We start from the raw sequence: 55,393 nt of genomic DNA, 5'->3' as shown, positions 1-55,393 counted from the left end.
GGGCACCAAGATCACCGACATCACGCTCGATCGCGTCTTCATCGGTTCCTGCACCAATGGCCGCATCGAGGATCTGCGCGCCGTCGCCAAGGTGGTCGAAGGCAAGACGGTCAGCCCGCATGTCGATGCGATGATCGTGCCGGGTTCCGGCCTGGTCAAGGAACAGGCGGAAGCCGAAGGTCTCGACAAGATCTTCCTCGCCGCCGGTTTCGACTGGCGCGAGCCGGGCTGTTCGATGTGCCTGGCGATGAACGACGACCGGCTGAAGCCGCATGAACGCTGCGCCTCCACCTCGAACCGCAATTTCGAGGGCCGGCAGGGTTTCAAGGGCCGCACCCATCTGGTTTCGCCGGCCATGGCGGCGGCGGCGGCGATCGCCGGCCACTTCGTCGACATACGCGAGTGGAAGTAACCCGGATTTGAACAGAACCCGAGCCGCGTGGGCTCGGGTTCAAAGCTTCCCGTCACGGCGGACGAGTTCGTGGAACTCCTCGCGGCGTCCCGGCTGTTCGGCGGCGACCACAAGCGCAAGCTGTTGTTCCTGAAGAGCTTGAACCATTCGTCCCATTCGACGAGTTCATAGCCTCCCGCATTGAGCGGCCGTTCAGGCTGGTCCTGATCCTGATAGGCGTGCTGGCCGAAGACCAGCCTCAACATGGGCTGCGTCCCCGCCTCCGGCGATATGTCGACGATTGCGGGAAAGCCGGCGCGCCCGGCAGCCCACGAGCGGATCGCATCGTGGTCGGTCAGTGTGATTGTGTCGGCCATGGGTCGCTCCAGATTGTGAACGGAGGAACGCTGACTGGGGACTGCGGTTCCCTGACATTATTTTGAGGCGGCGGTCCTGCTTGCCGCATGGCTTAACCGCTTGTTTGGGCTTGCCCTCTAAGCTCTTCCCTGACGTAAGCCAGGGGAAGTCACAGTCGGTTGGACACGGGTCTGCTCATTGCGCTGCTCAACCCGACGATCGCGCTGGCGCTCGGCGCGGCGTTCCTTGTGCTATGGTCCTATCAGCGCCACCGCCCCTATCTGGCCGTTCTGGCGATCAGCTACAGTCTCTCGGCGGCTGGCTTCCTGCTCCAGTATTTCACCTTGCCCATCGGGATGCCGCTGACCAAGCTTACGTCGAACATCTGCTTCACCATCGCTGCCTGCTGCCTGTCCAGCGCCGTCATCCACCGTTATGGCCGCAAGGTGCCCTCTGTGGGGATCGCCGTGTTGGCGGGCGGCGGCCTGGCGTCGTTATGCTGGTTCCTGTTCGTCGCGCCGGATCTCACCTGGCGCATCCTGGCGATGAATTTCGCATTCGGCGGCATCAGCCTTCTGGTTGCCGCCGAACTGCGCCCGGTACGCAACAACGGCCCGACCGAAAAAATCCTGTTTGTGCTGTCGCTGCTGTCGGGCGTCAATTTCTTCGTGCGCACCCTTGCCGTCGTCATCGCGCATGGGCCCTTCGCCAGCTATGACGGGTTCTATGGCTCGTCCTACTGGACGACGGCGCTGCTGTCGCACGCGCTGCTCTCGCTGCTCATCGCGCTGTGCCTGTTTTCCGCCGCGGCACTCGACGTGTTGAAGGCATTGAAGACCGAGACCTATACCGACCCCCTGTCGGGCCTGCTCAACCGGCGTGGCTTCGAGGAGCGAGGCATGCGGCTCTTGCAGCACTGCGCCTCGGCCCGGTTCCCGGTCGCGCTGGTGCTGGCCGACCTCGATCACTTCAAGGCGCTCAACGATGTGCATGGGCATGGGGCGGGCGATCGGGTGATCGCCGACTTCGCCGCCAAGCTTCGGTCGGCGGCCGGCGCGCGCGGTGTTGCCGGGCGTATCGGCGGCGAGGAATTCGCGGTGCTGCTGCCCCTCAGCGATCTTGCGGCGGCGCGGCTGTTCGCCGAAGCGGTGCGCACCGTCTATTCGGCCGGCCATGTCGACGGGCTTCCCCAGGGAACGAAGGTGACGGCAAGCTTCGGCGTGGCGGCCCGCAGCGGTGGCGAGGCGCTGGAGCCGCTGATGCGCCGTGCCGACGATGCGCTCTACAAAGCCAAGAAGAACGGCCGCGACAGTGTACGCCTGTCCTATGAGCGGCCGGAAACGGCGTTCCTGCCGGAGCCGCTCAAGACCGGCTGAATCTGTCCGGCCGGGACGGCGTTAACGTCTTCTTCGCCCGTCGATGATTAGCTGTCGGCGCGGGTGCGGGAGAACATGAGCGGCGCCAACTTCATCCTGTTGATCAATCTGTCGGTTGCCGGCCTGCTGGCGGCATCCTTCATGGCGGTCGCCTTCCACGATGTCGGCCGGGCGCCGGCGCGCTGGCTGGCATTTGGCTATCTGCTGGGCATGGCCTATTCGGCCATCGAATTCTCCATTCCCGCTTTTGCCGACGCGCGGCTCCCGGTCGTTGCCGCCTTCGCGGTCTTCCTTGGCGCCACCATTGCGTTCAATGGCGGGCTTGCCCGCAAATACGGCGTGGCGCCGCCCTGGAAGCCGATGCTGTTTTTCCTGTTGGCCACCACCATAGCCGTGTATTTCGTGCAGGACCTGCCTCGCCAGTCGCTCATCCGCATCATGGCTTACCAGCTTCCCTATGCGGTCATGCAGTTCGTCGGGCTGGCCATCGTCTGGTCATCGAGGCAAAAGCTTGACCGTCTCGATCGCATATTGATGGCCGTGCTGGCGGCGAGCGGCCTGCAGTTTGCCTCCAAGCCGTTCATCGCGCATGCGCTCGGCGGCTGGGGCGCCAATCCGCAGGCCTATCTGCAAAGCAACTACGCGCTGGTGTCGCAATCGCTCGGCACTGTCTTTGCGCTGGCGCTGGCGCTGCTGATGCTGGCCATCCTGGTTCGCGACGTGCTTGCCGAAGTGACGTCGAAGTCGGAGACGGACACGCTTTCGCGCCTGCTCAACCGCGGCGGCTTCACCCGCCATGCCGAGCTGGCGGTGCTTGGCGCGATGCGGCAAGGCGTGCCGGTCGCGCTGGTCATTGCCGACCTCGATCATTTCAAGAGCGTCAACGACAGTTTCGGCCATGCGTCAGGCGACCGGGTGATCGAGATTTTTGCAGGCTTCCTGCGCGAAGCCGCCGCCGCGCATCACGTTGCCGGCCGCATCGGCGGCGAGGAGTTCGCCATCATCCTGCCGGGAACCAACCTTGCCGCGGCGCGGCTGTTCGCCGAGGGCACGCGCAGCGCCTTTGGCGGGCTGCCCATCGACGGGCTGCCGGCTGACAACCGCTGCACCGCGAGCTTCGGCGTCGCCGAACTTCATCCGAGCGAAGACTTTGCCGATCTGATGCGGCGCGCCGACCAGGCGCTCTATCAGGCGAAGAATGCCGGGCGCGATTGCGTGCGCGTCTCCGCCGGGCCTGCCGGCAATTGGTCGTCAGCCGGAATGGAAGCCAGAGCAATTTCAGGAAAAGTGTGAAACGGTTTTCCCGGGAAAAGCGCATAGCGCTTTCCCTTGGAAATTGCGTCCAGACAAAGAGACTAGCGGCAGGGGCTGAGCTCGGGCATCTCGCCGTCGGAGAGACCGTACATATAGGAGCGGCCCTTCACCAGCACCGGCGGCCGGTAGCAATCGCTGTATCCGCTGATCTCGTCGGCTTCGTTCTCGTAGATCACCTTGGGCTGGCCGGCGCTGGTGTAGTCGGATAGCTGCTTGGCCAGCCTGCCTTCGCCGACGATAATGCGCTTGTAGCCGGCGGCGCTGTCGACGACGAGGTTGCCGAAGGAATCAGCGTAGACACGATCCTGATGCCGGGCGCCGGCGAGCGCTGGCGCTGCAAGGCCAACGACCGAGGCCGCCACGATGAGCGCCGCAAAGCGCGATCTGCCCGAATTCGAACGCATGGCGTCCTCCGTGTCTTGAGGGAAAGCCTCCTCGAATCAGAAATTAACGTTTTCTTAACCTTTGTTAAGAGGCCGGTGCGTTTGGCGGCGATGTCTCGGTAAACATGGTTAATATCCGTTAATATCCGACTGGATGGAAAACCCGGTGGCCATCATTCGGCCATGCTCGGCCGCACCATCGCGGCGGCGTCCGCCCCGGCGTCGCGACGACGTTGATCTGGACAAAGCATCGCGGCTGGTTTGCCGCGCGGGAGGACAGCATATGGCGCTACGCCGGCCGATTTGGGTGTCCGTTTTCCCGTTGCTCGGTGTCGTCGCTGCCTGTGTGCCGCAGGACAGCGCGCCGAAGCCGGCCAATACCGTCGTCGTCTCACCTGCACCGGCTCAGCAGTCCGTCGAAGCCGCGGCGCCTCCGGCAGCTGCAATCAAGATCATCACCGACCTTACCGCGCCGCGATCCGGCATAGGCGCGGCCACCTACAGATGCGGCAACAACGGTATCATTTCCATCCAAAATCTTGGCACGTCGTTGCGTGTGGTCGGGTCCGACGGCGCGACCGAGGAGTTTGCGGCGTCGCCCGCCAACCAGACCAGCCGCTACCAGACGGCCACGCATGACGCAATCGTGATCGACGGACGCGAGGCGCTGGTGATGAAGAAGGGGTCGACGCCGCAGACCTGCAAACGCTAGCGCCAATCTCAACATCGCTGGGCCCTTGGGCCAGACATGTTGCACTGCAGCGATATCGAGCCGGCTTCAGGCCTCCCGGCCTAATCGATTGAAGCTCAAGCAGGCCTTTTAGTCAGACTAAATTACGTTTTCGAAACGGTTTTCTGGCTTTGACGCGGTGCAAAAAGAGCATTAGAAACCGGCTGTCCGAAGTCGCAACCGGAAGCGGCAATGCCGCATTTCCACCTGAGGCTCCAGAGAGACGCCGAACTGGGGGAGCCATGAGCAAATCACCAGCCACCCGCGAATTTGTCAGACGTGAACGGCCGATTTCGCCGCACCTCACCGTGTACCGGCCACCGATCACCATGACGATGTCGATCATTCACCGCATCACCGGTGGCGCGCTGTATTTCGGCACGCTGCTGGTCGCCCTGTGGCTGATGGCGGCGGCAAGCTCGCAGGCGACGTTCGATTGGGCCAATTGGGCCTTCGGCACCTGGCTCGGCCGGCTCATCCTGTTCGGCTACACCTGGGCGCTGATGCACCATATGCTGGGTGGCGTGCGCCATCTGGTCTGGGACACCGGCGCGGGTCTGGAGAAGCATACCGCCTCGAAGATCGCCTGGGCGACGCTGGCCGGCTCGATCCTGCTCACCCTGCTGATCTGGATCGCCGGCACTATGGCGCGGGGAGCCTGATCATGAGCGGCAAAAACACCGACATGCGCACGCCGCTGGCGAGGGTCCGCGGCCTCGGCTCCGCCCGCGAAGGCACCGGGCATTTCTGGCGCCAACGCCTCACCGCGATCGCCAACATCCCGCTGATCCTGTTCTTCGTCGGCTTCCTGATCGCGCTCAACGGCGCCGACTACGCACATGTGCGGGCAGCTCTTGCCAACCCGTTCGTGGCGCTGGTGATGGCCCTGGTGCTCATCTCCGGGCTCATCCATATGCGGATCGGCATGCAGGTGATCATCGAGGATTACGTGCATGGCGAAGGCATGAAGCTGGCGCTGATCGCGCTCAATACATTTTTTCCCATAGCGGTCGGCGTCGCCTCGATCTTCGCCCTGCTCAAGCTGACATTCGGAGGCTGAGTTGGCCAAGGACGCGACACAAGCCAACAGCGCTGGCTACACTTATGTCGACCACAAGTTTGACGTGGTGGTCGTTGGCGCCGGCGGCGCCGGCCTGCGCGCCACGCTCGGCATGGCCGAACAGGGCCTGCGCACCGCCTGCATCAGCAAGGTGTTCCCGACCCGCTCGCACACGGTGGCGGCGCAAGGCGGCATTGCCGCCTCGCTGTCCAACATGGGTCCCGATTCCTGGCAGTGGCACATGTACGACACCGTCAAGGGCTCGGACTGGTTGGGCGATGTCGACGCCATGGAATATCTGGTGCGCGAAGCGCCGGCCGCGGTCTACGAGCTCGAACATTACGGCGTGCCGTTTTCGCGCACCGAAGAGGGCAAGATCTACCAGCGGCCCTTCGGCGGCCACATGATGAATTACGGCGAAGGTCCCCCGGTGCAGCGCACCTGTGCCGCCGCCGACCGCACCGGCCATGCCCTCCTGCACACGCTTTACGGCCAGTCGCTGAAGAACAATGCGCAGTTCTTCATCGAGTATTTCGCGCTCGACCTGATCATGGAGCCGGACGGCACCTGCACCGGCGTTCTTGCCTGGAACCTCGATGACGGCACCATCCACCGTTTCTCCGCCAAGATGGTGGTGCTGGCGACCGGCGGCTATGGCCGCACCTATTTCTCGGCCACCTCGGCACACACCTGCACCGGCGACGGCGGCGGCATGGCAGCGCGTGCCGGCTTTCCGCTGCAGGACATGGAGTTCGTGCAATTCCACCCGACCGGCATCTATGGCGCCGGCTGCCTGATCACCGAGGGTGCGCGCGGCGAGGGCGGCTATCTCGTCAATTCCGAGGGCGAGCGCTTCATGGAGCGCTATGCGCCGTCGGCCAAGGACCTTGCCTCGCGCGACGTCGTCTCGCGCTGCATGACGCTGGAAATCCGCGAGGGCCGCGGCGTCGGCAAGAACAAGGACCACATCTTCCTACATCTCGACCATCTCGATCCCGCCGTCCTGCATGAGCGGCTGCCGGGCATTTCGGAATCGGCCAAGATCTTTGCCGGTGTCGACCTGACCAAGGAGCCGATCCCGGTGCTGCCGACGGTGCATTACAATATGGGCGGCGTGCCGACCAATTACTGGGGCGAGGTGCTCAATCCGACGGCGCTCAATCCCGACCAGGTGTCGCCCGGGTTGATGGCTGTCGGCGAAGCCGGCTGTGCCTCCGTGCATGGCGCCAATCGGCTCGGTTCGAATTCGCTGATCGATCTTGTGGTGTTCGGCCGCGCGGCGGCTATCCGGGCCGGCCAGGTCATCGACCGCAAATCGGCCATCCCTTCGCCCAACGAAGCCTCGGTCGAAAAGATCATGGACCGCTTCGACCGGCTCCGCCACGCCAATGGCTCGACGCCGACGGCGGTGCTGCGCGAGAAGATGCAGAAGGCGATGCAGGAAGACGCGGCCGTATTCCGCACGCAGGAGTCCCTCGAAAGCGGCTGCAAGCGGGTTTCGCAGATCTGGGGCGAGTTGAAGGACATCAAAGTGTCCGACCGCTCGATGATCTGGAACTCCGATCTGGTCGAGACGCTGGAGCTGGAAAACCTGATGGCCAATGCCATCACCACGGTCTACAGCGCCGAGGCGCGCAAGGAGAGCCGTGGCGCGCACGCACGCGAGGACTTTTCGGCGCGCGACGACGCGGTCTGGCGCAAGCATACGCTGGCCAGGCTGAGCGAAGACGGCAAGGTGACGCTCTCCTACCGGCCGGTGCACACCGAGCCGCAGCTGGCTGAAAAGGACGGCGGCATCAGCCTCGCCAAGATCGCGCCCAAGGCCAGAGTGTATTGAGGATCGAACATGGTTGAACTCACGCTCCCGAAGAATTCGCAGATCAAGCCGGGGAAGACCTGGCCGAAGCCGGAGGGCGCCACCAATCTGCGGGAATACCGCATCTACCGCTGGTCGCCGGACGATGACGAGAACCCGCGCATCGACACCTATTTCGTCGACATGGACGATTGCGGGCCGATGGTGCTCGACGCGCTGCTGTGGATCAAGAACAAGATCGACCCGACACTGACCTTGCGGCGTTCCTGCCGCGAAGGCATTTGCGGCTCCTGCGCCATGAACATCGACGGCTCCAACACGCTCGCCTGCACCAAGGGCTGCGACGACATTTCCGGCGCGGTAAAAGTCTACCCGCTGCCGCATATGCAGGTGGTCAAGGATCTTGTGCCGGACCTCACCAATTTCTACGCCCAGCATGCCTCGATCCAGCCCTGGCTGAAGACGGTGTCGCCGGAGCCGGCCAAGGAGTGGCTGCAGAGCCACGAGGACCGCGAGAAGCTCGACGGGCTATACGAATGCATATTGTGCGCCTGCTGCTCGACCTCGTGCCCGAGCTATTGGTGGAACGGCGACCGCTATCTCGGCCCGGCAACGCTCTTGCAGGCCTATCGCTGGCTGATCGATAGCCGCGACGAGGCCACCGGCGAGCGGCTCGACAACCTCGAAGATCCGTTCCGGCTCTATCGCTGCCACACCATCATGAACTGCGCGCAGACCTGCCCCAAGGGCCTCAACCCGGCCAAGGCGATCGCCGAGATCAAGAAGATGATGGTTGAGAGAAGGGTTTAGGCTGGCGGTCGGTTGCTGGCGAAAGCAAATCCAATGAGCGATGATCTTCCCATCCTTTCCCTGGTAGAAGCCCGTGTGCTCGGCTGCCTGATCGAGAAGAAGGAGCTGACGCCGGATGTCTATCCGCTCACGCTGAATTCAGCACTGGCCGCCGCCAACCAGAAGACGGCGCGTGAGCCGGTAATGGCGCTGGAGCAGACCGAGGTGCACCGGGGCCTGAAGCTGCTCGAACAAAAGGGGCTGGTGAGGCAGATGTTCGGTTCGCGTGTCGAGCGCTACGAGCACCAGATGGCGCAGCGCTTCTCGCTGACCACGCCGCAGACCGCTTTGATCGGCTTGCTGTTGCTGCGTGGGCCGCAGACCGCCCATGAATTGTCGGCGCGGGGCGAGCGCATGGCGCGGTTCTCATCGATCGAAGATCTGCGCGCCGAACTCGACATGCTGATCGGACGTCGGCCGCCACTCATCCAGGAAATCCCGCGAGGACCGGGCCAGCGCGAGGACCGCTACGTGCATCTGCTGAGCGGCCCGATGGACGTTGCAGCCCTTTCGGCGCAGCGGAGTGCATCGGCCCTGCCTGCTTCCGACCTGGAAGCCCGGCTAGACGCACTGGAGCAGGAAGTCGCCGCACTTCGCGCCCGGCTGGACGCGCTGGGAGCATAGGTCCCGGCGCGCGCCTGGGCGTTCGCGCCGGGTCTTCACACTGGATGCAGCGTTTTCAGCCGAGCCTGGCGTCGAGCGATACGTTTATGGCGCCGAGCGCCTTCGAGACCGGGCATCCGGCCTTGGCCTTCTCGGCCAACTCCCCAAATTTCGCCGCATCGACGCCCGGCACCTTGCCGACCACGGTGAGGGCGCTGCCGGTGATCCCCGTGCCGGGAACCAGCGTCACCACGGCTTTGGCGTCGAGTTCGGCGGCGGGGGTGCCGTTCTCGGCCAGGAAATGCGAAAACTGCATGGCAAAGCAGCCGGCGTGCGCGGCGGCGATAAGTTCTTCCGGATTGGTGCCGGATTTGCCGCTTTCGTCCTCGAAGCGTGCCTTGAACGAATAGGGCGTGCCTTTCAGGGTCCCGCTCTGGGTGTCGAGCGTGCCTGTGCCCCCTTTCAGATCGCCTTTCCAGATGGCGTTTGCGGTGCGGTCCATGAATTCCTCCTTGTTACAGCGGTGGCGCCGGCCAGGCGGCGTTCCTCCCAACTATAGCGCGGGCGCGAGGGAAGGCCACCGCGCTGTTTGCGCGCGCATGCAGCGCCGGCGGACCGCGCCGAATCTTTTTTTGAAAAAATGTGCGTGCAAAAATGTCGACTTGCATCGGCCCCGACCGTCCTGCGGGGACCACGGATTCTCGTGGCGGATGGAGGTTCGGATGAACAATCTGTTTTCTGCCCATTGGACAAGCACCGGCCGAAGGGCTGATCTAGGGGAAAGCGACCCGCTGCATGTGCCGCCCTCCGGCTTCGGCCGGCTGCTTGCGGCAGTTGCCATTATCGGCATTGCGGTCAGCCTTCTCGATCATGTTGCTGCCGGCAAGGACTCAACCGATATCGTGATCGCCTATGGTTCGTCACAGCAAAGGAGCTGGAAATGAGATATGTCTGTCTGGTCTATGGCGAGGAAAACGACCTCCATGCCATGACGCCGGAGCGTCTGGCCAAGCTCGATGCCGATTCCATGGCTCATGACCGGTCATTGGATCAGCGTGGGATGCTGATCGTCGCACAGGCGCTCCAATCGGTGAAGACGTCGAAGACGCTACGGCGACGCCAGGGCAAGCGGCTGATCACCGACGGCCCGTTCGCCGAAACCAAGGAGCAGTTGCTCGGCTTCGTCATGATCGAGGCCGACAATCTCGACCAGGCGCTGGAGATCGCCGGCGAGATCCCGCTGGCCGAAATAGGCACCATCGAGGTGCGGGCGATCTACGATGTGCCGGGGTCATAGCCCGCCATGTGCTACAGCCACGCGGAAACCAAGACATTCGACTGAACGATCGTCCTGGTTCATTTCGTGCGCAACTTTTGCGTGTTGAAGCAAGGCGAGAGTTCTCCTATCGTCGCCGGGGTTCTTGGGGATTTCGACATGCCTTTCCTGATTGCTCTCCTTGGCGTGATGGGCGCGGCGGCGTTCTGGTGGTATCGGATGAAGGCAATGAACGACGCGGCTCGTGAGGTTGCGGACGTTGTCGGGCGCGTACAGGGCAACATCCGCCGCAAGAAGCTGCGCAAGCAGGCGGCGCTGTCGCCGCTGACGGCGATCGATGATCCGGTCGTAGCGGCGGCTACGCTGATCACGTCAATCGTCTCCGAGGATGGGCCCATCCTGCCGCAGCGCGAGGCCGTCATCCGCGCGGTGATTTCCGAGATCGCCGACAAGAAGAAAACGGACGAAGCGGTGGTCTACGCCAAATGGGCGGCGTCACAGATCGACGACACCACAATCGTCATCGACAAGCTGGCGCCGTTCCTGCGCGAGCGTCTGGATGTCGCCGAGCGAAACGATCTGCTGCAGATGGTCAACCGCGCCGCCCAGGGCGGCGAGAAACGCCTCGAAATATCCGACCAGAGGATATTGCGGCTGCGGCAAAAGCTGGGTTTTGAGGTCAATTGATCGCATACCTTGGCGATTGGCGGAAACGCCCATCGCTTTCGTCATCCTGGGGCGGAGCAAGGAGCGAAGCGACGCGGCGCAGACCCCGGGATCCATGCCGCGACTCAAACGCGTCACCACGGTGCAGAATTCTGCTCCGCTGCATTCTTCAGCCAAGGTCGCGGCATGGATCCTTGGGTCTTCGCTCCGCTTCGCGTCGCTACGCTCAAGGATGACGACGTTGGGGATGCTGGCGGCGGGTCAAATCGCCTCGCCCTTCAACAGTCTTGGCGTGCCGGCGGACAGTCCCGACGCCTGGCGGATGAAGAATTCCTTCAGGCGCGGCATGCGTTCGACGAGGCCGAGGCCGATGTCGCGGACGGTGCGCAGCGGGCCGATATCGTTGGAAAACAGCCGGTTCAGCGCGTCGGTGGTGACACCCATCTGCACCGTGTCGAAGCGGCGCCACTGCTGGTAGCGCTCGAGCACGTCGAGCGCTCCGATATCCTGGCCGAGCCGGTCGGCCTCGACGATCACCTCGGCAAGGGCTGCGACATCCTTGAAGCCGAGATTGAGGCCCTGGCCGGCGATCGGGTGGATGCCGTGGGCGGCATCGCCGGCGAGCGCGATGCGGGGTGCGACGAAGGCACGCGCAATGGTCAAGCCGAGCGGCCAGGCGCGCGGCTTGTCGGCGGCGCGGATCTCGCCAAGCTTCAGGCCAAAGCGCTGTTCGAGTTCGTGTTCGAAGAGGAGATCGTCACCGGCCACCAGCTTCTCGGCGTCGGGCGTACGTTCGACCCAGACGATCGACGAGCGGTTGGTGCCGTCCTCGCCGGGCTTGAGCGGCAATGTGGCGAAGGGGCCAGCCGGCAGGAAATGCTCTTCGGCGCGACCATTGTGCGGGCGTTCATGCGCCACCGTGCAGACGATGCCGGACTGGCCATATTCCCACTTCACCGTCTTGATGCCGGCCATGTCGCGCAGCTTCGAGTTGACGCCGTCGGCGGCGACCAGCAGCCGGGCCTTCAGCGTCGCGCCGTCGGCGAGATGCACGGTGATACCGGCGCCGTTGGTCTCGAACCCCTGCACGGCGACGCCTTCGATGATGTCGATGCCGAGTTTTTCGGCACGGGCCCGCAAGGCGCCGTTCAGCACCCTGTTGGCGACCATATGCGCAAAAGGCTCGCCCGGCGCCACTTCGCCGTCGAAGGTCAGGAAGGCCGGACGCACCGGATCGGCGGTGCGCGAATCGGTGATGATCATCTCGGTGATGGCTTGTGCCTGCGGCGCGATCTCGGCCCACACGCCGAGCTGGTCGAGCATGCGGCAGGCGGCGGCGGCAATGGCCGAGGCGCGGCCATCCCTTTGCCAGGCGCCGGCAGGTGCGGCATCGACGAGAGCGATGGCGAGACCCGGTCGCGCCTGCTTCAGCGACACGGCGGCGGCCAGGCCGACATAGCCGGCGCCGGCGACCAGGACATCGAGCCCGGATATTGTTTTCACGTTTGCCCCGGTTTTCGTGTCCGCCTTGCGTTCCATCATCTTCGCTCCTGCGCGCCGCCGGGTCCTGCACCCTTGACTGCCTGTTCGTCCTGTCGGAAACCGCCATAACACTTCTGCGGTGAGGGCGCGAAATATGACGGCAGCCATGGACGAGCTTCTCGGCATTCTCGACCTCGAGAAGCTGGAACACAATCTGTATCGTGGTCGCAGCCCCTTGCTCGACTGGCAGCGCGTGTTCGGCGGCCAGACCATCGCCCAGGCGCTGGTGGCGGCGCAGCGGACAGTGGATCCCGATCGGTACGTGCATTCGCTGCACGGCTATTTCATGCGGCCCGGCGACACCAAGGTGCCGATCGTCTACGAGGTCGACCGTATTCGCGACGGCGGCTCCTTCACCACGCGGCGCGTGGTGGCGGTCCAGCACGGCCAGGCGATCTTTTCGCTCGAAGCCTCGTTCCAGCAGGACGAGGTCGGTCTCGAGCACCAGGTGCCGATGCCGCAGGACGTTCCGGGGCCGGACACATTGCTGTCGCAACGCGAATTGCTGGGCAAATTCGGCGAGGCGGTGCCCGATGGCATCAAACGCTACTGGGAGCGCGACCGGCCGATCGAGATGAAACCGGTGATGCTGAAGCATTACACCAGCCGCGAAAAGCTGGAGCCGAAGCAGAATATCTGGATCCGCACCACCGGTCCGGTGCCGGCGGACCGCGCCATCCAGGCGGCGGTGCTCGCCTATCTCTCCGACATGACGCTGCTCGACACATCGACCTTCGCGCATGGCCGCGCCATTTTCGATCGCGATATCCAGGCGGCGAGCCTCGACCACGCCATGTGGTTTCATCGCAGCCATGCGCTCGACGACTGGATGCTCTATACGCAGGACAGCCCGTCGACACAGGGGTCGCGCGGCTTTACACGCGGGTCGCTATTTGCCCGCGACGGCACGCTGATCGCCTCGGTTGCACAGGAAGGGCTGATCCGGCTTAAGCGACCGCCTGCAGAGTAGGCATTTTCCAAAAATTGCCTAACTTTTAGGCAGATGCACCGCCGCAGCTGTGGGCAGGTTGCGTCGGTGCGCTCCCTAAACTGTTTGCTTACAACGGGTTAACACCCTGCTTCGGCACTTGGCACGGAGCTTGAATCCTTGTGGGCACTCTCCGGCTCTTTGGGATCGGTGAAGGTGTGCAAACGCGGGGGACCGCAACAGCAAAGGGTGAAACCTTATGAAAATCGTGATGGCAATCATCAAGCCGTTCAAGCTCGACGAGGTACGCGAAGCGCTTACCGCCGTCGGCATCCAGGGCCTGACCGTCACCGAAGTCAAAGGCTACGGGCGTCAGAAAGGGCATACGGAGATCTATCGCGGGGCGGAATACGCGGTCAGCTTCCTGCCGAAGATCAAGATCGAAGTCGCGGTCAGCGCCGACATGGTCGACAAGGCCGTCGAAGCCATCACCGCCGCCGCCAAGACCGGCCAGATCGGCGACGGCAAGATCTTCGTTTTCGGCATCGATCAGGCGGTGCGCATCCGCACCGGCGAAACAGACACCGACGCGCTCTGAGCGGCGATCACGTATTCCAATGGAGAGTTCAATGAATATTCCTTCCACCTTGAAGTCAGCGGCGCGCTCCGCGCTGCTCGGCTCGTTCGCGCTCGGAGCATTGGGCACGGTCGCCGCATTCGCGCAGGAAGCGGCTCCCGCCGCGGCTGCAGCGGCGCCAGCTTTCACCGTCGACAAGGGCGACACCACGTGGATGATGGTTTCCACCGTTCTGGTGCTGTTGATGACGGTTCCCGGTCTTGCGCTTTTCTACGGCGGCCTGGTTCGCAGCAAGAACATGCTCTCAGTGCTGATGCAGGTCTTCACCATCACCAGCGTGGTCATGATCATCTGGGTTTTCTACGGCTACAGCCTCGCCTTCACCCCGGGCAACGCCTTCGTCGGCGGCCTTTCCAAGATGTTTCTCTCCGGCGTCGATGTGACGACCCTGTCGGAAACCTTTACCAAGGGTGTCGCCATTCCTGAACTGGTGTTCGTCGTCTTCCAGATGACCTTCGCCTGCATCACGCCGGCCCTGATCGTCGGCGCCTTCGCCGAACGCGTCAAATTCTCCGCTTTGATCCTTTTCGTGATCCTGTGGGTCACTTTCATCTACTTCCCGATCGCTCATATGGTCTGGTTCTGGGGCGGCCCGAGCGCTTATAGCGATCCGACCGGCCTCATCTTCAGCTTCGGCGCCATCGACTTCGCCGGCGGCACGGTCGTTCACATCAATGCGGGCATTGCCGGCCTCGTCGGCGCGCTCATGATCGGCAAGCGCAGCGGCTACAAGAAGGATCTCATGGCGCCGCACTCGATGACGCTGACCATGGTCGGTGCTTCGCTGCTGTGGGTCGGCTGGTTTGGCTTCAACGCCGGTTCGAACCTTGAAGCGAACGCCTATGCGGTGCTGGCCATGATCAATACCTTCGTCGCCACGGCGGCGGCGGCGGTGACCTGGATCGTGCTTGAATCGCTGCTGCGCGGCAAAGCCTCCATGCTTGGTGCTGTTTCGGGTGCGGTGACCGGCCTCGTCGCCGTCACGCCCGCTGCCGGCTTTGCCGGCCCGATGGGCGCCATCGTGCTCGGCATCGTCGCCACCTTCGTCTGCTACTTCTTCGTCTCGGTGGTGAAGAACGCGTTCGACTACGACGACAGCCTTGATGTCTTCGGCGTCCACTGCATCGGCGGCATCATCGGCGCGCTCGGCACAGGCATCCTGGTCAATCCTGCCCTCGGTGGCGCCGGCATTGTCGACTATTCGACGGCCGACTTTGCTGCCGGCTATGCCGGCACGGCCACCCAGCTCCTGGCGCAGGCCAAGGGTGTCCTGGTGACCCTGCTATGGTCGGGTATCGGCAGCGCCATCCTCTACAAGATCGTCGACCTGATCATCGGCCTGCGTCCGACAGCCGACGCAGAGCGCGAAGGCCTCGACCTCACCTCGCATGGCGAAGCGGCCTATCACTCGTAAGCCCTGTGCGAGGCGGCCTCGGCCGCCTCGTATTCTCCCATCCCGTCGTGACGCTCCCGAAAGGAGTTCACGCATTGAGGCCCGGATCATGTCCGGGCCTCTTTTTTTGGCAAGCCGTTCCGGCAATGCCCGGCTTCACGCAATCACGTTCGTGTGATCAGGTTTTTTGAGGAAACAACGACCGCTCTGGTTCCGAACAGTGGAGGCGATCGTCGTTCTGACGCTCGTGCCAACAACAGGGAAGGAAACCATCTCATGAACCTCAAGAACATCTGCCTCGGAGCGCTTGCTCTTTCCATGATCGGCGGCGTGGCTTTTGCCGGTGCTCTGGATGAGCCCGACAACATGGCGCCGTTCTTCACGGACTCCGGCATGAAAACCATGAAGCCGATGGCGGATTTCAAGACAGCCTTCATGGCCATGCCGATGGAAAAGCAGGAAGCGATGAAGAAGGAATGCCAGGATGCGGCGATGAGCAAGCCGCATGCGGAATTCTGCGCCAATGTGCAGGCGCTCGGCGGCGCCAACTGATTTGCCGCGATCGGGCCGAGACCCGATCTTTGTTCCAGACGACCAATGGCGGGCTGCCAGCCCGCCATTGGTCGTTCGATGGAAGCTCCATCGGCCCGTCGTCCATCATTGCCTCAAGCGGCTCAACCGGCGGTAACGAGGTTTGATCATCTCAACCTCTTATAGTTAATGCGCCTTTAACCTTCCCACCGATAGTCTGAGACCCGAATCTGCCGGAGTGCGCCACGCACCCGGCGAGTCCACGACAGACGGGGAAGAGCATGCGTTCAGGGGCTTCAGCACCGCTCGCGCTGGCCGATACGGGGCACGGCATCCAGGCGTTCGCACGGCGTCAGGTCGGGCGGCTGGTCGGCGTCGGCCTGTTCGCGCTAGCCGCCTTTGGCGTTGCCAGCCTTGCCACCTGGAATGTCGCCGATCCGAGTTTTTCCCACGCGACAAACAACACCGTCACCAACGCCATGGGCTATGCGGGTGCCGTGTTCTCCGACCTGGCCATGCAGTTCTTCGGCCTCGCCGCCGTCGCGGCCCTGGTTCCGACGGTCATCTGGGGCTTCCTGCTGTTTTCCGCGCGCGGTGTCGACAGGCTGCCCAAGCGCGGGCTGACCTGGTTCGGCTTCGCGCTGCTGGCCGCGGCGATGGTCGGCTGCGTTGTGCCGCCCAAGACCTGGCCGCTGCCCACCGGCCTCGGCGGCGTGTTCGGCGACATGGTGCTGAAGATCCCCGGCGTCGTCATCGGCGGCTATCCGACCGGGTTGATCGCCAGCATCATCGCCATCCTGCTGTCCGCTCCCGCGCTGTGGCTCTTTGCCCATGGCTCGGCGCTGATCGGACGCAAGAACGGCTTCGCCGTCATGGAGGACGATCCCGCCGCCGATCCGCGCGAGGACGACCTTTTGTTCGACAATGACGAGGACGAAGGCGACGAGGGCATCCTGGCGCTCGGCGCCATCACCCATTGGTGGCTGTCGCTGCGCGCGTGGATGCACCGCCGCGCCTTGCGCCGCAGGCAGGAGCGGGACGAGTACGAGCCGGAGATGGAGCAGCGCTCCACCGCTTGGCGGCGCGCCGCAGAACGGGTCGAATCGGCCGAGTTTGCCGAGCAGCGGATGAGCCAGGATGGCCGCGCCCGCGTCGAGCCCGAATTCTTCGCCGCCATGGTCAATGACCGCAGCGTCTCGCTCGATCCCGACGATGCCGATATCTTCGAGGACCGCTTCGACAATGCGGGCGAGGATGCCGATTTCGACGATGAGCCTGTCGTGCAACGCCGCGGCGCGTCGACCGCCAAGGTGCAGCCGTTCCGCTCCGACGCAGCCACCCGCGTCGAGGCGCCGGCGGCGCGCCCCGTGCCCGGCGCCCGCGTGCAGCGCGAGGCGCAGACCTCGCTGATCGGCTCGGAAAAGTTCGAAATGCCGTCGCTGCACTTCCTCTCCGAACCGAAGAACGTGGTGCGCGACGCCAGCCTGTCCAAGGACGCGTTGGAGCAGAACGCCCGCTTGCTCGAAGGCGTGCTGGAGGATTTCGGCGTCAAGGGCGAGATCATCGCCGTGCGTCCGGGTCCGGTGGTCACGCTCTATGAGCTCGAACCGGCGCCCGGCATCAAATCGTCGCGGGTCATCGGCCTGTCCGACGACATCGCCCGCTCGATGAGCGCCATCGCCTGCCGCGTCGCGGTGGTGCCAGGCCGCAACGCCATCGGCATCGAACTGCCGAACGCCAAGCGCGAAACCGTCTATCTCAGAGAGATCCTGGCCAGCCGCGATTTCGAGACGACGAAGGCCAAGCTGGCGCTGGCGCTGGGCAAGACCATCAATGGCGAGGCGGTCATCGTCGACATCGCCAAGATGCCGCACGTGCTTGTCGCCGGCACCACCGGCTCGGGCAAGTCGGTCGCCATCAACACCATGATCCTGTCGCTGCTCTACCGGCTGACGCCGCAGGACTGCCGGCTGATCATGATCGATCCGAAAATGCTGGAACTCTCGGTCTATGACGGCATCCCGCATCTGCTGACGCCCGTCGTCACCGATCCGAAGAAGGCGGTGGTGGCGCTGAAATGGACCGTGCGCGAGATGGAGGACCGCTACCGCAAGATGTCCAAGGTCGGCGTGCGCAACATCGACGGCTTCAACGCCCGCGTCAGCCAGGCGGACAAGAAGGGCGAAAAGATCTCGCGCACCGTGCAGACCGGCTTCGACCGCCAGACCGGCGAGGCGATCTACGAGACCGAGAACCTCGATCTCGAGCCGATGCCCTATATCGTCGTCATCATCGACGAGATGGCCGACCTGATGATGGTCGCCGGCAAGGACATCGAAGGCGCCGTGCAGCGCCTGGCGCAGATGGCGCGCGCCGCCGGCATCCACGTCATCATGGCGACGCAGCGGCCGTCGGTGGACGTCATCACAGGCACCATCAAGGCCAATTTCCCGACCCGCATCTCCTTCCAGGTGACGTCCAAGATCGACAGCCGCACCATTCTGGGCGAGCAGGGCGCCGAGCAGCTGCTCGGCATGGGCGACATGCTCTACATGGCCGGCGGCGGCCGTATCCAGCGCGTTCACGGCCCGTTCGTCGCCGACGAAGAGGTCGAGAAGATCGTCGCGCACCTGAAGCTGCAGGGCGTGCCGGAATATCTCGACGCCATCACCGAGGATGACGGCGAGGATGACGACGAGCCGTCGGGCAAGGGTGGATCCGGTGGCGGCAACAGCAATTTCGAGGATTCCGACGATCCTTACGATCAGGCGGTCTCCGTGGTGCTGCGCGATGGCAAGGCCTCGACCAGCTATATCCAGCGCCGGCTGGGCATCGGCTACAACCGCGCCGCCTCGATCATCGAGAAGATGGAGAAGGAAGGTATCGTCGGCCCGGCCAACCATGCCGGCAAGCGCGAGATCCTGGTGCCGACCGAAGAGGACAAGTTCTGACCAGAAAGCCTGACCCTTGTGACATCCCGGTCCGGCAACCTTGAACCTTTCAAGGCGTTGAAGCGACCAAGGGACGCCTGACCCGCCAAATTTCAGCCTAACTGGGGGTCCAAGCACAGAACAACTCAGGAATTGGATGAGAGTGACCGACATGAAAAACGATCTTTCAGCGCTCAGCACATTTGCTCCCTCCCGGCGTCAGTTGCTGGGCCTCGGCCTGGCGTTTGCGGGGGCGGCAGCCTTCAACGCGGTACCCGGCTTCCAGGTGCTGGCTTCGGCGCAGGCGGCCGTGCCGGCCGCGGCACAGAAGATCGCCGACCACTTTTCCTCGGTCAAATCGATGAGCGGCGAATTCGTGCAGTTCGGCCCCAAGGGCGAGCAGACCGGCGGCAAGTTCTTCCTTGAACGGCCGGGCAAGATCCGCTTCAACTATGACGGCTCTTCGAATTTCCGGGTGATTTCAGACGGCAAGTCGGTGGTCATCCTGAACAAGAGGCTCAACACGTCCGATCTCTATCCGTTGTCGAAGACGCCTCTGAAACTGCTGCTCGACACCAGGATCGACCTCTCCGGCGACCGCGTCAAAAGCGTCAAGCAGGAGGATGACCTCACCACCATCCAGCTCGCCGACAAATCGGTGTTCGGCAATTCGAAGATCACCATGATGTTCGATCCGAAAACCTTCGATTTGCGGCAGTGGACGATCACCGACGCGCAGGGCAAGGATACGACGGTGATGATCTTCAACACCAAGGAAGGCGTCAGCTTCGCGCCGGATACTTTCGCCATCGACTACACGGCGAACCGCGAGCTCAACACCAACAAGGCGCGCTAACCCAGTTGTTATAGCTGTGGAAAGCACCGGGCCGCGCCTCGTCGGGCGTTGCCCGGCTTGTCTTTGCGGCCCGCGGCTGGCAATTTCCCGGACTGACTCCGTCAAAAGGCGTCTTCCCCGCCGGAACCCATCGGTTCTGGTCGGCCGCACGCTGTCCTGGATTGCCAATGCCCTTTTCCGTCGCCACCTGGAACATCAACTCCGTTCGCCTGCGCATGCCGATCGTCGAGCGCCTGCTCGTCGAGCATGCGCCCGACGTGCTGTGCCTGCAGGAAACCAAGGTTCCCGACGACCTGTTTCCCGAAAAGGCTTTCCGCAAGCTCGGCTACGAACACATCGCCTTCCATGGCCAGAAGGGCTACCACGGCGTAGCAACCGTGGCGCGGCGGCCGATCGAAGTGGTCGAAAAGCGACGCTTTTGCGAGATAGAGGACAGCCGGCACCTCTCGGTCACGGTGCGGGCCGGCGGCAAGGCGATCCTGCTCCACAATTTCTACGTTCCGGCGGGCGGCGACGAACCGGATCCCGTCATCAACAGGAAGTTCAAGCACAAGCTCGATTTCGTTGCCGAGATGAATGCCATCCGGGCAGAACATGACGAGGTGTCCGGCTCGGTGCTGGTCGGCGACCTCAACATCGCCCCGCTCGAGCATGACGTCTGGTCGCACAAGCAATTGCTCAACGTGGTCAGCCACACGCCGATCGAGACGGAAAATTTCGAGGCGATGCGCCGCGCCGGCGACTGGGTCGACCTGATGCGGCTCAACGTGCCGCATGAGCAGAAGCTCTACACCTGGTGGAGCTATCGCGCGCAGGATTGGGAGCTGTCCAATCGCGGCCGCCGTCTCGACCACGTCTGGTCGTCGCCAAACCTGGTGCCCAGCTTTTCCGGCTACGAAATCCTGCGTCCGGCGCGCGGCTGGGAGCGCCCGTCGGACCATGTGCCTGTGATCGCGCGGTTCGATCTGGACTAGCCTGCTCGAAGATGCGGGGCCTGCGGCAGTCAGTCGGTAGAGGTGGAGTCGGCTGGATCCACCCACGGACGGCCCAATCGTGTCACCATCGCCGCGTACCCAACGGCACCTGCCGCCCAAAGGAAGATGCCAAGCTCTTTGACGACGTCTTCGGCGATGGCGGCCGCAGAACCAGGGGTAGGAAACAGCTCTCCGAGCTGGTCAATCGATGCTGACATCGCGAGCAGGAAGCCTGCGGCCACAAAGACGATCGTGCCGTCGAATGTCTTTCGTCGCAGCCGAAAGAACCAGAACAACCCGGCGGCGGCGTAGACAATCATCGGAACGATCTCCTGTATCCCTACAATGGGCAGCACGTCCTCATGGATCAACAACAGGTCATCGAGGCCCAAGAACAGGGTAAGGCCGCCGAGAAACGTGCAATCCCATCGATGCGTGAGCAGGCCAGCAAACAGGGCCGCAGCGCCGGTGCCGATCCATAGCGAAGCACCCAGGGACGAAATCCACCCCGTATAGAAGCCGACTTCGGCGGCTGCAGATGGATCTCGATAAAAGATCCAAGCGTCCAGGCCACGAATTTGCGCGATGAACAGCGCGGCTAAGAGCATCGCAAAATTAATCGCCGTCGCCGCCAGTACGACCAAGCGCCAGGCTATTATCCATTCGCCGCCATGCTTTGTGTTCAGCGCGTTGTTCTCTGGCATTGCTATTCTCATTGAGGACTGAGAGGAACTCCACTGGAACCAAAGTACGACAGCCGCCAGATTTGCCGCCGAGAACTTCGCCTGCATTGTGCCGGTGGTCACCATGATTGCAGCGCTTCGCCCCACCGAACCCATTATACCATGGCGTCGATGTTCAGGTGAGGCTGGCCTGCAAATGGCCGACCTGAATCTCAACGCGCTTCGAAGCGCGCCAAATGAATTCAAGTTCAAACCGCGCGCTTCAAGTCTTCATGCATGTCGTTATCGCGAAATTGCTGGACTGACAGGCCTGCGAGATCCGGCAGATGGGGATGGTCGCGGCGGCGCGTCGCCAGCATCCGTTGCGCCGCTTCGACGATTGTCGACGCAGGCACATCGGCGACCAGGCCGGTCGGGCTTGCAAGACGGGATTCGATCACGTCCACGCAGTTCGAAAGCGGCCTCCAACGGGCCATGTTGGCGCCGCCACTGAGGATAACCATCGGCGTCATCACGGTTGCCATGAGATGTGCGGTACCGCCTTCGGCGCCGATGTAAAGATCGGCAAACTCGCCGAGCGCCAGCAAGATGTCACCGATATCGACACCCTCGATCGCGGCGGAATCGACAAGCCGCAGCTTCGGTACGCGCTGAGCCAGTTCAGCCATATCGGGACCATCGCCGGGAGTTTTCACATAGAGAAGGTCCGCCCCGTCGGCGATCAGGCTGTCGGCGATCGCGGCAACCTGATCCGCCGACATGCGCTTGCTGGCGCTGCCGTGCGCCGCGATAATGATCAACGGAGCATGCTTGCCGTCCGCAAGGCCCCTGGCCGCCGCTCGCGCGGCCGGGCCAGGCTCCAGCCGATGATCGAAAGGCAGCCGCTTGCCGGCAAGGCGTTCGATGAGGCGGTGGTAGCGCCAGGCATTGTGCCCGGGTCGTGCTTCAGGCCTTTGGCCCAGGCGCCAGGAAAGGGCGAAAGCCGGAAAGTTTGCCTCATAGGCGATGCCGCGGCCGAGCAGTGATGCCGAGGCTTGAAGCAGCCAACGCGCCGAGATGCGGAAATCGACCACGGCCAATCGCCCCTTGCCGTTGCGGTGACCGGCGATCAGGCGCGCCAGGGGCGTCCGCACATTGATCGCATCGACCAAATGGCCGGCATGGCGATTGAGGCTATGTTCAAGGGACGACGACCGGGTGGTTCCGTAGACGATGAAACTATCGGGGAATGCCGTTCTGGCGGCGCGCAAAGCCGGAATCCGGATTAATCCGTCGCCGAACGCGTCATTGCGGGAATACAAGGTAATCGTCTCGTACCGCCCTGATGGCATGGCTCGCTCCCCCCAGGAGCCTGGTGGTGATGGCGCCTGCTGTGCCGGCCGCCTTCGAGGTGCTTTAGGATTTCACCTCATGCCTGTCAACGGACCCTTGCCCCTGGATCCGGGCGTCCGGATGAACGAACCTTGGCGATTCCCGCTCCGGCCGCAGTGCGCCACGATCAGGTCATCGCGGCCAATGTCGTTGAAAAGCGCTGCCGCGCTTCCGCCTTTGGCCGCGACACAACAGCTTCGCAGGCGGGCAGCCTTCAGCCAGAGAAGCGCGGCGCCAGTTCCTCGATGCGGCGGATCATCGCCTGAAATTCCTCCGAGATGCGCTGGTGGAGCTTGACCGCGATCTCGGGATATTCCTCCAGGATGCGGCGGAACATCTTGCGGCTGAGCCGCATCACTTCGGAATCGATCTCGGCCGAGGCGCTGGTCAACCGGTTGGTGTCGGCGATCAACGCCAGTTCGCTCAGGATTGTGCCGGGGCCTGCCGTGCCAATTGGGATGCGTTCACCACCCTGCTCCCGGTAGAGCACGATGCGCCCACTGACGACGATATAGGCGGAATCGGCCTCATCGTCCTCGCGATAAAGCTTGTGGTTGGCAATCAGCCTGGTGTTCTCGGCGCCAAAGGCGAGCAGGCGCAATTGTTCCTGCGTGAAGCCCTCGAAGAGCCTCACGGCGGACAGGACGCGGATGTCGTCATCCAGCGCCATCTAGCTATGTCCCCGAACCGACAGTCCGACTCCTCCTCTGCGAGTTCGATCCAAACCACCCTCCAACTGGATCGTACCCGAAAGCGGCCCCGCCCGACCGCTCATTGGATAATGAAATGTTTAAGGAACCAGCTTGTAGCCGCCGCTTTCTGTCACAAGAATTTCCGCATTGGAAGGATCGCGCTCGATCTTCTGGCGCAGCCGGTAGACATGGGTTTCCAGCGTGTGCGTGGTGACACCGGAATTGTAGCCCCACACCTCCTCGAGCAGCACGTCGCGCGTCACCACCTTCTGGTCGGCGCGATAAAGATATTTGATAATCGAGGCTTCCTTCTCCGTCAGCCGCACCTTGCCGCCGCGCGGGTCAAGCAGCAGTTTCTGGCTGGGCTTGAAAGTATAGGGCCCGACCGAGAAGGTGGCGTCCTCGCTCTGCTCATGCTGGCGCAGCTGCGCCCGAATGCGCGCCAGCAGCACGGCAAAGCGGAACGGCTTCGTCACATAGTCGTTGGCGCCGGCCTCGAGACCAAGAATCGTATCCGAATCGGTGTCGTGACCGGTCAGCATGATGATGGGCGCCTTGTAACCGCCCTTGCGCAGGATCTTCACCGCTTCGCGGCCATCCATGTCGGGCAGCCCGACGTCCATGATGAGCAGATCAATGAGGCCGCCGCGCGCTGCGGCGACACCTTTTGCCGCAGTCGATTCCTGCAGCACGTCGAATTCCTCATAAAGGGACAATTGCTCGACCAGTGTGCCGCGCAGGTCATCATCATCGTCGACGATCAGTATGGTGCGTGAAGTCATGGATCAATCCGTTGTTTTGAAAAGAAAATTCAGTTGACCGCTGCCTGTTTATGCGGAAGCTGACCGGCGCAACAGCCGTTCACAGTGATTTGTTCCGTGGCACGATCATACAAGAAAAAACACGATCGCAATGCAGCCGGCGCAATTTTGCGAAAAGGGCTGCGTGTGCTGACCGTGCGGGCCAGGCCTGGGCATTCAAGCCAGGGCCTGCTGCAGGCCGGGAAAACGGTGTTTGCCTGTGCGTTGGGGCGCGGTGGCATCTCGGCCGGCAAGCGCGAAGGCGATGGCGCCACGCCGCTGGCCGCGATGCGGATACTGTCGGGGTATTTCCGGGGAGATCAGTTCTCCAGCGGCCGCAGGACCCGTCTGGCGATGACGCCGATCGGGCCCGATCTGGGCTGGTGCGAAGTGCCTGACGACCGCAACTACAACAGGCCCGTCAAGATACCCTATGGCGCCAGCCACGAACGCATGCGGCGCGACGACCGGCTCTACGACGCCTGTCTTGTGCTCGACTGGAACCTGTCGCCGCGCCGGCGCGGGCGCGGCAGCGCCATCTTCTTCCATCTGGCGCGCCCCGGCTTCACGCCGACGCAAGGCTGTGTGGCTGTCACGGCTCGTACGATGGCGCGACTGCTGCCACTGCTGTCGGATCGGACGGTGGTGAGGGTGGTAAGATAGTAGGGGAGTAGGGGAGTAGGGGAGTAGGGACAGTCCCGGCGCAGCCTTAATTTTTCCTATTCCCCTATTCCCCTATTCCCCTATTCCCCTACGACCAGGTTTCTGCCAACCGATGTCGAGCAGGCCCAGCCGGCCAAGTTCTCTGTCCATTGCGCGAGCGACGTCACGGCGCTCGCCGCCGATATCGCGCAGTTGGCGATCGGAGAGATCCTCGACGTCCTGGTAGGCAATGTCGCGGCGGGCGAGGCGTATCGCGACCCGGGCGTGGCGCAGCCAGTCGAGGGTTTCGGCCAGCCAGGCCGGGCGGGGTGTCGATGAATTCAAAACGATGATGGACATGGTTATGATCCGTTGTCTCCGGATATCAAATCCGGCTTGATGATGTGTCGATGATGGGATCATGCCAGATTGAAATCCCTGCGAGAAACGAGTAGTTTTCTCTGGATCATCAAGTTTTATTTGAGGATAGGATGGCTCGTCTTCTGCCCGGGACTCGTGCCTTGAGGACGCTGGAAGCAGCGGCCCGGCACCTCAATTTCACCCGCGCCGCCGACGAGCTCGGCCTGACACCGGCCGCCGTCAGCCATCAGATCAAGGAAATCGAGGATCAACTCGGGCTGGTGCTGTTCACACGCACCAGCCGCACCATCCGGCTCACCGAGGCGGGGACGGTGCTGTTCGACGCCTCGGCCGACGCGCTCGACCTGCTTGGCCGGGCCGTTTCGCGGGCGCAGAAGCTGGCGCGCGGCACCGCCCTTTTGAAGGTAACGCTCGACGCGCAGTTCGCGTCAAAATGGCTGATGCGACGCGTCGACGATTTTCGCAAGCATCACCCAGATATCGAATTGCGATTCGACATTGCCTATGAAGTGCGGGATTTCGAACTCGATGACATCGATGTCGGCATCCGTTTTGGCGCCGTCCGGGTCTTCGCACCCACCGGCTGTTCGACAACATCCTCATTCCGGTGTGCAGCCCGAGCCTTTTGACGTCCGGTCCGCCGCTGCGTGAGCCGCGCGACCTCTTCAATCACACGCTTGCGCATATCGAATGGTCGCGGCAAGGCGTGACATGGCCCAACTGGCGGATGTGGATGGCGGCGGCCGGCATCAATGATTTCGACGACAGCCGGACCGTCGTCTTCGGAAACTCCACGGATGCCGTCCAGGCAGCGCTCGACGGCAATGCCGTTGCGCTCGCCGATTTCGCCATGGTGGCGAACGACCTTTCCCTGGGCAGGCTGGTGCAGCCTTTCGAACTCGGCCTGCGGGTGGCGCCCGAGTTCGCCTACTTCCTGGTCTATCCCGAAAATACCGGCGACGATCCGCGCATCGTCGCCTTTCGCGAATGGATGCTCGAGGAAGTCGCCAAGACGCGGACCACGGACAAAGGGCAGTAGGGCAGTAGGGCAGTAGGGCAGTAGGGCAGTAGGGCAGTAGGGCAGTAGGGCAGTAGGGCAGTAGGGATTGCAGTCGGTGCCGTTTGCCCCTATTCCCCTACTGCCTTACTGCCCTACTCCCTTCTTGATCAGGTTGCCGCCGCGCCGAACCAGCCGATCACGGCGCCGATGATCAGCAGCACGCCGAGCCAGTGGCCGCCGTCGATGAGGGTCAGGTCCCAGCCGAAATTCTCGTAGCGATGGTTGACCGAGAGCGTCGTGGCGACGAAACCCAGCCAGAGCACGAAGCCGAAGACCAGGCCGGCAATCCATGTCGGCTCGCCGCCGGTCATCGCGCCGACGACCAGCGCCAATATGTACGCCATGACCAGTTCGGCGATGAAGCTGATGACGAAGGGCAGCGGCGATTTCTTCATCGTCGCCGGATCGAGCTTGGCGGCTTTCAGCCACGGCTTGCTCAGGCCCATGTACCAAGCGGCGCCGAACAGCCACGCGGCGATCGCGGCAGCGACTACCGCCAGCCAGTTCACTGCTGAAAAATCCATGAGCTCCCCCTCTGATTTGTATGTGATGGAACGCCTGTTCGGCGATCGCGTCAAGCGAACCGCCAGACCGTCGTGCGCTTGACCAGCGCATCCTCCAGCGCCCGCGTGACGGCCACCTCATAGACCGCAAGCGGCTCCAGCCCTGCCTTCGGCAGATACGACCGTCCGGGATCGCCGACGAGGATCTCGGCGCCGCGGGCCTTCAGCGTTGCGAACCATGGCATCAGCCGGTCCGCGAAAGATTTGTCGTAGAAAACATCACCGGCCAGGACCACGTCCCAACCTGCATCGGTGCCGATGCAATCCGTGCCGAGGAATTCGGTCCCGACACCGTTGATCTCGCTGTTGAGCCGGATCGCGGTGGCACAGAACGGATCGATGTCGGTTGCGATCACCTTGGCGGCACCTGCCTTGGCGGCAGCGATGGCGACGAGGCCGGAGCCGGAAGCGAAGTCGAGCACGCGCTTGCCCCGCACCGTGCCGGGATTGTCCAGGACATAGCGGGCAAGGCCCTGGCCGCCGGCCCAGGCAAAGGCCCAGAAAGGCGGTGGCAGGCCGATCTCGACCAGCTCATCCTCGGTCCGCTGCCACAAATCATGCGCTTCGTCGGCAAGATGAAGCAGGATCTCCGGCACGTGCGGCGGCGCCATCAGCGCCGTGTTGTCGAGAATGAATTGCCTCGCGCTGTTGGGCGTCAGCGCCGTCACGGAGCCGGCGTCAAGCCGCCCATGCGGCAGACTTCCTTCCACTCGGCCGGCGTCACCGGCTGAACGGAAAGCCGGCCGAGCCGCACCAGCGCCATGTCGGCAAGCTTCGGATTGGCCTTGACCTGTTCCAGCGTCGGCGGGTTCGGCACATCCCTTACGGCGCGGATGTCGACGCATTCCCAGCGCGGATCGTCCGAGGTGGTGTCGGGATGGGCAAGCGCGCAGACTTCAGCGATGCCGACGACGTTCAGCCCCTCGTTGGAATGGTAGAAGAAGCCGAGATCACCGATCTGCATCGCCTTCATGTTGTTGCGCGCGGCGTAGTTGCGCACGCCGTCCCATTGCGTGCCGGCCTTGCCCTTGGCCTTCAGCATCACGAAGGAGAACTTGAATGGCTCGGATTTGAACAGCCAGTAGTTCATGTCTTTCTCCTCCTGGACTCTTTGTTTTGACGCAATTCCCAAGGGAAAGCGCTATGCGCTTTTCCCGGGAAAACCGTTTCACACTTTTCCTGGAATTACTCTAGCGGGCGACCGGGATTAACTAGCCGCCGGCTTGTTGAACGTCCAGTTCCACGGGCGGATTTCGACGCTTTCGAACAGCCCGGCCTTGGCGTAGGGGTCGGCGGCCGAGAGAGCCTGGGCGCCAGCCAGGTCGGACGCTTCGACGACCACGAGGCTGCCATTGGGCTTGCCCTCGGCATCAAGGAACGGACCGGCGAAGGCCAGCTTCTTGTCGCCGTTCAACCCCTCGAGAAAGGCAATATGCTCAGGCCGCGTGTCGAGGCGCACCTGCAGGCTTCCGGGCTTGTCCTTGCAAATCACAGCAAACAGCATCTTTTTTCTCCTGATCGTTCAAAGTCGTGGGGATCAATCGTTGGTTTCGGTCTTCAGCGGCCGGGTCATCAAGGCCGTCACAGCCTGCCGGACGGTGATGGCACCGTCCAGTATGGCGGCGACGGCGGCAATGATCGGCGCGTCGATGTTGCGCTCGGTGGCGATGCGGGCAGCGATCGCCGCCGTCGGCACGCCTTCGGCCAGCGGCAATCCGGCAAGCGGCTTGCCTTGCCCGAGCGCCAAACCATAGGCGAAATTGCGCGACTGGGTGGACGAGCAGGTCAGCAGCAGGTCGCCAAGGCCGGAAAGCCCCATCAGCGTCTCGGGCCTGGCGCCGAAGGCAGCGCCGATGCGGCGCAGTTCGACAAAGCCGCGCGTCACCATGGCGGCCTGGGCGCTGGCGCCGAGACCCGCGCCAGCGACAGCACCTGCGGCAATGGCGAAAACGTTCTTCAAGGCGCCGCCGATCTCGACCCCGATCAGGTCGTCGTTCGAATAGCAGCGCAGGTTTTCGGCGGAAAAGCGGGCGGCGAGATCGGCGGCCAATGCCTCGTCGCGGGCAGCGACCACAACGGCCGTCGGCAGGCCGCGGGCGACGTCGGTGGCGAAGCTCGGACCCGACAGAGCGGCAACCGGATTTAGCGGCAGGATTTCTTCGACGATCGCCGACAGCAAGGCGCCGGTCTCGCTTTCGATGCCCTTGGCACACAGAACCAGCGGGACACCGGCCGGCATATGGTCCTTCGCTGCCGCCAGCGTAGTCCGCAGCGACTGGGCCGGCGTCACCGCCAGCACGCAGTCGGCACCGTCGAGCGCGGCCCGGATGTTGCTCGTCGCCACGATGCCTGGCTGGAGCGCAATGCCAGGCAGATAGCGTGGATTTTCGCCGCGGTCGATCGCGGCGACGGTCTCCGGGTCGCGCGCGTAAAGGCGGACGAAATGGCCGGCGCGCAGCATGGCCAAGGCCAAGGCAGTGCCCCAGGCCCCGCCGCCGAGCACGGCAACGCGCCAGCCGGTTGGCGCGGTGTCGTTGCCGCTTGCCCGCTCGTTCATGCCTTGGCTCCGCGCCGGCCGGAGCCGACCATCGGCGCCGAGATGCTGTCCAGCGGCCAGCGCGAGCGCGGCACGAAATCGAAGCCGTTCTCCTGCGCCATGCCGGCGCGCAGCCGCTCGATGCCGGCCCAGGCGATCATCGCCGCATTGTCGGTGCAAAGCTTCAGCGGTGGCGCAATGAAGGTGAAGCCGGTCTCGGCACAGAGCCGCTCCAGCATGATCTTGATCGCGCGGTTGGCGGCGACACCACCGGCAACGACGAGGGCCGGGTTTTTCGTGCCGGGAAATGTCTGGCGAAAGCGCGTCAGCGCGCGAGAAACGCGGTCGGCCAGAGCATCGGCTACCGCTGCCTGGAACGAAGCGCAGATGTCGGCGACGTCCTGGTCGCTCAGCGGCGCAATGGCGCTCGCCGCTTGGCGCACGGCGGTCTTGAGGCCGGAGAAGGAGAAGTCGGGCTGGGCCGAGCCCTTCATCGGACGCGGAAAGGCAAAGCGCGAGGCATTGCCGGCCTGTGCCGCCTTTTCGACATTCGGTCCGCCGGGATAGGGCAGGCCGAGCATCTTGGCCGTCTTGTCGAAGGCTTCGCCGAGCGCGTCGTCGATGGTCGTTGCCCAGCGCTGGTAGTCGCCGACGCCGCGCACGGCGACGATTTGCGTATGGCCGCCGGAGACCAGCAGCAAGAGATAGGGAAAGTCGAGCCCGTCGGTCAGCCTTGCGGTCAGCGCATGGCCTTCGAGGTGGTTGATGGCGATCAGCGGCTTGTTCGCCGCCGCGGCGATTGCCTTGGCGGTCATCAGCCCGACGATCAGCCCGCCGACCAGGCCGGGACCGGCTGTGGCGGCAATCGCGTCGATATCGGCGAGCGCCGTGCCCGAATCGGCAAGCGCCGCCTCGATGATGCCGTCCAGCGCCTCGACATGGGCACGCGCGGCGATTTCCGGCACGACGCCGCCGAACGCGGCATGTTCCTCGATCTGGCTGAGCACGATGTTGGACAGGATTTTCGGCGCGGCGTCGCCGTCGATGGCCACCACGCTGGCGGCGGTCTCGTCACAACTCGTCTCTATGCCCAGCACGCGGATCAATTCGTCGCTGTCCCTAAAGATTGTATCATGGGGCTTTCCCCGTTAGGAGAACCCCGGAAAAGCCTCGCTTGCCGGGGGGTTATCACGGACTGCGCGCCATGCAAACAATCTTGAGAATCGGAACACGCGGCAGCCCGCTGGCGCTGGCACAGGCGCATGAAGCACAGGCGCGGCTGATGGCCGCGCATGGCATGCCGGCGGAGGCGTTCGAGGTGGTCGTCATCTCGACCAGCGGCGACCGCATCCAGGACCGGCCGCTGTCGGAAGCCGGCGGCAAGGGCCTGTTCACCAAGGAGATCGAGGAGGCGCTGCTGGCGGGCCGGATCGATATCGCCGTGCATTCGTCGAAGGACATGCCGACGCAACTGCCCGACGGTCTCGAACTCTCGGCCTTCCTGCCGCGCCAGGATGCACGCGACGCCTTTGTCGGCAAGGCGGCGAAGACGATCGCCGAACTGCCGCGCGGGGCGAAAGTCGGGTCGTCGTCGCTGCGGCGGCAAGCGCTGATCCGCCGGATGCGGCCGGATCTCGACGTGGTGATGTTCCGCGGCAATGTGCAGACGCGGCTGCGCAAGCTCGAAGAAGGCGTCGCCGCGGGCACGATCCTGGCCTATGCCGGGCTGAAGCGGCTTGGGCTCGAGCATGTCGTCACCGACCTGATACCGCTCGATGTCTTCCCGCCGGCGCCGGGGCAAGGCGCGATCGGCATCGAAACCCGTATCGGCGACCGCGATGTCGAAAAGATGCTGGCAGCCGTCCATGATGTGCCGACCGGCCAGGCGCTGGCCTGCGAGCGTGCCTTCCTGGCGGCGCTGGATGGCTCCTGCCGCACGCCGATCGCCGGCTATGCAGCGATCGAGGCCGAAAAACTGTCTTTTGCCGGGCTGATCATCTCGCCCGACGGGACGCAATCGTACACGGTCGAGCTGCAGGGACCGGCGCAAGACGCCGCCAGCATCGGCGGTGAAGCAGCCCGGAGCGTGCGTGCCAAGGCCGGCGAAAAGTTCTTCGACGGCTGGCTCTGAAATGCTTCGCGTCCTGGTCACCAGGCCGGAACCGGGTGCATCGCGCACTGCGCGTCGGCTTGAGGAGACGGGCTTTCAGCCGGTTCTTTTGCCCCTGACCGAAACAAAGGCGTTGCCTGTCGCCGCCGGACTGATCCCGGACGATGCCGTCGCGGTGGCCGTCACCAGCGCCAATGCCGTGCGCCATGCGCCGGAAGAAATCATCGCGACGCTCGCCGCCTTACCTTGCCATGCGGTCGGCAAAAGGACGGCGCAAGCGGCGCGTCGAGCGGGGTTTTCGTCGGTCAGTGAAGGCCCGGGCGATGCGGAGGCGTTGGCCGACAGTCTCGCCGCCGATTTTTCTGGAAAGACGATTGTCTATCTCTGCGGGCGCGTGCGTTTTCCGGCGTTCGAACAGAGGCTCGTGACGGCGGGCGTTCGGGTCCACGCCGTCGAGACGTATGACACGCTGACAATGGGCTATCCGGACGAAGTCATCCTCGAACGCCTGTCCGGGCAACCTGCCGACGCGGTGTTGCTTTATTCAGCCAAGGCGGCGGCGGCGATGCAAATCCTGGCAAGACGGCCCGCTCTGCGCGGTCTCTTCGAAAAAACATGGGTTTTTGCGCTTTCCACTCGCATCGCCGCAGCCTTCGACGATGCCGCCAGTGAAAGGATCCGCATCGCGGCACAGCGTGACGAGGACGCACTGCTGGCGCTTTTGCAGGCGCCGCGCTGAGCCGCGTCATCACACCGCCCCTTTTCACCGCTTGGTGATGTGCTAGACCCTTTCTGAACCATCATGCGCCGCCAGGCGTTGAGACGAAGCGAATTGTGCGGAGCCCAGGCATGGTCAAGACGCCGAAGATGCGACACTCGAAAAGCCGCCGCGAGCCGGTGACCATCGATCTCGAGCCGGGCGCCGTCTCACGCATCGCCGACGAGGATGCCGCCAGGCAGGGGGCCCAGACAGACGAGGCGAAGGCCGAGGAAGCAGCGAATGCTTCGCAGCCCGAGGTTCCCGAAGAGCCGATTCATGCCGACCAGACCGATCTCGAGCCCTGGGAGCATACCGACGCCCGGGCCGAACCGGAGCAGCCGCCGGCAGCGGCGACAAAGCCCGCTAGCGAGGCCGAGATCCCTTATCCCGGATCGTCCGACGAGCCCGGATCGTCCGATGCGCCGGCCGGCAAGACCAAAGCCTATGACTACAGTTTCGAGGACGCATCGGCGAAGCGCACGCAGACTGACGGCAACAAGGCAAAACCCGAGACACGGGGCGAGAAAATGGCGCCACCACCTGAAAAGCGTGGCGGCCTCAACGGCGTCGCCGCCGGCATCATCGGCGGCGTCATCGCGCTGGTCGGCGCCGGCGGGCTGCAATTTGCCGGCCTGCTCGGCGCGCCGGGTTCCGGTGCCGGCGTCTCGCTCGATGGCGTCAATGGCGACATCGCCTCGCTGAAGACCGAAATCGCCGGTTTGAAGGACGCCGGCGGCAACGGCGATGGAGCGGCCAAGATGGTCGGCCTGTCCTCGGGCCTTGAACAGGTCAAGGCCGATGTGGCGGCGCTGAAATCGGCTGTCGAGAAAGGTGGAGCAGGCGACGCAGCCGGGGTCGCCGCACTGGGCGACAAGGTCGCGCAGATCGAGACGGCGGTCGCCGCCCTCGGCAAGGCCGGCAGCTCGGCGCCGGTCGATCTCGGTCCGCTCAACGAGAAACTGGCAGGCCTCGACGCGCTGGTGAAGTCGGCCGGCGAGGCTACGACGGCGCAGGAGGGCCGGCTGACGGCGCTGGAGCAGTCTGTGTCGCAGCTGTCCGGCAAGGTCGAAGCGGCGGCGGGACAGCCGAAGATCGCGCTTGCCATCGCGGCGTCGGCCTTGAAGGCGGCGCTTGAGCGTGGCGGGCCGTTTTCGGCCGAACTCGAAACCCTCGCTGCGATTTCGCCCGATGCGCCGCAGCTTGCGGCACTGCGCGCCTATGCTGAAAAGGGCGTTCCGACCCGCGCCGAGATCGCGTCGCAGGCTGATGCCGCCGCCAATGCCATGGTCACAGCCGCGACGCCTGTCGATGAGAATGCCGGCTTCGTTCAGAGCCTTCTGTCGAGCGCCGAATCGCTGGTCAAGGTCAGGCCGATCGGTGCCGTCGAAGGCGCCGGCGCACCGGAAACCGTCGCGCGCATGGAGGCGGCGGTCAACCAGGGCGATTACGCCAAGGCACTCAGCGAGTATGAAACGCTGCCCGAGGCCGCCAAGGCCGCTGGCGCGGACTTTGCCGGCAAGCTGAAGGCACGCATCGAGGTCGAAACCCAGGTCGATGCGCTGATCTCGGGCGCGATGAAGGCATGAGGGCAACACAATGATCCGCCTGCTCGCCTTCCTCATCGTCGTTTTCGCGCTCGGGCTGGGCTTTGCCTGGCTGGCCGACCGGCCGGGCGACATGGTCGTCACTTTCAACGGCTATCAATACCAGGTCAGCCTGATGGTGGCGGCGGTGGCCGTCGTTGCCGTGGTCGCCGCGGTGATGATCCTGTGGTGGCTGCTTAAGTCGCTGTGGAACAGCCCCTACACCATCTCGCGCTATTTCCGTGTCCGCCGCCGCGACCGTGGCTACCAGGCGCTGTCGACCGGCATGATTGCCGCCGGCGCCGGTGATGGCGCGCTGGCCCGCAAGAAGACCAAGGAAGCCGCCAAGCTGATCCGTTCCGACCAGGAGCCGCTGATCCACCTGCTGGAAGCGCAGGCGTCGCTGCTCGAAGGCGATCATGAAGGCGCGCGGCAGAAATTCGAAAGCATGCTCGACGATCCGGAAATGCGGCTGCTGGGCTTGCGCGGGCTTTATCTGGAAGCCGAACGGCTCGGCGACCGCAACGCCGCCAGGCATTATGCCGGCCGTGCCGCGGTGATGGCGCCGCAGCTGGCCTGGGCGGCGGAATCGACGCTGGAAGAGCTGACCGCGCGCGGCGACTGGGACGGCGCCCTGAAACTGGTCGACGCGCAGAAATCGACACGGCAGATCGAACGCGATGCCGCCAACCGCCGCCGCGCCGTGCTGCTGACCGCCAAGGCACAGGCGCTTGCCGACAGCGATCCCGCTGCCGCCAGGACGGCGGCGATCGAGGCCAACAAGCTCAGGCCCGATTTCGCGCCCGCCGCCGTTGCCGCCGCGGCCGCATTGTTCAAGCAGAACGACGTGCGCAAGGGCTCGAAAATCCTCGAGGCGGCGTGGAAGGCGGAGCCGCATCCGGAAGTCGCCGAGCTCTATACCCATGCAAGGCCGGGCGACGCCGTGCTCGACCGCCTCAACCGGGCGAAGAAGCTGCAGGAAATGAAGAAGAACCACGCCGAATCGTCGATGACGGTGGCGCGCGCCGCGCTCGACGCACAGGATTTCTCGACCGCCCGCCGCGAGGCCGAGGCGGCGATCCGGATGGACCGCCGCGAGGGCGCCTACCTGCTGCTCGCAGACATCGAGGAGGCCGAGACCGGCGATCAAGGCAAGGTGCGGCAGCTGCTGTCCAGGGCGGTGCGGGCGCCGCGCGATCCGGCCTGGGTCGCCGACGGCGTGGTGTCGGAACGCTGGGCGCCAGTATCGCCGATCACCGGCCGGCTCGACGCCTTCGAGTGGCGCGCGCCGATGGAGCGTCTTGGCCAGTTGATCGACAGCCATGATGACGTGCCCGCCAGCGCGGCGCCGGTCATCGAAGCATTGGCAAAGCCGACGAGCGAAAAAAGGCCGGTCGAGGTGATCGATGATGCCGGTCCTGACACGTTTGCGGGCAAGGATGCCGAGCGCCACGAGGATCATGTCAGGCCGATCACGGCAGCGGCCTTCGCCGCGGTGCCGAGTGATGCGGAGGGCGTCGAGCCGGCCGAGGAGCTTGCGCGGCTGCCGGACGATCCCGGCGTCGATCCGGACGAGGAAGCGGAGAAATCGCCGCGCCGGTTTCGGTTGTTTTGAGTTGGGCAGGCCGTCAGGCCGTTGGGGTATGGATCTATGTTTGAACGCGTTCTGTCGTTTCTCAGGGATTTGCCGGCCGGTGCCGGCACGCATGCCAGCACGGACGATCCGCGCATCGCTGCCTCGGCGCTGCTCTACCATGTGATGAACGCCGATGGCGTGCGCCAGGATGTCGAGTGGGAGCGGTTCAAAGCGGTGCTGGCGGAGAGCTATTCGATCAGCGGCACGGAACTCGAAGCGCTTGCCGCCGCCGGCGAGCGGGCCGACAATGAGGCGATCGATCTCTATGCCTTCACCAGCGTCCTGAAGCGCCATCTCGATGCCGATGCGCGCAAGGCCTTCATCGGCCTGATGTGGGAAATCGTCTATGCCGACGGCGAGTTGCACGAGCTCGAGGACAACACCGTCTGGCGCGTCGCCGAGCTGATCGGCGTCGAACGCCATGATCGCGTCGAGGCGCGCCGCAAGGCGGCGGCGCACGCGCCGGGCGCCACCGGAACATCGAGCGACGAATAGGATCTTCGCCTTCCCATGCCGCGCCAAACGAGTTCGAAGCCAAAGATCCTGATCGTGCTGCATCAGGAGAGTTCGAGCCCGGGGCGTGTCGGCCACATGTTGCTGGAAGAAGGGTTCGACCTCGATATTCGCCGGCCGCCGCTTGGCGACGCCTTGCCCGAAACACTGGACGACCACGCCGGCACGGTGGTGTTCGGCGGCCCGATGAGCGCCAATGACGAGGACGAGTTCGTTCGCCGCGAGACCAGCTGGCTGGAAATACCGCTGAGGGAGAACCGGCCATGTCTCGGCATCTGTCTCGGCGCACAGATGCTGGTCAACTGTCTCGGCGGCAAGGTCGAAGGACACGGTGAAGGGCTGGTCGAGGTTGGCTGGTATCCCCTGAAGGCGACCGAAGCCGGCAAGCAACTGATGCACTGGCCGGAGATGGTCTACCAGTTCCACCGCGAGGGTTTTTCGCTGCCCAGGGACGCGACGCTGCTGGCGACCGCCGAAACCTATCCCAACCAGGCCTTCCGTTACGGCGACAATGCCTGGGGCATCCAGTTCCATGGCGAACTGACCAGGGTGATGATGCAGCGCTGGGTGGTGCGCGGCGCGCATCGCTTCGAATTGCCCGGTGCCCAGCCCGGCCGCGATCATCTCGGCGGCCGGCTGATCTGGGACATGCATCTCAAGCGCTGGCTGGACGAGTTTTTGCGGATGATTTTCGGCAAGCCGAGCAATGGCTAAAGCGCGTCGCGTTTGAACGGATTCAGGCGCCGCGCTTTAGGTCTTTGTCTTTATGCATGTAGGTCTCCCAAAACCGGGGCCACTTTGCGACATGCATCAAGGTTCGAGCACCGGCCGCAGGAAGCTGCGCTCGTAGCTGAGAATGCTGCGATTGCGTTTTTCCATTTCAAACACTTCCTGGCATTCCGGGTCGGCAGCCATACGCTTGCGATAGTCCTCGTAGGCGGCGAGGCTCGGGAAGCTGAACATGGCAAAAGCGACATTGTTAGCCCCCTCGCTCGGAAGGAAATAGCCGTGATGGTTTCCGCCGAGGCGGTTGACCAGGCCTATCCAGCGACGGCCATAGTCTTCGAACTCGGCAAGCTTGTAGGGGTCGATGACATATTTCAGGTAGCAAGTGATCATGGGAGCTCCTGTGTATAGGCGAGGCATGTCGGCTGTCAGCCGTAAGAGATCAGTTGCGTCCGTTGAGGTGGCGCACCTTGCGCAGTTGCGGGAACAGCACCATCCACAGGCCCGCGACGGCGATGGCGCCGATGCCGCCGATCACCACGGCCGGCACCGTGCCGATCAGTGCGGCCATCGTGCCGGCGCGGAATTCGCCGACCTCGTTGGAGGCTCCGACAAAGACCTGGTTGACGGCGTTGACGCGGCCGCGCACCTCGTCGGGCGTCCACAGCTGGATCAGGGTCTCCCTGATGTAGACGCTGAACATATCGGTGGCGCCGAGGCCGGCAAGGGCTACGATCGACAGCCAGGTGATGGTCGAAAGGCCGAACAGCACGGTGAAGGCGCCGAAAGCGGCGACGAAGCCGAGCATGATCTTGCCGGCATTGTCTCGCAGCGGGTGACCGGCAAGCCAGACGGCGACGCAGATGGCGCCGATGCCCGGCGCCGAGCGCAGCAGGCCGAGGCCCCAGGGGCCGAGTTCCAGAATATCGCGGGCATAGACCGGCAGCAGCGCCGAGGCGCCAGACAAAAGCACGGCGAAGAGATCGAGCGAGATGGCGCCGAGCACGATCTTCTCGCTCCAGATATAGCGAAAACCGGCAAACAGCGTTTCCATCGTCGGCTTGTCGGTGACGCCCTGCTGCGCGGGCTTGGGAATGGTGAAGATCAGCAGGCCCGCCACGAGCATCAACACAGAGGCCACTCCGTATGCGATCTCGGGCGAGACTCCATAGAGAAGGCCGCCGGCAACCGGGCCTACGATAGTCGCCGTCTGCCAGGCGGATGAATTCCAGGCAATCGCATTGCCGAAATCCTCCGGCGGCACCAAATTGGCGAATAGCGACGACGAGGCCGGTCCGTAAAAGGCGCGCGCCAGGCCAAACAGCGCCAGCACGATGAAGATCGGCAGCGGGCTGACGAGGCCCCGCAGCGTGAAATACAGGAGAACAAGCGCACAGCATGCCTCGACCACAGTCGCCAACGCCATGATCAACCGGCGGCCGAAGCGATCGGCGACGACGCCGGTGACCAGCACCAGCAGCAGTGAAGGCAGGAACTGAACGATGCCGACAATGCCGAGATCGAAGGGATCGCGCGTCAAATCATAGACCTGCCAGCCGACCGCGACAGACACGATCATGGTGGCGAATGTGGTGAGGAAACGTGCCGCCCAATAGCTCAGGAAGGAGCGATGGCGGAACGCGGCATAGCGCTGATCCGGCGATATCTGTTCTGCTGTCATGATTTAAGAGGCCCCGTTGCAGTGACGTCAGCTGGCGGGGCACTTCCACGATGGGCGCTGGTCCGGCTGGCGGAACTTTTAGCTCAGTTCGCAGCGGATATGCGTTAAAATCAGTGCTGGATCAAGGAATTTTCAGCCTGCTCCGTCACCGGCACGCGTAAGTTACTGCCGCAGCGCGGCGGAGATGGCATCAAGGCCGCCGCGCAATTCGGCTTCCGTCGGCCAGCCAAAGCCGACGCGGAAGAAGCGCTTCTCCATCTCGAACCAGTGGCCGGGCCCGACATAGGTGCCATGGTTTTCCAGCAGATTCACATAGAACCGGTCGAGGTCGAAGCCAGGTTCGACATTGAGGCGCGGGAAGCCTACGACACCGCCTTCGGGCCGCACCCAGTCGACCAGCGGTTCGCGATCGATCCAGGCCTGGACGATGTCGCGGCGCTTGGCCATTTCGGGCAGCAGCGTCGCCAGGAAAGCGTCCCGGCGCTCGAGCATGCCCCGTGCAATGCCTTCATCGATAACGCTGCCGCAAATGCCGATCTGCTCCTTGGCGGCGAGGAATTTTTCCTGGAGCGCCGCGTCCCGGGTGATCAGCCAGCCGATGCGGATGCCGGGAATGCCGAAGGCCTTGGACAATGACGAGACGCTGATCGCCTTCGGGCTCAGCGAGGCAGCGGTCGGCAGCCGCCGGCCGTAGGAGAGGTCGCGATAGGTCTCGTCGACCAGCAGATGGCAGTTGCTGCTTTCGGCAAGCGCCACCAGGGCATCGAGTTCGGTTCGGCTCATCATCGTGCCGGTCGGGTTGTGCGGGCAGGTGACGCTGATCAGCTTCGTGTCCGGCCGCATCGCCGCCTTGACGCGTTCGACATCGATGGCAAAGCCTTCCTCGAAGGCCAGGTCGACAAAGCCGATCGCGCAGCCGATCGCCCTTGGGGTTTCGATGTTGGTGGCGTAGTTGGGCCTGATGACGACGAGATGGTCATTGGCCGACAAAAGCGAGGTCGAGATGATGAACAGCGCGCCCGCGGCACCGGCGGTGACCAGGACATCATCCGGTGAAATGCCGGCATCCTGCGCCGAGATCAGGGCACGCAACTGCTTGTCGCCGCGATGCTCGCCATAGAAAAGCGTGAGATCAGGCAGCGACAGGCCGATGTCGGAGAGCTTGTGGTCGGCGATCGAACTTTCCGAAAGATTGTAGCGGATACGGTCGTAGCCGTATTCTTCCGGCGCTTCTTTCTCGATCACCATCCTGGTGTAGTTCATGGCTCGCTCCCCAAGGCCCCGTCCGTCCATCCAAGCCATAAAAACATCAAGCCTGCCAAGGCGGATTCGCCGGCAGGCTTCTGTTCCAGTCGTCCTAACTGTTGGCTCAGGACTGAACTAGATCTCTGCTTTAGGCAGGTCGTCGTCCCAAAACCGCTGCGCACTTTTGGGCGACATGCCTCAGGCCGAGGCCTTGGCCTTCCTGCCCTTGGCGGGTGCCTTCACGGGGGCCGCCTTGCGGCCGAGGCCGATCGATTTCGCCAGCAGCGAACGCGAGGCCGCATAGTTGGGAGCGACCATCGGATAGTCCGACGGCAAGCCCCATTTGGCGCGATAGGCGTCCGGCGTCAGGCCGAAATGCACGCCCAGGTGACGCTTCAGCGATTTGAACTTCTTGCCGTCTTCGAGGCAGATGATAAAATCGGGCGTCACCGACTTCTTGGGGTTGACCGCCGGGACCAAGGGGGCAGCCACCGGGACCGCAGGCTTGCCGAGCCCGTTTATCGAGGCGCTGACGCTGGCGATGAGGTCGGCCAGGCCGGAGGCGGGCAAGCGGTTCTTCTCGACGTAAGCGGACACGATGTGAGCGGTCAGCTCGAGCAGATCGATGTCTTTACGGGCACTGTTGCTATCGTCGGTCACTCTATTTCTCCGTCTACAGCGAATGACCTGAAAATCGGATTCGACTTCCGGAAAGGATCATGCGCGAAATCAAAATGCTATGGCGTCCTTCGTGCGTCCACGGGACGAATGGCGTTGGTGTAGCGCGGAATTCCTAGTCGGCAAATCTGCGTATTGCAACGACTTGATGGCATATCACACGTTATTTTGAACAACTATATTAAACAATAACAGTATCAGACTATCAGCGCCTTGTCGCGCCACAAACGAAACCCGCCTTCAAAGGCGCGTGTGTTGTCGCCGCGCCTGGAGTCGGCGGGCAATTCATCGAGCTTGTCGACGTTGCCGCCGCCAATCACGACATAGTCCGGCTGCATGGCGGCACGGAGCCGGTCGACGACGTCGAAGACGTATTTGCGCCATTTCTTCTTGCCGCGCTTTTCCAGGCCGCGTTCGCCGACATAATCCTCGAAACTCCTGCCCTTCTTGTAGGGCAAATGCGCGAGTTCCATCGGTTGGGCGACGTTGTCGGCAATCATCGCCGCACCGAGACCGGTGCCGAGCCCGAGGAACAGCATACGCCCGCCCTCGTAGCTGCCGATGGCCTGCATCAGCGCGTCATTGACCACTTTCACCGGTTTGCCGAACGCGCCCGCAAAGTCGAATCCAGCCCAGCCCGTGCCGAGATTGGCGGGGTCGGCGAGCGGCCTGTTGTGATTGACCGGGCCGGGATAGCCCATCGAGACGACGTCGTAGGACAGGCCTTCGGCGAGCTTGTTGACCGTATCGATCATCTGCCGCGGCGTCAGGCCCGGCCCCGAATCGGCGCGGCGCTCCTCGCCCCCGGCGCTGGTGAGGATCTTGACGTGCGAGCCGCCGATGTCGATCGTGAGCACGATTTTTTCAGTGTCCGGCTTCTCGGTGCCCGATGCTGGTTGCTTCACTTTCTTGGCCATCGTGTGATCCTCTCACTTCACCGGATCGATCCAGCCATTGGGCGGTCCGAACCCGGCCATGACGTCCGCGGGTCCCCATGTGAGCGGCTCGTAGAGGTGCGGCGGCGTGGTGTCGCCAAGCACCGGGCCGACGATGCGCCAGGCCAGTTCGCTGGCGTCCTGGCGGGTGAACAGCTGGCCGTTGCCGTTCATGGCATCACCGATCAGCCGCTCGTAGGGCGGCATGTCGCTTTTGCTGTCGTCGAGCGCCGTCAATTCCACCTGCTCGCCGATCATGTCGTCGCCCGGCGCCTTGCGCTGTGCTCCGATGGCGATCACCACCTGCGGGTCGATGCGGAAGCGGACGTAGTTCTGGTCGGCGGGCTTGATCGGATCGAAGACATCGAGCGGCGGCCGCTTCAGCCGCACCACCACTTCGGTGACGTGCACCGGCATGTTCTTGCCGGCGCGGATGAAAAACGGCACGTCCTGCCAGCGCCAGGTGTCGACGAAGAAACGCACCGCCGCGAAGGTCTCGACCGGCGAGTTCGGCGCTACGCCGGGTTCGGCGAGATAGCCGGTGAACTGGCCACGCACGACATCGTCTTTGGTCAACGTGCGGATGGCGCGCAGCACCTGCACCTTCTCGTCGATCAGGTCATCGGCGGAACGGCCGACAGGCGGCTCCATGGCAAGCAGCAACAGGATGTTGAGCAGATGGTTCTCGATGACGTCCCTGATGCAGCCGACATCGTCATAGAAACGGCCACGTCCCTCGACGCCGAAATCCTCGGCCATGGTGATCTGCACGCTTTCGACGTAGTTGCGGTTCCAGATCGGCTCGAGGAAGGAATTGGCGAAGCGGAAATAGAGCAGGTTCTGGATCGCTTCCTTGCCCAGATAATGGTCGATACGGAAGATCGACTGTTCGTCGAACACCAGATGCAGGACGCGGTTCAGCCAGCGCGCCGATTGCAGATCGTGACCGAAGGGCTTTTCCACCATCAGCCGTGCGCCATGCGCGGTGCCTGATTGCTCCAGCCCCTGGACGACGGTCTCGAACATGGTCGGCGGCACCGCCATGTAGTGCAGCGGCCGCTGTGCGGTGCCGAGCGCGCTCTTCAGTTTCTCGAACGTCGCTCCATCGCGGTAGTCGCCGCTGACGTAGCGCAGCAACGAGGCGAATTTGGCGAACGCTTTCTCGTCGATCTTGCCGAGCGCATTGACGATGCCGTCGCGGGCGCGCGCCTGCAACTGCTTGAGATCCCAGGCGTCGAAGGCGACGCCGATCATCGGCTCGGTGAGCGTGCCCTTGGCGACCATCTGGTAAAGGGCTGGAAATATCTTCTTGTAGGCGAGGTCGCCGGTGGCCCCGAAGAGCACCAGCGTGTCGGACCGTTCCTGGCTCATGCGCGTGTCTTTCCCCGTGTCGTCACTTGCCGGCCTTCGGCTTCTCGACATGGCCGCCAAAGGCATAGCGCATGGCGGAGAGCAGCTTGTCGGCGAATTCGGATTCGCCCTGCGAGGAGAAGCGGTCGAACAGCGCCGAGGACAGCACCGGAGCCGGCACGCCGGTGTCGATAGCCGCCTTCAGCGTCCAGCGACCTTCGCCGGAATCCGAAACGCGGCCGCCGAAATTCACCAGGCCCGGATCGCTTTTCAACGCGCCGGCCGTCAGGTCGAGCAGCCAGGAGCCGATAACGCTGCCATGCCGCCAGACCTCGGCCACCTGGGGAAGGTCGATGTCGAACTGGTAGTATTGCGGGTTTTCCAGCGGACTGGTCTCGGCGTCCGCCGTCCGTTGCCGCTTGCCGGCATTGGCCGACTTCAGGATGTTCATGCCTTCGGCATAGGCGGCCATGACGCCATATTCGATGCCGTTGTGCACCATCTTGACGAAGTGGCCGGCGCCGCTCGGTCCGCAATGCAGATAGCCGAAGGGCGCGGTGCCGGCATCCGCAGGCGGATTGGAGCCGGCATCGGCGCCCGGCGCCAGCGTGGCGAAGACCGAATCGAGGTATTGCACCGCCACATCGGGACCGCCGATCATCAGGCAATAGCCGCGCTCCAGGCCCCAGACCCCGCCGCTGGTGCCGACATCGACAAGATGGATACCCTTGCCGGCCAGTTTCGCGGCCTGGTCGACGGCGTCGTGATAGTAGGAATTGCCGCCGTCGATAACGATGTCGCCGGGCTCCATCAGGGCCGCCACCTGGTCGATGATCCTGCCGGTGATGGCTGCCGGCAGCATCAGCCACACGCAGCGCGGCTTGGCGAGCTTGCCGACGAATTCTTCCATTGAAGCCGCCCCCAGCGCGCCGTCGGTCACCAGAGCCGCGACGCTGGCCGGGTTGATGTCGTAGACGACGCATTCGTGGCCGTCGCGCATCAGGCGGCGGACCATGTTGGCGCCCATCCGGCCCAGTCCCATCATTCCGATCTGCATGGTTTCGTCCCTGTTTGCTTGGAGATTTGCGGGGTTTATCGGGGGAAGGTCTACTGGCTATGATCTACTGGCCATCTTGGTCGCCCGATATGACGGAGAAGTCGACATTCTCCCAATCGCCGGTCCCGGGCCAGAGAAAAGTGAAGGTCAGCGTGCTTCCCTCGGGGAGGCTTGCCGCGGGCAGATCGGCAAGATGGATGCCGAAGGCGTTCTCTACCGTCTGGCTGTCATGGGCGGTCGCCCAGTTGTCGGTGCTCCAGTGGACTGTAGCCGGGTCCAACACTTCGACGCGCAACGTCTTGCCGGCTGGGACCGTGCGGATCTTGTTGTTGAACCGCCAGGTTCTGAACGGGGATACGGTCTTGTCCTCGATATAGCGCTTGACGCCTTGCGGCGGCATGTCGAAGACCGCGCCGTCGCGCAGCGAGCGCAGCAGCTTGATATGCTCCGAATGCGCCCAGACCAGCGGCATGGCGCTGCCCGAGGGGCGGCCATGCAGCAGTTCGCGTTCCGGCAGATCGGCGCCGTCCCAGACCTGCTCCGGCAACAGGCCGCCCGGTCCGGCCGAGCCTTCCAGCGCTGCCAGCAGGCTGGCTGCCTTTTCCTCGTGTCCAGCCGCCAGCTCATAGTGGGCGCGTTCGCCGGCCAGCAGCGGCCAGGGGCGACCCTGGCCGGTGCCATCGAAGGGTGCGCCGTCTTCGTGCTCGCCATAGCCATCGCCGTTGTAGCGGTACCAGAGCGGCCCTTGCGGCAGATCGCAGCGCAATTGCGCGTCGATGACCTTAACCGTGTCTGTCATGCGCGGATCGTCGGCCGCCGCAGACCGAAACGGACAAGTGCCAGTGCATCCGGGCTGACGATCTCCTTGGCGGGCCGATCCGTGTCGCCGGGCGGCCGGTTCTTGATCGGGACATAGCCGTCCTTCGGCGAACCGGCCTCGGCACTGTCGGGTGGTGCTATGCGGACATAGTAGCCTTCGACGCCGACTTGACTGCAGATCGCCGTGCCGGTGACGTAGGTCCAGCGCTCGACCTGGTCGTTCCAGACGTCTGATGTCTCGCGCAGATAGGTCGCGGCGTCTGTCTTGCCGCAGGCGTCGAGCAGGTCTGCCGCGGCAAGCAGTGCGGCGATTTCGACGGCGAGCGTGAACGGGCTGTAGCCGGCATCCTCTTCCCAGCGGTCCTCGCCGGTGACGGGTCCGTTGCGCACGACATAGCCGGCGGCGCGCTCGATCATTGGCAGGAAGGTCATGAGCCTGGCGCGCGGCAAATGGCCGGCGCGGCGCAAAGCATCGGCCAGCAGCAGCGGAAAGGCGCATTCGTCCATCTGGATGCCGGGCCAATAGGCCGATCCGTCGAGCCAGGCGTTCTGCGGCCAATGGCCGTCCGGCTGCTGGATGGAGCTGAGGTAATCGAGGATTTGCAGGGCCGAGGCAGCATCGCCGGCAGCAAGAAAGCCGCCCGCCGTCTCGACCAGATCGCGTGGCCAGACCAGATGGTAGCCGCCGAGGTCGTCGTCACCCTTGTTGAAGCCCCACGGGATCGACAGGCTGGCGACCGCGGCGCCCGGTGTCGCGATCGACCGGTGCATCGCCAGTACCGCGGTGCTGGTGCGATAGCTGTTGATACCCGATGATGCCGTGTGTCGATCTAGCGGCAGCAGGCCAGTCTGCCATTGGCGCCAGTTCTGGAGGTAGGATTTCGCCGCGGGTTCAAAACCCTGCTTCAGGCTGGCGAAAGCATGTTCCGCGGCCTCGTCTGATGTCGCGCCAAACCCAAGCGCCAGCAAGGCCTTGGTCTCTGTGGCGGAAAAGCCGATCTCGCCCGTCAGCGCGACATTGCCGTCCTCGGCCCGCTGGCAAGCCGGATCGAGTTCTCCGATGTTGTGGAGTTGCTGCCAGCCGTCGGAAAAGCCGACATAGCCGGCCGAACCGGTCTTCCAGGGCAGCGACGAGGCCAGCGCCAGGCAAGAGCCGCGCCCCGAGGCGAACAGCACGGGCTTTCCTTCGTGCTCGCCGACCCAGGCGGTGTTGCCCATGCCGGCATTGACCAGATGCGGCGCCAGAAGCGCGTAGACGCGGTAGTCACCGGGCATCCCTTTCAGCGCCGTGAAGGTGATTTCCTGCAGCAGCGCCGGGCGCTCCGGGTCGGCGAGGATGCGCTTTTCGATCCGCCAGGCGCCGTCATTCGCCGTGTTGACCAGCCGGTAGGCGGGCACGCCGTCCTCGAACGGTTCGATCGTATGCACGGCATCGCGTTTCTCTTCCGAAAAATAGCCGCCGGGGCCGGTGACGATCAAGCCGAGGTCGCGGGTGCAGGCGCTGTCGACGCGCGGATAGTAGACTTCGTTGAGGATGCCGTGGCTGATCGTGAACCAGATCCGGCCGGCCGGCGAAAGCGACGTTCCGACGCCACTCTTGGCGCTTGATGTCCAGCGCGCCGGGATTCCCGGGGCGCCCGGAGCAACGTTTTGCGTCACTGGCATTCTGTTTCGGTCTCCTGGCCTCCTCCCTAGACCAGGACGCGAACCCTTTACAATCATTGCACCGCAAGTTGATCGGGCGGGCCAACGGCAGGGCAACGAACTCGGGCTGACGGGTTTCTTCGGAGCCTTCGCCCGCGCGTAGCTGACGAAGCATCAAACGAAAAACCCGCCTGTGCGGCGGGTCACTGGCGCAAATCAGCACCATGGACAAAAATGTACCATAGCTGAGGGCACGCAGTCAAGAAAAAATTCCTATACCGCCACAAGGCTGCCGACACCGCCGAGCTGTCGTCAGCTCTTTTGTCAAGCTGAGTGCGGGGCCCTATGGCCAACGGCGCCGTCGTTGACAGCGGCGGCGGCATGCGTCCACTATTTCGCGGCACGGGAGGATCGTGAAAACAATGGCGGAAGTGTCCCTGGTCCTGATCGACCGGCTGCTGGCGATATCGCGGGCGCTTGCCGGCCATATCGATCCCGGCACGGCGTTCCGCGCGACCGCCATCGAGATCGGCTCGCTCATTCCGCACGACCACATGGATCTGGCGGTGCTGTCGCATGACGGGCGCCGGCACGCCTGTTACGAAGCCGGCTTCCACACCAGCTGGAGCGAGCTTGCCCAGCATCCGCTGCCGACCGAAGTCAGCCCGATCCGCTCGGTGCTGTGGGGCGAAGTCCCCTATCTGCTCGCCGACGACGCGTTGAGCGACGAGCGGTTCCATTTCGCCACCGCTATCGACGGCCCGATCTTCGCCGCCAGGCTGCGCAGCCGCATCGTCGTGCCGCTCAGGGCGCGGGGCGGCATCATCGGCGCGCTCAACATCAGCCGGCACGAGGTCGACTGCTACACGCTTGCCGATGTCGCGGTCGCCCAGCAATGCGCCGACCTGATCGCGCCCTACATCTTCGCGCTGATCCAGACTGAGGAGGCGCGCCGCGCCATGCTGGCCGAGAGCGAGGCGCGCAACCGCGTCGAGCTGCTGCGCGTCGGCGCCTCGCAATTGACCGAAGGCATGGAGCGCGAACGCCGGCGCATGGCCATGGACCTGCATGACCAGACGCTTGCCGATCTCGCCCGCATCGCGCGCCAGCTTTCGGCGCTTCGCGGCCAGGGCGTGGCGCGGGCGGCACAGCTTGCCGATCTCGAAAAGGAGGTCGCCGGCTGCCTGACGGAACTGCGCCACATCGTCGACGACATGCGGCCGAGTGTGCTCGAACTGTTCGGCCTGCGCGACGCGGTCGAGGCGCATCTCAACCGCAGCGTCGCCAGGGCCAAGCCGCCGATCGCCGTGCGCATCGCCGACACCAGCGACGGTGGCGCCGACAGCCTGTCCGAGCCAGTGCGGACCGCGCTCTACCGGATCGTGCAGGAAGCGATCAACAATGCCGTGCGCCATGCCGCGCCGCACCGCATCGACGTGCTGCTGGCGTCGACCGCGAGCGTGCTGCGGGTGATCGTGACGGATGACGGCCAGGGCTGCGGCGCTGTTGATCCGGCCGCGTATGGCGGCATCGGCCATATGCACACGCGGGCAGCCCTTATCGGGGCGCGGCTGCGTATCGGCCAGGCCGGCCGCAAGAACGGCGGCACCCGTGTCGTCGTCGAGATCGACCGCCAGCCGTCGCGAGACCTGGCGGCGGCTGCAGCGGTTCCTGGCGAGCTCGCCGTATCGGAGGCCATGTGATGCTTGTGATGATAGCCGAGAATGACGGGCTGCACCGTAGCTTCGCGCGGCGAACGGTGGAGCAGTTGTGGCCCGGCGACGTCGAGGTCATCGAAGCGAGTGACGGCGAGGACGCCATCAACCTGGCGGCCGAACGCGAGCCACTGCATGTCGTGCTCGATTTGCAGATGCCGAAGGCGACGGGAATCGAAGTTGCCAAGGCGATCTGGAACCGCCGCGCCGGCACGCACATCCTGTTCTGGTCGAATTTCGCCGACGAAGCCTATGTGCGCGGCGTGGCGCGCATCGTGCCGCCCGGCTCGGTCTACGGCTATGTGCTCAAATCGGCGACGGAGGAGGGCATGCGGTCCGCCCTGCGCGGGGTTTTCCGCGAAGGCCACTGCATCATCGACCGCGAGATCCGCGGCATCCAGCACCGCGTGCAGGACAAGTTCGAGGGCATCACCGACGGCGAATATGAGAGCCTTATCGACATCGCGCTCGGCCTGACCGACCGGGCGATCGCGGCGCGGCGCGGCCTGTCGATCCGTGGTGCGCAGAGCCGCATCAAGCACTGCTACGACAAGCTCGGCATCGTGCCGGCGGAGGACGGCGCCGGCGATGCTTCCGTGTTCAACTCGCGGACGCGGGCGATCTATCTCGCCATGGCGCGTGGCCTGATCAACATCGACGCACTGCGCCGCGAACAGGACCGGCTCGATGCCTGGCTGGCGGAGCACTGAAACAGCGGCGGCCACGCCCCGGAACTTCCGAAGGTCCGGCGCATTGCTAGTGAACGCCAACTCGATGCCTGCGGACCCGAAGTGCGACCCTCAATCACAGATTCATGGCACCTGGTGCGTGAAAGCATAGTCGGCTTCATCAACGATAATGCGCTTAGTCATGGTGCGGCGATGGCTTTCTATGCCACCACCTCGCTGGCGCCGATCTTGCTGATCGTGGTTGCGATCGCTGGTCTCGTCTTCGGTCACGATGCCGCACAATTGGCCTTGTCCGCGCAGATATCAGGGCTGATGGGACCGGAAAGCGCCGATCTCCTCAAGACTGCCTTGGAAAGTGCATCCGGCAGCCTATACGGCACCTGGGCCGCGATCATAGGGCTGGTCACCTTGCTGGTGGCCGCGTCTGGTGTCTTCGGCGAAATGCAGCAGTCGTTGAACACAATCTGGAAGATCGAACCGCAAGGCAATTCCCTGTCGCGTCTGGTGCGGGCACGGGCCGCCAGTCTGGGGTTGGTGGCCGCGCTCGGGTTCCTGTTGCTGGTCTCTCTCATCGCAAGCGCCGCGATTTCGGCACTGGGCGCTTTCATCAATGCCCATCTGCCGTTCGGAACGATCATACTCAGCGGGATCAATGGCGTCGTTTCGTTTGCGCTTATCTCCGTGATGTTTGCCGCCATTTACAAGGTTTTACCCGATCGAACCCTGGAATGGCGCGATGTGGCAATTGGCGCTGTCGGGACCGCGGCCCTGTTCACACTGGGGAAATCGCTTATCGGCTGGTATATCGGCACCAGCGCGATTGCGTCTTCGTATGGCGCCGCCGGCGGACTGCTCGTCATACTGCTCTGGGTTTACTACTCGTCGGAAATTTTCCTTCTGGGTGCCGAGTTCACGCGGGCCTATTCCGTTCGGCACGGCAGCCGGTCCGATCTGAACACGTTGGTTCACAGCCCCTTATCCGCGCAGCATGACCCAGCTCGAACACAACAGGAGTCCAACTCGGCTGGCGTGGTCGTGCTTGTGGCGGTGGCTTGCGCGAGCGCAACCCTTACCGCGCTTTTGTGGAGCGTCCGCCGGCCGTAGTCCAAAACCCGTTGTAGCTGCTATCATTCTGCCCCGATTGGCCATTGCGCGACTGTGCAAACGCACAGTCTGCCGTGCGCTTTGACCCGTATCGGCTCGTCGGTACCGCGCCTACGCTCTACTCCAACAAGAAGACTGTATCGGGAAGCGCTCATGCCATTCGTCACCATGCGGAGTAGCACGGCTGTTCGCGCCGGGAGCCGATGATGTCGGTGTCGGCGCGTGCGCGCCATTCCGGTTTCGACGACGTCGTCGGCGATGCGACCATTGAGACGCTGGCGAGCGGCTTCGGCTTCCTCGAAGGGCCGGTCTGGCACCCCTACGAGAAATGGCTGGTCTTCTCCGACATTCCGGAAAGCCGGATGTATCGCCGCAGTGCCGAAGGCGAGATCGAGCTGTTCCGCGCGCCGAGCCACAAGGCCAATGGCAACACGCTGGACCGCCAGGGGCGGCTGGTCACCTGCGAGCATGCGACGAGCCGCGTGATCCGCTCCGAGCCCAACGGCAGCGTGACCGTGCTTGCCACGCATCACCAGGGCAAGCAGCTCAACAGCCCGAACGACATCGTCGTTGCCACCGGCGGATCGATCTATTTCACCGATCCGGGTTATGGCCGGAGGGAGTTCTATGGCGTGCCGCGCTCTCAGGAGCTGCCGTTCCAGGGCGTCTACCGCATCGATGGCGACGGCGCCCGGCTGACATTGCTGGCCGACGATTTCGGGCAGCCGAACGGGCTTTGCTTTTCGCTCGACGAGTCGCGGCTGTTCATCAACGACACCGAACGCGGGCACATCAGGGTGTTCGGTGTGGAAGCCAATGGCGACCTCAATGGCGGCGCGGTGTGGGCAGTAACCGAGGGCGAGGGGCCGGGAGCGCCCGACGGCATGAAGATCGACAGCCGCGGCAATCTCTACTGCACCGGCCCGGGCGGCATCCACATTTTCGACGCGTCGGGCGCCATTCTTGGCGTCATCCGGGCGCCTGAAGATTGCGCGAATTTCACTTTCGGTGACGACGATTTGCAAAGCCTCTACATTACCGCGTCGACGTCGCTGTACCGGCTCAGGGTGCGCGTGCCGGGATTGAGACTGTTTTGAGCTCGCGACAATCCGTGCTCAAATCAGAGTTGAGGCCGGGGTCAAAGCCGGTGGGAATGCAGCAGTCAACACATCTGGGAGGATAACGACATGAAGAAACTGTTCGTTCTGGGCGCTCTGGCGGCAATGCTCGCCTCGGGCACGGCGCTGGCCGACACCAGTGGCAAGAAAATCGCTTTTTCCAACAATTATGCCGGCAATTCCTGGCGGCAGGCGATGCTCGACAGCTATGGCATCGTCACCAAGAAGGCGGTCGCCGACAAGATCGTCGGCGCGGCCGACATCTTCACCACCGCCGACAAGGAGGTGCCGACGCAGGCAGCACAGGTGCAGAACCTGATCCTGCAGGGCTATGACGCGATCGTCATCAACGCCGCCTCGCCGGATGCGCTCAACGGCGCCATCAAACAGGCTTGCGATGCCGGCATCGTCGTCGTCTCCTTCGACGGCACCGTGACCGAACCTTGCGCCTACCGCGTCGTCGTCGACTTCAAGGACATGGGCAAGCAGGAAATCGAGCAGATGGCCAAGTTCCAGCCCAAGGGCGGCAATCTTCTGGAAATCCGTGGGCTTGCCGGGACCTCGATCGACGATGCCATCCATGCCGGCATCCTCGAAGGCGTCGCCGCCCATCCCGAGTTCAAGATCGTGGGTTCGGTGACCGGCGACTGGGACCAGACGACGGCGCAAAAGGCGGTGGCGACCATCCTGCCGTCGCTGCCCGACATCGTCGGCGTCGTCGACCAGGGCGGTGACGGTTACGGTGCGGCCCAGGCCTTCGCCGCCGCCGGCAAGCCGCGTCCGACCATCATCATGGGCAACCGCCAGGACGAGCTGCAGTGGTGGAAGGAACAGAAGGACAAGGACGGCTACCAGACCTGGTCGGCCTCGATCGCGCCCGGCGTGTCGTCCCTGGCCTTCTGGGTGGCGCAGCAGGTGCTCGACGGCCGCACCGACATTCCGCACGATCTGCTGGTGCCGTACCTGGCCTTCACACAGGACGATTTCGAGGCCGAGCTGCCGAAGATCCCCAAGGGCGGCGTCGCCAGCCACGAATACACGCAGGAAGACGCGATCGCGGCCATCAAAGCCAACATCAAGTGAATGTCACGGCAGCGTTGCCGTCCGTATCGCCGAGCGGATATCGTTGAGCATGCCTGAAGGGAACGCTGACATCATCAGACTGAACGGCGCCGAAAAGCATTTCGGCGCCGTTCGCGCACTGGGCGGCGTCGATTTTCACGTCGGCCCCGGCGAGTGCGTCGGTCTCGTCGGCCATAATGGCGCCGGCAAATCGACGCTGATGCACATGGTGGCGGGCACGCTGGTGCCCGACAGCGGGCAGATCGGCGTGCATGGCGACACCGAGGACAACTACTCGGTGGCACGGGCGCAGCAACTCGGCATACGCTGCGTTTTCCAGGAATTGTCGCTGTGCCCCAATCTCAGTGTCGCCGAGAACACGCGCATCAACCATGCTTCGCTGCGCGGGTTTGGCTGGCGGCGCAAGGCCGCCGAGCTGATCGCCGCCAAGCTCGACGAGATCTTTCCGGGTCACAGCATTTCGGCGTCGGACATCGTCGGCGACCTGTCGATCGGCCGGCGCCAGATGGTCGAGGTGGCGCGCGCCTTCACCGCCACTCAGGACCGGCTCGACCTCGTCATCCTCGATGAGCCGACCTCGTCGCTCGACGCGCATACGGCGGGCCAATTGCTGGCCTTCGTGCGCCGCTTCGTTGCCGGCGGCAAAAGCTGCATCCTGATCTCGCATGTGCTGGGCGAGGTGCTGCGCAACGCCGACCGCATCGTGGTGATGCGCGACGGCAAGGTGGTTGTCGCCGACGCCGCCAGCGCCTTCGACCGCGACCGGCTGGTGACGGCGATGGGCGGCGCGGAAGCGCGCCAGAAGATTGCGGCGCAAATCGCGGCTGCCAAGCCCGCCGCCAGTCCGCTGCGGGTTCGGGCGCGGCCCGCTGCGCAGAAGGACGGCACCGACCTTGTCGCCTGTGCCGGGGAGATCATCGGCCTTGCCGGGCTGGCTGGCCACGGCCAGACTGACCTGCTGCTGGCGATCTTCGCTGCGGCGTCGCGGGCCCGAACCGGCATCGAGGTGACGGCACCTGTGGCGCTGGTCGCCGGCGACCGTCAGTCGGACGGCATTTTCCCGCAATGGTCGATTGCTGAGAATATCGGCATCCGCTCGCTGGCGCGGCTGCGCAGCGGGCTGTTGATCTCGCCGCAGCGCGAGGCGGAGCTTGCTGCATTCTGGCAAAAGAAGATCGGCATCCGCACGCCGGATATGAACAACAACATCTTTTCACTGTCGGGCGGCAACCAGCAGAAGGCGCTGTTTGCGCGTGCGCTCGGCTCGGACGCGCAGATCGTGCTGATGGACGACCCGATGCGCGGCGTCGACATCGGCACCAAGCTGGAGGTCTACGACCTCGTGCGCGAAGAGGCCGCCCGAGGCCGCACCTTCCTCTGGTACACCACGGAAACCGAAGAGCTCGACAATTGCGACCACATCTATGTCTTCAAGAACGGCCGCATCGTCGCCAATCTGCGCCGCGACGAGTTGACCGAAGAGAAGATCATCCAGTCCTCCTTCGGCGATGCGGCCTGAGATGACGGCCGCCAGCCTCGACACCGCCGCCAGGACATCCGCCGAACGTGGCGCGCTTGCCCGCGCGCGCCTGCTGCGCGGGCTGCTGCCCGCGCTGTCGCTGGCGCTGGTGCTGCTCGCCATCGCCTGGCTCAACCCGCGCGCCATCAGCTATTTCGGCTTCAGCCTGATGCTGAACCTGGCAATCCCGATCGCCCTGGCGACGATCGCGCAGATGTTCGTCATTGCCGGCAACGAGCTCGACCTGTCGATCGGCACCTTCGTCGGCTTCGTCGGCTGCGTCACGGCGACCTGGCTGAAGGACGCGCCGCTCATCGGTGCCGCCATCCTGCTCGGATCGATCGGTGTCTATGCGCTGCTCGGCGCGCTGATCCATCTGCGCAATTTGCCTTCCATCGTGGTGACGCTCGGCATGAGCTTCGTCTGGCAGGGCCTCGCCATTCTCGTTTTGCCCAAACCCGGCGGCAAGGCGCCGGACTGGCTGCTCGGGCTGATGGCGTTCAAGCCGCCTTTCGTGCCGTTCCCGATCATCGCCGCGCTGCTGATCGGCCTCATCGTTCATTTTGGCCTGATGCGCACCTCCTACGGCGTGATCCTGCGCGGGTCCGGCGGCAATCCGGCGGCACTCGGGCGCGCCGGCTGGTCGCTGCTCAAGACCAAGATCGTGCTGTTTGCGCTCGCGGGTCTGTTCGGCGTGCTGTCCGGCATGGCGCTGATCGGCATCACCACCTCGGCCGATGCCAATATCGGCAATGGCTACACGCTGCTGGCGATCGCCGGCGTCATCCTCGGCGGCGGCGAATTCGTCGGCGGCCGGGTATCGCCGATAGGTGCTGTGATCGGCGCGCTGACGCTGGCGCTGGCCGCATCGCCATTGCTCACCTTCATGCACATCCCGCCCGACTGGCAGGTGGCCGCCAACGGCGCCATCCTGATCATCGTGCTGGCGGCGCGGGTGCTGATCAGCCGCAAGGAGAGGTGAGCGATGACATCGGTGAAATCGCTGCTCACCAAACCCTGGATCTGGTCGTTCATTGGCGCGCTTCTGGTGTGGCTGGCGACGATCGCCTTCACCGGCGGTTATGGCGCCGGCGGCATGGTCACTGCGGCCCTGTCGCTTGCGGTGTTCACCGTCATTGTCGGCGTCGGCCAGATGTTCGTCATCACGCTGGGGCCGGGCAATGTCGACCTGTCGCTGCCGGCCAATATCGGCCTTGCCAGCGCCGTCGCGATGAAAGTGATGGACGGCAACGATTCCATGATCGCGGTCGGGCTGCTGGCGGCGCTTGCCTGCGGGGCGGCGATCGGCGCCGCCAACTATCTGCTGATCTGGGCGCTGCGCATCCCGCCGATCATCGCCACTTTGTCGGCCAGCTTCATCATCCAGTCGATCGACATCAGCTACGGACGCGGCTTGCAGATCAAGCCGCCGCCGGGCTTCGCCGATTTCGCCAACCGGCAGGTGCTGGGCATTCCGGTGCTGGCGATCCTCACCGTGCTGTTCACCATCGGTGCGGCCGTCGCCCTGCAGCGTATGATCTATGGCCGCTCGGTGCTGGCGATCGGCCAGAACATTCGGGCGGCGTGGCTCGCCGGCGTCAATGTCGGCCGCATCCGCTTCCTCACCTACACGCTGTCGGGCGCGCTCGGCGGCATCGACGGTGCGCTGCTCGCCGGTTATTTCCGCGGCGCCAATGTCGACATCGGCAATGAATATCTGCTGGCCTCGATCGCCGTCGTCGTCATCGGCGGCACGTCGGTAGCCGGCGGCAAGGCCAATGTGCCTGGCGTGTGGGGCGCGGCGCTGTTCCTGGTGCTGCTTTTGACCATGCTCAACACGTTTGGGGTGAGTGCCGGGGTGCGATTGCTGCTCACGGGGCTGATCATTGTCGGGGTGATCACGGCGGCGGGCGGGCAGAAAGCGCCGCGGTAGCGGGAGCAGGACGCCGACGCTGGCGGGACAGCACCCCCCTCTGGCCTGCCGGCCATCTCCCCCGCAAGGAGGTGTTTGGACCGGAGACATCGCGAACAGGTGTGCGAGGACATCGCGAACAGTTTTGTCACTTATCGTCTGCAGAGGTTGAGGTC

Annotated in this window: 55 protein-coding genes and 2 pseudogenes (1 of these 57 cut by a window edge); 35 read left to right on the top strand and 22 right to left on the bottom strand. The window is 64.0% G+C overall.

The annotated features are described in order from the left end of the window. The 3 genes from leuC to NKI99_RS29005 form a co-directional block, all read left to right on the top strand. Nucleotides 1-412: the final stretch of a 3-isopropylmalate dehydratase large subunit gene (gene leuC, locus NKI99_RS29015; protein WP_127413741.1), read on the top strand. The gene continues 998 nt to the left of window position 1, outside the view; 412 of the gene's 1,410 nt are visible here — the last part of the coding sequence; its start codon lies beyond the left edge, outside the window; its stop codon occupies nucleotides 410-412. A 515-nt stretch (nucleotides 413-927) separates the two neighbouring features. Next, nucleotides 928-2,124: a GGDEF domain-containing protein gene (locus NKI99_RS29010; RefSeq protein ID WP_352613014.1), complete on the top strand. Its 1,197-nt coding sequence runs from the start codon at nucleotides 928-930 to the stop codon at nucleotides 2,122-2,124. A 75-nt stretch (nucleotides 2,125-2,199) separates the two neighbouring features. Next, entirely contained in the window at nucleotides 2,200-3,417 is a 1,218-nt protein-coding gene (locus NKI99_RS29005; RefSeq protein ID WP_352613012.1) for a GGDEF domain-containing protein, read from the top strand. Nucleotides 3,418-3,479: 62 nt separating this feature from the next. Here NKI99_RS29005 and NKI99_RS29000 read toward each other — a convergent pair whose 3' ends face one another. Beyond that, nucleotides 3,480-3,842 (bottom strand): hypothetical protein, encoded by a 363-nt coding sequence (locus NKI99_RS29000; protein WP_352613011.1) that lies wholly within the window; start codon nucleotides 3,840-3,842, stop codon nucleotides 3,480-3,482. 262 nt (nucleotides 3,843-4,104) lie between these two features. Between NKI99_RS29000 and NKI99_RS28995 the strand changes: the two genes are divergently transcribed. The 6 genes from NKI99_RS28995 (at nucleotide 4,105) to NKI99_RS28970 (ending at nucleotide 8,900) form a co-directional block, all read left to right on the top strand. Next, on the top strand, nucleotides 4,105-4,533 hold the full coding sequence (locus NKI99_RS28995) for a hypothetical protein (protein ID WP_352613009.1): 429 nt from the start codon (nucleotides 4,105-4,107) through the stop codon (nucleotides 4,531-4,533). Nucleotides 4,534-4,793: 260 nt separating this feature from the next. Beyond that, nucleotides 4,794-5,213, top strand: coding sequence for a succinate dehydrogenase, cytochrome b556 subunit (gene sdhC, locus NKI99_RS28990; protein WP_128304249.1), 420 nt, complete (start codon nucleotides 4,794-4,796; stop codon nucleotides 5,211-5,213). 2 nt (nucleotides 5,214-5,215) lie between these two features. Continuing rightward, nucleotides 5,216-5,611 (top strand): succinate dehydrogenase, hydrophobic membrane anchor protein, encoded by a 396-nt coding sequence (sdhD, locus tag NKI99_RS28985; protein WP_352613007.1) that lies wholly within the window; start codon nucleotides 5,216-5,218, stop codon nucleotides 5,609-5,611. Between the two features lies 1 nt (nucleotide 5,612). Continuing rightward, complete coding sequence (gene sdhA, locus NKI99_RS28980) at nucleotides 5,613-7,448, top strand: succinate dehydrogenase flavoprotein subunit (protein ID WP_352613005.1); 1,836 nt, start codon at nucleotides 5,613-5,615, stop codon at nucleotides 7,446-7,448. Nucleotides 7,449-7,457: 9 nt separating this feature from the next. Continuing rightward, nucleotides 7,458-8,237: a succinate dehydrogenase iron-sulfur subunit gene (locus NKI99_RS28975; protein WP_013528877.1), complete on the top strand. Its 780-nt coding sequence runs from the start codon at nucleotides 7,458-7,460 to the stop codon at nucleotides 8,235-8,237. 33 nt (nucleotides 8,238-8,270) lie between these two features. Next, nucleotides 8,271-8,900 (top strand): YceH family protein, encoded by a 630-nt coding sequence (locus NKI99_RS28970; RefSeq protein WP_352613003.1) that lies wholly within the window; start codon nucleotides 8,271-8,273, stop codon nucleotides 8,898-8,900. Between the two features lie 55 nt (nucleotides 8,901-8,955). Here the strand turns inward: NKI99_RS28970 and NKI99_RS28965 are convergent, their stop codons facing one another. Further along, nucleotides 8,956-9,381, bottom strand: a complete 426-nt coding sequence (locus NKI99_RS28965; RefSeq protein WP_352613001.1) for an OsmC family protein — start codon at nucleotides 9,379-9,381, stop codon at nucleotides 8,956-8,958. 220 nt (nucleotides 9,382-9,601) lie between these two features. Here NKI99_RS28965 and NKI99_RS28960 point away from each other — a divergent pair, with 220 nt between their 5' ends. The 3 genes from NKI99_RS28960 (at nucleotide 9,602) to NKI99_RS28950 (ending at nucleotide 10,842) form a co-directional block, all read left to right on the top strand. Next, nucleotides 9,602-9,823, top strand: a complete 222-nt coding sequence (locus NKI99_RS28960; protein ID WP_352555132.1) for a hypothetical protein — start codon at nucleotides 9,602-9,604, stop codon at nucleotides 9,821-9,823. After that, entirely contained in the window at nucleotides 9,820-10,176 is a 357-nt protein-coding gene (locus tag NKI99_RS28955) for a YciI family protein (RefSeq protein ID WP_352555134.1), read from the top strand. The genes NKI99_RS28960 and NKI99_RS28955 overlap by 4 nt, the downstream gene beginning before the upstream one ends. 138 nt (nucleotides 10,177-10,314) lie before the next feature. After that, the gene (locus tag NKI99_RS28950; RefSeq protein WP_127297690.1) at nucleotides 10,315-10,842 is read left to right on the top strand and encodes a hypothetical protein; all 528 of its coding nucleotides are present in this window, start codon (nucleotides 10,315-10,317) and stop codon (nucleotides 10,840-10,842) included. A 240-nt stretch (nucleotides 10,843-11,082) separates the two neighbouring features. Here NKI99_RS28950 and NKI99_RS28945 read toward each other — a convergent pair whose 3' ends face one another. Next, the gene (locus NKI99_RS28945; RefSeq protein ID WP_352613022.1) at nucleotides 11,083-12,360 is read right to left on the bottom strand and encodes a ubiquinone biosynthesis hydroxylase; all 1,278 of its coding nucleotides are present in this window, start codon (nucleotides 12,358-12,360) and stop codon (nucleotides 11,083-11,085) included. A 97-nt stretch (nucleotides 12,361-12,457) separates the two neighbouring features. Between NKI99_RS28945 and tesB the strand changes: the two genes are divergently transcribed. The 7 genes from tesB to NKI99_RS28910 all read left to right on the top strand — a co-directional run bounded on the left by tesB (nucleotide 12,458) and on the right by NKI99_RS28910 (nucleotide 20,612). Continuing rightward, nucleotides 12,458-13,333: an acyl-CoA thioesterase II gene (gene tesB / locus NKI99_RS28940; RefSeq protein ID WP_352442082.1), complete on the top strand. Its 876-nt coding sequence runs from the start codon at nucleotides 12,458-12,460 to the stop codon at nucleotides 13,331-13,333. A 217-nt stretch (nucleotides 13,334-13,550) separates the two neighbouring features. Further along, a complete protein-coding gene (locus NKI99_RS28935) occupies nucleotides 13,551-13,889 on the top strand; it encodes a P-II family nitrogen regulator (RefSeq protein ID WP_013528889.1) in 339 nt (112 codons plus the stop codon). 31 nt (nucleotides 13,890-13,920) lie between these two features. After that, complete coding sequence (locus NKI99_RS28930; RefSeq protein ID WP_023811246.1) at nucleotides 13,921-15,342, top strand: ammonium transporter; 1,422 nt, start codon at nucleotides 13,921-13,923, stop codon at nucleotides 15,340-15,342. A gap of 255 nt (nucleotides 15,343-15,597) precedes the next feature. Next, nucleotides 15,598-15,873: a hypothetical protein gene (locus NKI99_RS28925; RefSeq protein WP_013528891.1), complete on the top strand. Its 276-nt coding sequence runs from the start codon at nucleotides 15,598-15,600 to the stop codon at nucleotides 15,871-15,873. Nucleotides 15,874-16,133: 260 nt separating this feature from the next. After that, a complete protein-coding gene (locus NKI99_RS28920) occupies nucleotides 16,134-18,803 on the top strand; it encodes a DNA translocase FtsK (protein ID WP_352612996.1) in 2,670 nt (889 codons plus the stop codon). Nucleotides 18,804-18,954: 151 nt separating this feature from the next. Continuing rightward, complete coding sequence (locus tag NKI99_RS28915; RefSeq protein WP_127260135.1) at nucleotides 18,955-19,638, top strand: outer-membrane lipoprotein carrier protein LolA; 684 nt, start codon at nucleotides 18,955-18,957, stop codon at nucleotides 19,636-19,638. 167 nt (nucleotides 19,639-19,805) lie between these two features. Next, the gene (locus NKI99_RS28910) at nucleotides 19,806-20,612 is read left to right on the top strand and encodes an exodeoxyribonuclease III (RefSeq protein WP_352442085.1); all 807 of its coding nucleotides are present in this window, start codon (nucleotides 19,806-19,808) and stop codon (nucleotides 20,610-20,612) included. Between the two features lie 29 nt (nucleotides 20,613-20,641). Here the strand turns inward: NKI99_RS28910 and NKI99_RS28905 are convergent, their stop codons facing one another. The 4 genes from NKI99_RS28905 to NKI99_RS28890 form a co-directional block, all read right to left on the bottom strand. Next, the gene (locus NKI99_RS28905) at nucleotides 20,642-21,421 is read right to left on the bottom strand and encodes a DUF8692 domain-containing protein (protein ID WP_352612994.1); all 780 of its coding nucleotides are present in this window, start codon (nucleotides 21,419-21,421) and stop codon (nucleotides 20,642-20,644) included. A gap of 122 nt (nucleotides 21,422-21,543) precedes the next feature. After that, nucleotides 21,544-22,626 carry a glycosyltransferase family 9 protein gene (locus NKI99_RS28900; protein ID WP_352612992.1) on the bottom strand — a complete coding sequence of 361 codons (1,083 nt, stop codon included), beginning with the start codon at nucleotides 22,624-22,626 and terminating at the stop codon, nucleotides 21,544-21,546. A gap of 254 nt (nucleotides 22,627-22,880) precedes the next feature. Beyond that, nucleotides 22,881-23,336 carry a cyclic nucleotide-binding domain-containing protein gene (locus tag NKI99_RS28895; RefSeq protein WP_023811239.1) on the bottom strand — a complete coding sequence of 152 codons (456 nt, stop codon included), beginning with the start codon at nucleotides 23,334-23,336 and terminating at the stop codon, nucleotides 22,881-22,883. A 120-nt stretch (nucleotides 23,337-23,456) separates the two neighbouring features. After that, nucleotides 23,457-24,140 (bottom strand): response regulator transcription factor, encoded by a 684-nt coding sequence (locus NKI99_RS28890; RefSeq protein WP_013528898.1) that lies wholly within the window; start codon nucleotides 24,138-24,140, stop codon nucleotides 23,457-23,459. Nucleotides 24,141-24,284: 144 nt separating this feature from the next. Between NKI99_RS28890 and NKI99_RS28885 the strand changes: the two genes are divergently transcribed. Then, on the top strand, nucleotides 24,285-24,821 hold the full coding sequence (locus tag NKI99_RS28885; protein ID WP_206638052.1) for a L,D-transpeptidase family protein: 537 nt from the start codon (nucleotides 24,285-24,287) through the stop codon (nucleotides 24,819-24,821). A gap of 72 nt (nucleotides 24,822-24,893) precedes the next feature. Here the strand turns inward: NKI99_RS28885 and NKI99_RS28880 are convergent, their stop codons facing one another. Next, a complete protein-coding gene (locus tag NKI99_RS28880; protein ID WP_023811237.1) occupies nucleotides 24,894-25,160 on the bottom strand; it encodes a hypothetical protein in 267 nt (88 codons plus the stop codon). A gap of 131 nt (nucleotides 25,161-25,291) precedes the next feature. Here NKI99_RS28880 and NKI99_RS28875 point away from each other — a divergent pair. Continuing rightward, a pseudogene (locus NKI99_RS28875) lies at nucleotides 25,292-26,220 on the top strand (LysR substrate-binding domain-containing protein). Between the two features lie 128 nt (nucleotides 26,221-26,348). On the opposite strand, the gene NKI99_RS28870 reads toward NKI99_RS28875, so the two are convergent. The 6 genes from NKI99_RS28870 to tsaD all read right to left on the bottom strand — a co-directional run bounded on the left by NKI99_RS28870 (nucleotide 26,349) and on the right by tsaD (nucleotide 30,443). Then, nucleotides 26,349-26,765 carry a DUF1761 domain-containing protein gene (locus NKI99_RS28870; protein WP_352612990.1) on the bottom strand — a complete coding sequence of 139 codons (417 nt, stop codon included), beginning with the start codon at nucleotides 26,763-26,765 and terminating at the stop codon, nucleotides 26,349-26,351. Nucleotides 26,766-26,815: 50 nt separating this feature from the next. Then, entirely contained in the window at nucleotides 26,816-27,472 is a 657-nt protein-coding gene (locus tag NKI99_RS28865) for a class I SAM-dependent methyltransferase (RefSeq protein WP_352613020.1), read from the bottom strand. After that, nucleotides 27,469-27,894, bottom strand: a complete 426-nt coding sequence (locus tag NKI99_RS28860) for an EVE domain-containing protein (protein ID WP_352612988.1) — start codon at nucleotides 27,892-27,894, stop codon at nucleotides 27,469-27,471. Before NKI99_RS28860 ends, NKI99_RS28865 begins: the two co-directional genes overlap by 4 nt. A gap of 117 nt (nucleotides 27,895-28,011) precedes the next feature. After that, nucleotides 28,012-28,308 (bottom strand): YciI-like protein, encoded by a 297-nt coding sequence (locus tag NKI99_RS28855; RefSeq protein ID WP_127269714.1) that lies wholly within the window; start codon nucleotides 28,306-28,308, stop codon nucleotides 28,012-28,014. Between the two features lie 33 nt (nucleotides 28,309-28,341). Next, nucleotides 28,342-29,361, bottom strand: a complete 1,020-nt coding sequence (locus NKI99_RS28850) for an NAD(P)H-dependent glycerol-3-phosphate dehydrogenase (RefSeq protein WP_352612986.1) — start codon at nucleotides 29,359-29,361, stop codon at nucleotides 28,342-28,344. Further along, complete coding sequence (gene tsaD / locus NKI99_RS28845; protein ID WP_352613018.1) at nucleotides 29,358-30,443, bottom strand: tRNA (adenosine(37)-N6)-threonylcarbamoyltransferase complex transferase subunit TsaD; 1,086 nt, start codon at nucleotides 30,441-30,443, stop codon at nucleotides 29,358-29,360. Before tsaD ends, NKI99_RS28850 begins: the two co-directional genes overlap by 4 nt. A gap of 101 nt (nucleotides 30,444-30,544) precedes the next feature. On the opposite strand from tsaD, the gene hemC reads away from it, so the two are divergent. From hemC to NKI99_RS28815, 6 genes are all read left to right on the top strand, one after another. Further along, nucleotides 30,545-31,471, top strand: a complete 927-nt coding sequence (gene hemC / locus NKI99_RS28840; protein ID WP_352612984.1) for a hydroxymethylbilane synthase — start codon at nucleotides 30,545-30,547, stop codon at nucleotides 31,469-31,471. Nucleotide 31,472: 1 nt separating this feature from the next. Next, nucleotides 31,473-32,189, top strand: coding sequence for a uroporphyrinogen-III synthase (locus tag NKI99_RS28835; protein ID WP_352612983.1), 717 nt, complete (start codon nucleotides 31,473-31,475; stop codon nucleotides 32,187-32,189). A 110-nt stretch (nucleotides 32,190-32,299) separates the two neighbouring features. Beyond that, nucleotides 32,300-33,796 (top strand): COG4223 family protein, encoded by a 1,497-nt coding sequence (locus tag NKI99_RS28830; protein ID WP_352612981.1) that lies wholly within the window; start codon nucleotides 32,300-32,302, stop codon nucleotides 33,794-33,796. Nucleotides 33,797-33,806: 10 nt separating this feature from the next. After that, nucleotides 33,807-35,408 carry a heme biosynthesis protein HemY gene (locus tag NKI99_RS28825; RefSeq protein ID WP_352612980.1) on the top strand — a complete coding sequence of 534 codons (1,602 nt, stop codon included), beginning with the start codon at nucleotides 33,807-33,809 and terminating at the stop codon, nucleotides 35,406-35,408. Nucleotides 35,409-35,444: 36 nt separating this feature from the next. Then, complete coding sequence (locus NKI99_RS28820) at nucleotides 35,445-35,924, top strand: tellurite resistance TerB family protein (RefSeq protein ID WP_352612978.1); 480 nt, start codon at nucleotides 35,445-35,447, stop codon at nucleotides 35,922-35,924. Between the two features lie 15 nt (nucleotides 35,925-35,939). After that, the gene (locus tag NKI99_RS28815; RefSeq protein ID WP_352612976.1) at nucleotides 35,940-36,656 is read left to right on the top strand and encodes a glutamine amidotransferase; all 717 of its coding nucleotides are present in this window, start codon (nucleotides 35,940-35,942) and stop codon (nucleotides 36,654-36,656) included. Between the two features lie 96 nt (nucleotides 36,657-36,752). Here NKI99_RS28815 and NKI99_RS28810 read toward each other — a convergent pair whose 3' ends face one another. The 8 genes and pseudogenes from NKI99_RS28810 to NKI99_RS28775 form a co-directional block, all read right to left on the bottom strand. Then, nucleotides 36,753-37,061, bottom strand: a complete 309-nt coding sequence (locus NKI99_RS28810) for an NIPSNAP family protein (protein WP_023811223.1) — start codon at nucleotides 37,059-37,061, stop codon at nucleotides 36,753-36,755. A 49-nt stretch (nucleotides 37,062-37,110) separates the two neighbouring features. Then, a complete protein-coding gene (locus NKI99_RS28805) occupies nucleotides 37,111-38,349 on the bottom strand; it encodes an MFS transporter (RefSeq protein ID WP_352555159.1) in 1,239 nt (412 codons plus the stop codon). A 162-nt stretch (nucleotides 38,350-38,511) separates the two neighbouring features. Continuing rightward, a complete protein-coding gene (locus NKI99_RS28800; RefSeq protein ID WP_352612974.1) occupies nucleotides 38,512-39,612 on the bottom strand; it encodes an aminotransferase class I/II-fold pyridoxal phosphate-dependent enzyme in 1,101 nt (366 codons plus the stop codon). A gap of 180 nt (nucleotides 39,613-39,792) precedes the next feature. Next, on the bottom strand, nucleotides 39,793-40,254 hold the full coding sequence (locus NKI99_RS28795; RefSeq protein WP_023811220.1) for a Ros/MucR family transcriptional regulator: 462 nt from the start codon (nucleotides 40,252-40,254) through the stop codon (nucleotides 39,793-39,795). Between the two features lie 215 nt (nucleotides 40,255-40,469). Continuing rightward, on the bottom strand, nucleotides 40,470-41,189 hold the full coding sequence (locus NKI99_RS28790) for an ROK family protein (protein WP_352612972.1): 720 nt from the start codon (nucleotides 41,187-41,189) through the stop codon (nucleotides 40,470-40,472). A gap of 12 nt (nucleotides 41,190-41,201) precedes the next feature. Further along, nucleotides 41,202-42,578, bottom strand: a complete 1,377-nt coding sequence (gene zwf / locus NKI99_RS28785) for a glucose-6-phosphate dehydrogenase (RefSeq protein ID WP_352612970.1) — start codon at nucleotides 42,576-42,578, stop codon at nucleotides 41,202-41,204. 22 nt (nucleotides 42,579-42,600) lie between these two features. Next, nucleotides 42,601-43,614: a phosphogluconate dehydrogenase (NAD(+)-dependent, decarboxylating) gene (gene gnd, locus NKI99_RS28780; RefSeq protein ID WP_352612968.1), complete on the bottom strand. Its 1,014-nt coding sequence runs from the start codon at nucleotides 43,612-43,614 to the stop codon at nucleotides 42,601-42,603. A 64-nt stretch (nucleotides 43,615-43,678) separates the two neighbouring features. Beyond that, nucleotides 43,679-46,098, bottom strand: a pseudogene (locus NKI99_RS28775) (glucan 1,4-alpha-glucosidase). 401 nt (nucleotides 46,099-46,499) lie between these two features. Between NKI99_RS28775 and NKI99_RS28770 the strand changes: the two are divergent. The 8 genes from NKI99_RS28770 to NKI99_RS28735 all read left to right on the top strand — a co-directional run bounded on the left by NKI99_RS28770 (nucleotide 46,500) and on the right by NKI99_RS28735 (nucleotide 55,238). Beyond that, on the top strand, nucleotides 46,500-47,780 hold the full coding sequence (locus NKI99_RS28770) for a sensor histidine kinase (RefSeq protein WP_352612966.1): 1,281 nt from the start codon (nucleotides 46,500-46,502) through the stop codon (nucleotides 47,778-47,780). Next, a complete protein-coding gene (locus NKI99_RS28765; RefSeq protein ID WP_127318792.1) occupies nucleotides 47,780-48,502 on the top strand; it encodes a response regulator transcription factor in 723 nt (240 codons plus the stop codon). The genes NKI99_RS28770 and NKI99_RS28765 overlap by 1 nt, the downstream gene beginning before the upstream one ends. Before the next feature lie 114 nt (nucleotides 48,503-48,616). Next, nucleotides 48,617-49,585, top strand: coding sequence for a YihY/virulence factor BrkB family protein (locus NKI99_RS28760; RefSeq protein WP_352612965.1), 969 nt, complete (start codon nucleotides 48,617-48,619; stop codon nucleotides 49,583-49,585). 206 nt (nucleotides 49,586-49,791) lie between these two features. Further along, a complete protein-coding gene (locus NKI99_RS28755; protein WP_352612964.1) occupies nucleotides 49,792-50,682 on the top strand; it encodes an SMP-30/gluconolactonase/LRE family protein in 891 nt (296 codons plus the stop codon). Between the two features lie 90 nt (nucleotides 50,683-50,772). After that, nucleotides 50,773-51,786, top strand: a complete 1,014-nt coding sequence (locus NKI99_RS28750; RefSeq protein ID WP_023811211.1) for an ABC transporter substrate-binding protein — start codon at nucleotides 50,773-50,775, stop codon at nucleotides 51,784-51,786. Between the two features lie 49 nt (nucleotides 51,787-51,835). Next, the gene (locus NKI99_RS28745; RefSeq protein WP_352612962.1) at nucleotides 51,836-53,305 is read left to right on the top strand and encodes a sugar ABC transporter ATP-binding protein; all 1,470 of its coding nucleotides are present in this window, start codon (nucleotides 51,836-51,838) and stop codon (nucleotides 53,303-53,305) included. Nucleotide 53,306: 1 nt separating this feature from the next. Continuing rightward, entirely contained in the window at nucleotides 53,307-54,287 is a 981-nt protein-coding gene (locus NKI99_RS28740) for an ABC transporter permease (RefSeq protein WP_023811209.1), read from the top strand. A gap of 3 nt (nucleotides 54,288-54,290) precedes the next feature. Then, on the top strand, nucleotides 54,291-55,238 hold the full coding sequence (locus tag NKI99_RS28735; protein ID WP_023811208.1) for an ABC transporter permease: 948 nt from the start codon (nucleotides 54,291-54,293) through the stop codon (nucleotides 55,236-55,238). Nucleotides 55,239-55,393 lie beyond the last annotated feature (155 nt).

Origin of the sequence: Mesorhizobium sp. M0239, from assembly GCF_040321815.1 — a bacterium.
Lineage (GTDB): Bacteria > Pseudomonadota > Alphaproteobacteria > Rhizobiales > Rhizobiaceae > Mesorhizobium.
This window is presented reverse-complemented; position numbering and strand designations above follow the sequence as displayed.

Bases quoted from the DNA above. Each gene is read 5' to 3' on its own strand.
- NKI99_RS28855 (WP_127269714.1), bottom strand. From the start codon at position 28,308: ATGCTGTTTGCTGTGATTTGCAAGGACAAGCCCGGAAGCCTGCAGGTG.
- NKI99_RS28850 (WP_352612986.1), bottom strand. From the start codon at position 29,361: ATGAACGAGCGGGCAAGCGGCAACGACACCGCGCCAACCGGCTGGCGC.
- NKI99_RS28915 (WP_127260135.1), top strand. From the start codon at position 18,955: ATGAAAAACGATCTTTCAGCGCTCAGCACATTTGCTCCCTCCCGGCGT.
- NKI99_RS28765 (WP_127318792.1), top strand. From the start codon at position 47,780: ATGCTTGTGATGATAGCCGAGAATGACGGGCTGCACCGTAGCTTCGCG.
- NKI99_RS28880 (WP_023811237.1), bottom strand. From the start codon at position 25,160: ATGTCCATCATCGTTTTGAATTCATCGACACCCCGCCCGGCCTGGCTG.
- NKI99_RS28910 (WP_352442085.1), top strand. From the start codon at position 19,806: ATGCCCTTTTCCGTCGCCACCTGGAACATCAACTCCGTTCGCCTGCGC.
- NKI99_RS28975 (WP_013528877.1), top strand. From the start codon at position 7,458: ATGGTTGAACTCACGCTCCCGAAGAATTCGCAGATCAAGCCGGGGAAG.
- NKI99_RS28835 (WP_352612983.1), top strand. From the start codon at position 31,473: ATGCTTCGCGTCCTGGTCACCAGGCCGGAACCGGGTGCATCGCGCACT.
- NKI99_RS28820 (WP_352612978.1), top strand. From the start codon at position 35,445: ATGTTTGAACGCGTTCTGTCGTTTCTCAGGGATTTGCCGGCCGGTGCC.
- NKI99_RS28745 (WP_352612962.1), top strand. From the start codon at position 51,836: ATGCCTGAAGGGAACGCTGACATCATCAGACTGAACGGCGCCGAAAAG.
- NKI99_RS28895 (WP_023811239.1), bottom strand. From the start codon at position 23,336: ATGGCGCTGGATGACGACATCCGCGTCCTGTCCGCCGTGAGGCTCTTC.
- NKI99_RS28830 (WP_352612981.1), top strand. From the start codon at position 32,300: ATGGTCAAGACGCCGAAGATGCGACACTCGAAAAGCCGCCGCGAGCCG.
- NKI99_RS28905 (WP_352612994.1), bottom strand. From the start codon at position 21,421: ATGGTGACCACCGGCACAATGCAGGCGAAGTTCTCGGCGGCAAATCTG.
- NKI99_RS28815 (WP_352612976.1), top strand. From the start codon at position 35,940: ATGCCGCGCCAAACGAGTTCGAAGCCAAAGATCCTGATCGTGCTGCAT.
- NKI99_RS28735 (WP_023811208.1), top strand. From the start codon at position 54,291: ATGACATCGGTGAAATCGCTGCTCACCAAACCCTGGATCTGGTCGTTC.
- NKI99_RS29005 (WP_352613012.1), top strand. From the start codon at position 2,200: ATGAGCGGCGCCAACTTCATCCTGTTGATCAATCTGTCGGTTGCCGGC.
- NKI99_RS28930 (WP_023811246.1), top strand. From the start codon at position 13,921: ATGAATATTCCTTCCACCTTGAAGTCAGCGGCGCGCTCCGCGCTGCTC.
- NKI99_RS28920 (WP_352612996.1), top strand. From the start codon at position 16,134: ATGCGTTCAGGGGCTTCAGCACCGCTCGCGCTGGCCGATACGGGGCAC.
- NKI99_RS28860 (WP_352612988.1), bottom strand. From the start codon at position 27,894: ATGAACTACTGGCTGTTCAAATCCGAGCCATTCAAGTTCTCCTTCGTG.
- sdhC (WP_128304249.1), top strand. From the start codon at position 4,794: ATGAGCAAATCACCAGCCACCCGCGAATTTGTCAGACGTGAACGGCCG.
- NKI99_RS29000 (WP_352613011.1), bottom strand. From the start codon at position 3,842: ATGCGTTCGAATTCGGGCAGATCGCGCTTTGCGGCGCTCATCGTGGCG.
- zwf (WP_352612970.1), bottom strand. From the start codon at position 42,578: ATGAGCCAGGAACGGTCCGACACGCTGGTGCTCTTCGGGGCCACCGGC.
- NKI99_RS28950 (WP_127297690.1), top strand. From the start codon at position 10,315: ATGCCTTTCCTGATTGCTCTCCTTGGCGTGATGGGCGCGGCGGCGTTC.
- NKI99_RS28925 (WP_013528891.1), top strand. From the start codon at position 15,598: ATGAACCTCAAGAACATCTGCCTCGGAGCGCTTGCTCTTTCCATGATC.
- NKI99_RS28935 (WP_013528889.1), top strand. From the start codon at position 13,551: ATGAAAATCGTGATGGCAATCATCAAGCCGTTCAAGCTCGACGAGGTA.
- NKI99_RS28965 (WP_352613001.1), bottom strand. From the start codon at position 9,381: ATGGACCGCACCGCAAACGCCATCTGGAAAGGCGATCTGAAAGGGGGC.
- NKI99_RS28960 (WP_352555132.1), top strand. From the start codon at position 9,602: ATGAACAATCTGTTTTCTGCCCATTGGACAAGCACCGGCCGAAGGGCT.
- NKI99_RS28755 (WP_352612964.1), top strand. From the start codon at position 49,792: ATGTCGGTGTCGGCGCGTGCGCGCCATTCCGGTTTCGACGACGTCGTC.
- NKI99_RS28995 (WP_352613009.1), top strand. From the start codon at position 4,105: ATGGCGCTACGCCGGCCGATTTGGGTGTCCGTTTTCCCGTTGCTCGGT.
- NKI99_RS28825 (WP_352612980.1), top strand. From the start codon at position 33,807: ATGATCCGCCTGCTCGCCTTCCTCATCGTCGTTTTCGCGCTCGGGCTG.
- NKI99_RS28945 (WP_352613022.1), bottom strand. From the start codon at position 12,360: ATGGAACGCAAGGCGGACACGAAAACCGGGGCAAACGTGAAAACAATA.
- NKI99_RS28800 (WP_352612974.1), bottom strand. From the start codon at position 39,612: ATGAACTACACCAGGATGGTGATCGAGAAAGAAGCGCCGGAAGAATAC.
- gnd (WP_352612968.1), bottom strand. From the start codon at position 43,614: ATGCAGATCGGAATGATGGGACTGGGCCGGATGGGCGCCAACATGGTC.
- NKI99_RS28955 (WP_352555134.1), top strand. From the start codon at position 9,820: ATGAGATATGTCTGTCTGGTCTATGGCGAGGAAAACGACCTCCATGCC.
- NKI99_RS28870 (WP_352612990.1), bottom strand. From the start codon at position 26,765: ATGGATTTTTCAGCAGTGAACTGGCTGGCGGTAGTCGCTGCCGCGATC.
- NKI99_RS28790 (WP_352612972.1), bottom strand. From the start codon at position 41,189: ATGGCCAAGAAAGTGAAGCAACCAGCATCGGGCACCGAGAAGCCGGAC.
- hemC (WP_352612984.1), top strand. From the start codon at position 30,545: ATGCAAACAATCTTGAGAATCGGAACACGCGGCAGCCCGCTGGCGCTG.
- NKI99_RS28770 (WP_352612966.1), top strand. From the start codon at position 46,500: ATGGCGGAAGTGTCCCTGGTCCTGATCGACCGGCTGCTGGCGATATCG.
- NKI99_RS28890 (WP_013528898.1), bottom strand. From the start codon at position 24,140: ATGACTTCACGCACCATACTGATCGTCGACGATGATGATGACCTGCGC.
- NKI99_RS28810 (WP_023811223.1), bottom strand. From the start codon at position 37,061: ATGATCACTTGCTACCTGAAATATGTCATCGACCCCTACAAGCTTGCC.
- NKI99_RS28900 (WP_352612992.1), bottom strand. From the start codon at position 22,626: ATGCCATCAGGGCGGTACGAGACGATTACCTTGTATTCCCGCAATGAC.
- NKI99_RS28750 (WP_023811211.1), top strand. From the start codon at position 50,773: ATGAAGAAACTGTTCGTTCTGGGCGCTCTGGCGGCAATGCTCGCCTCG.
- NKI99_RS28805 (WP_352555159.1), bottom strand. From the start codon at position 38,349: ATGACAGCAGAACAGATATCGCCGGATCAGCGCTATGCCGCGTTCCGC.
- NKI99_RS28740 (WP_023811209.1), top strand. From the start codon at position 53,307: ATGACGGCCGCCAGCCTCGACACCGCCGCCAGGACATCCGCCGAACGT.
- sdhD (WP_352613007.1), top strand. From the start codon at position 5,216: ATGAGCGGCAAAAACACCGACATGCGCACGCCGCTGGCGAGGGTCCGC.
- tesB (WP_352442082.1), top strand. From the start codon at position 12,458: ATGACGGCAGCCATGGACGAGCTTCTCGGCATTCTCGACCTCGAGAAG.
- NKI99_RS28970 (WP_352613003.1), top strand. From the start codon at position 8,271: ATGAGCGATGATCTTCCCATCCTTTCCCTGGTAGAAGCCCGTGTGCTC.